The organism is Sphingobium wenxiniae (assembly GCF_007830065.1).
Lineage (GTDB): Bacteria > Pseudomonadota > Alphaproteobacteria > Sphingomonadales > Sphingomonadaceae > Sphingobium > Sphingobium wenxiniae.
Genome location: NZ_VLKK01000003.1, coordinates 332420 through 376653 on the forward strand (window position 1 = coordinate 332420; position 44234 = coordinate 376653).

Here is a 44234-nt window from a genome sequence, read left to right on the forward strand (position 1 = left end):
GAAGGGCGTGATGAAAGCGACCCAGCCGGAAGGCGGCGAGCGCAAGGCCAGTTCGTCCAGCCGATCGCTGACCTCCGAGAGGAGAAGCGCGAACAGCAGAAGGCAAAAGCCGATGATCGGCCAGTCGAGTTCGATGGGGACCAGCGCAATCGCGCCGATCATCATGGACGCGATTCGCACCTGTAGCGCGGGCACCTGGCTTCGCATCAGCGTCGGCCCCACAAAACGGGCTATCGGCCCGAACAGATAATGCTCGATCCCGCCACGCGTCCGGCCCGACCGCGACGCCTTCGACAGGACGGATTGCGCCACCAGATCGGCCTGCTGCTGCCCTTCGACCAGCGCGACGCGCCCTTCGAGAAGGTCGTCCTGCGGAACGGTGATTCGGCGGACACCTTTCTGAACCGCGCCGCGTACGAGGGTAAGCGCCAGATCCCAATCGCCGATCATGTCCAGCGTGCCGAACAGCAAATCGGGGCTGACACGGGCCAGCCCGGCCCAGCGCTGTCCGGCATCGATCCGTTCGAAGGGCGCGCTCGCACGGCTGTCGTCGGTGACCAGCAGCGCGTCGCCCTCCGCCCCGGCGATGGCGTCGAAATGGGATTGGGCAATGATCGCCCCGTCCGCCACCAGCAGGCTGTCCGCATCGCGCGGCATGTCCCGCACCAGCGCCACCATGTCGCGCACCAGCGCAACGGCTATTCCATCCGCGCTCAAACGGTCGACCGCCTGGGAAATCGCGGGCGCGATGACGTTGACGAGGATGAAGATACGATCCGCCCCCGCGCGCGCCGCCTGGCGCGCCTGATACTCCACCACCGTCTGTCCGGCGAAATGCAGAGTCGCGCGCAGCCCCGCGGACGAATCGCCCGATGTCCGGCTGGCGCTCAAAATGGCCGCGAAAGTCATATTGCGAAAAGCCGACCCGTTCTTGTGCAGCCGCCTTTTCGCAAGGCCGGAGCGATCACGCAAGCGCCCCTTGGCCCAAAGCCGTCAACCCCGTTCGAGATTCGCCAGCGCCACGCGCAACTGCTTGAGAATCCGGGGATCTCCGGGGGCCGATCGCGCGGCGTCCTCCGCCAGCCCCATCAGGCCTGCCAAGCCGAAACTGGCCGCCAGCCCCTTCAGCCGCCAGGCCGCCAGTTCCCAGTTCGCGTCGCAACGCGCCCGCGCGAGCAGATCCACCTGGCGGAGCGCGCTTTCCATGAATGCAACGTGCAGGTCGGCGATCAACGCCGAATCTTCACCAACAGCCGCCGCCAGGGCGGCATTCAGGGCGCCAGGATCATAAGACATGGGGCAGACGCTATCTGGCTTGCGTTAAGTTTTGGTAACAGGGCATTTTCGTGACGGAAAAAGATGCTACTATGACAGGCATGACCGGGGGCAGCACAATCGTCGAGTTCTGGCGCGACACCGACAAATCAGCGAACGACGCGCCGCGCGCGGAAGACGCATCGTCTTTGGAACAAGATTTTTTCGACATGGAAGCGGATGAAGCCGCGCCCATGCGGACCGATCGCGCGCTCGGGCGGGCGCGGATCGCCTTTTCGCTTCTGGCGGCGGCGTGGCTGGCCTTCGCGATCTGGGCCGATATATCGTCGGGCCAATGGCGGGCGGGTCCGGCAGTCTGGCCCGGCATGGTCGCCACGCTGCTCATCCCCCTCATCCTGCTGGGCGTGTGCTATATCCTGCTGGCGCGCAACGCCCGGACGGAAAGCAGGCGCTATCTCGACACGGCCCAGGCCCTGCGCACGGAAGCGGACCTGCTGGAATTACGGCTGGGGCGCATCGCCAGCCAGTTGGAGGCGGCGCGCCAGACCATGCAGGACCAGGCCGAGCTGCTCGACAGCTATGGAGCGGCGGCAAGCAGCAACATGGAGGCATCGGCCGAATTGATCGCCAGCCGCGCGCAGCATACGGTGCGCGACGCCGAAGCCGCCGAACAGGCGGGCGCAGCGCTCGTCACGCGCATGAACGCGCTGATCGAAGCCATGCCGGACCTGGAAGAGCGGGCCGGACGCATGGCCGCCCGTATCGTCGATGACGGTCACGCCCTCTCCGAACGGATCGACGCCCTGGAAGCGCGGCTCCACGCGCTTGGCGAATTGTCCGACGACGCCCGCACACGCACCCTGTCCGCGACCAAGAGCCTGTCGAGCCAGCTTGTGCAGGTGCAGGAGGCGACCCGTTCCGCCAGCGAGGAGATGACCGGCATCGCCGACATCGCCGCGGCCCGCCTGGAAGCGACCATGCGAAGCGCACGGGCCGCAACCGACGAAAACAGGGATGCCATCGAACAGCAGGCTTCGGCTCTCGAAACGTTGATGCAAAGCGTCCGCCAGGGCATTGCAGCGGTCGCGCAGACCAGCCGCGTCTCCTTTACGGAGGAAATGGAGTCCACCACGGCGCAGTTGCAAGAGAAGATCGACCAGACATTGGGCCATCTCCAACATGTGATGGCATCGACCGGCGATGGGCTGGATAGCCAGAAAGCGGCTCTGGAAGATCTGCTTAACCGGTCCCAGACCGGCATCGCGGCGACCGGTCAGGCGGCGCTGCTCACCATGAGCAACAGCATGAGCGCCATCGAAACCGATCTGCGGCAGCGGCTGGAGGCCACGCAGGCCCAAGTGCATGCCCTGCTGGCGGAATGCGACACGCGGCTGTCCGACCAGGCGAGGGCCATGGATTCGCTCGTCGCCAGATCGCGCGGCAGCATCGAAGCCATTGGCGGCGAAACAGTCGCCACCCTTGCCGACAATATGGGCGAGGTCGAAAACCGCCTGCATCAGATAAACGATCTGATCGAAGGTCAGCGGACATTGATGGCCAACCTCCATGTCCAGTTGGGCGATACGCTGACGGCGGCGGAGGAGCGTTTCGGCGCGATGGAGCAATCCTCCCTTACCCGCACGGAAAGATTGACCGAGGCCCTGTCCAACCTGACCGCCGAAACGCAGCGGATCGACAATGCGCTGGCCGGCGGCGGCGTCACAGCCGAAAAGCTGATCGCCTGCGCGGAAACCCTGCTCGTCGCGCTGGATTCCAGCGTCAGGGAGCTGGATGAAACCTATCCGGCGGCGCTGGAACGGTTCGACGCGCGCATGGAACGCAGCCGCGCCCTCATGACAAGCGCCACGCCGGAGCTGGAACGGCTGGAGGCCATTTCGGAAGCCCTGCTTGGGCGGACGCAGGAAGCGGAGGAATTGCTGCGCGGACAGGGTAGCCGCCTGACGGAATGGCTGGAAAGCACGCAGGGCGGGCTGCAATCCAATCGCGAGTTGGTGGACCGGCTGCGGCTGGCGCTGGACGGCGCGCATCAGGACGCCACCCGCATCACCGAAGGCGCAGGCCCCTTGCTGGTCACAGCCCTGCTGCGGGTGAAGGATACCGCCGATCAGGCCGCCGAACGCGCGCGTCAGGCGCTGGGCCGGGCCATCCCCGAAGCGGCGCAGGCCCTGGCGGACGCCAGCGAGGAAGCGATGGAGCGCGCCATCGGCGACCGCGTCGTCGCCCGGATCGAACAATTGTCCACGGTCGCCGAGGAAGCGGTCAAGGCCGCCCATCAGGCGTCCGAGCGGCTCATGCGCCAATTGCTGACCATCGCCGACACGAGCAGCAATGTGGAACAGCGGATCGAACAGGCGGAACGGGCGGCCGAAGAACGCGACCGGGATCATTTCGCCCGCCGTTCCGCCCTCCTGATCGAATCGCTGAACAGCACGGCCATCGACGTCGCGAAGATATTGTCCAACGACGTGACCGATTCGGCCTGGTCATCCTATTTGAAGGGGGATCGCGGCGTTTTCACCCGGCGCGCGGTGAAGCTGCTCGATGCCGGAGAGTCGCGCGAAATCGCCCTCCATTATGATGAGGATGCGGAATTTCGCGACCATGTGAACCGCTACATCCACGATTTCGAATCGATGCTGCGGATCATCCTGTCGGCACGGGACGGCAATGCGCTGGGCGTGGCGATCCTGTCTTCCGATATGGGCAAGCTCTATGTGGCGCTGGCGCAGGCCATCGAACGGCTGCGGCAGTAATATAGGGAGTTCCTGCGAAGGCAGGAGTTCGGATCAGATGTCGGGCTGGGTTACTGCCCCCATGGGGGGCACGATACCGCCCAATCCGGACAGCCGCTAATTGCTGCGGCTGTAACCGGGCAGTTGCTCCAGCTTCACCCAGCCTTCGACATAATTGGCGTAATACAGACCGAACAGCACCGCGGACAGGATCGTGGCGCGCAGCATGACGCGGCCCGGCCGGAAATTGCTGGGCGCGCTGTCCGCCTGCCCTTTCAGCACGGCTTCCCCGGTTTCGTCGGGGGTGCGAATGCCGAAGGGCAGGACGATGAAGGCGCTGATGACCCAGAACAGCACATAAATGGCGAAGATCGCATACCAGTTCATAAGTGACCCGATTAAGCCCGAATCAGGAGGACGTCCACCACCGGCTTCTTGCCGGTCCAGCGTGTCGCGGTGCGGCGCACGGCAAGGCGCACACGCTCACGCAGGACTTCCTCGTCCTGCTGCCCCTTCGCGACGGCTTGCGCGGCTTCGGCAGCGGCTTCTTCCAGAAACGCGGCCTTGTCCTCTTCGACCGGGACGCCCTGCGTGCGCAGTCTGGGTTCGCCGATCACGCGCCCTTTCCCATCCAGCGCCACCGCGACGCTGATCTGGCCGTGCAGCGCTATCTTGCGCCGTTCATTCATCGTCGCGCCATCGGCGGGCAGGATGACGTCGCCGTCCAGCACAAGCCGGCCGCTCGTCTGATGACCGATGATTTCCGGTCCCCCCGGCGCCAATCGCAACAGGTCGCCATTGGATTGCACCACCGCATTCGGGATGCCCGACGCCAGACCCAGCCGAGCCTGCTCGGCCATATGCCGGCGCTCGCCATGAACCGGCAGCAATATCTGCGGGCGAATCCAGCCGTACATCGCCTCCAGTTCCGGGCGTCCGGGATGGCCAGACACGTGGACTTCGGCCTCCCGGTCCGTGATCATCAGCACACCGCTGGCCGCCAGGGCGTTCTGAATACGGCCTATCGCGATTTCATTGCCGGGAATCTGCTTGGAGGAAAAGACGACCATATCGCCCTCATCCAGTTTGATGGGATGGGCATCGAAGGCGATCCGGGCCAACGCGGCGCGCGCTTCCCCCTGCCCGCCCGTCGCGATGATCATCACTTCATTGCGCGGCAATGCCATCGCGGCGTCCCAATCGATCGCCGGAGGGAAATCCTTGAGATAACCGGCGTTGCGCGCGGTGGAAATGATCCGGTCAAGCGAACGTCCGGCCACGCACAGGCGGCGCCCGGTCGCCAACGCAACTTCGCCAAGGGTCTGGAGGCGCGCGGCATTGGATGCGAAGGTCGTGACCAGCACGCGGCCCTTGGCGCCCGCGATAGTCGTCATAAGGCCCGCGCGCACGTCGCCTTCGGACCCGCTGGCCTTCGGATTGAACACATTGGTGCTGTCGCATACCAGCGCCAGCACGCCTTCATCGCCAATCGCGGTCAGTTCCTCCGGCGTTGACGGGACGCCCAGCAAGGGCTGCTCGTCCAGTTTCCAGTCGCCGGTATGAAAGATGCGGCCGTGGGGCGTATCGATCAGCACCGCATTCCCTTCCGGAATCGAATGGGCCAGCGGCACATAGCGGAAACCGAAGGGGCCGAGGGCAAAGCTCCCCTCATTATCGATGACGTTGAGTTCGACCTCGTTCGTCAGCCCTTCCTCCTCCAGCTTCAGCCGGATAAGACCCGCCGTGAACGGCGTGGCATAGAGCGGAACGCCAAGATCGGCGGCCAGATAGGGGATGGCGCCGATATGGTCTTCATGACCATGCGTCAGGACGATGCCCAACAGATCGTCCCGCCGCTCCTCGATAAAGGAAAGGTCGGGCAATATCAGTTCCACGCCGGGATAGGCCGGATCGGCGAAGGTAAGACCCAGGTCCACCATCACCCATTTGCCCCGGCAACCGTAAAGATTGACGTTCATGCCGATCTCTCCCGATCCGCCAAGGGCCAGGAAGAGCAGCTCGTCTGCGGGTGTCATTATGCTTTCAAACTCCGTTCGTGCAGCAGCGCCAATCCCTGAATGGTCAGGTCGGGCGCGATGGCATCGAAAATATCGCTATTCTCATCAAAGAGGACCGCAAGGCCCCCCGTCGAAATCACCTTGGTCGGACGGCCGATCTCCGCACGGATGCGGGCGACCAGCCCCTCCATCATCGCCACATAGCCCCAGAAGACGCCGATATGCATCTGCGCCTCCGTCGTACGACCGATAACCGAACGGTTTTCGGGTGGAGAGATCGCGATCTTGGGCAGCTTTGCCGCCGCCGTGACCAGCGCGTCCAGGGACAGGTTGATACCCGGCGCGATGATGCCGCCCTTGTAAGCGCCCGTGTAATCGATCACGTCGAACGTCGTCGCTGTGCCGAAATCAATGACGATCAGATCGCCTGCATAAAGATGGTGCGCGGCAATGGCATTTACAATCCGGTCCGCTCCCACCGAAGAGGGTTGCTCGACATCCAGTTCTATCCCGCCTTCCACCGGCGCATGACCGGCGACCAGCGGTTGAACCCCGAAATATTTTTCCGCGAGCACCTGAAGATTATGGAGCGCGCGCGGCACGACCGTTGCAATGATGACGGCATCGACATCGGCAATGGCATAGCCCTCCAGCATCAGCAGCTGGTTGAGCCAGACGGCATATTCATCCGCGGTCCGCCTAGGATCGGTCGCGATGCGCCAGCGCGCGCGGATTTCCCCTTGGCTGAGAAGGGCGAAAACGACGTTGGTATTGCCCGCGTCAATCGCGAGAAGCATGGCCGGTCTCCCGCTATCGGATGAGAAGGATGTCGCCCGCATGAATGGCACGGGTGCCGCCATCCGCCAAGCGCAGGATCAGCATACCATCGCGATCCAGGGTTTCGAAACGGCCTTCCAATACGCTTTCGTCAGGCAGATTGACGCGCATGGGCGTGCCGGTCGGATGCGCATTGAGAAGCCAGTGCGTCCGCACCGGGTCCAGGCCCTGCGCGCGCCAGATGGCGAGCCAATGGGCGAACAGACCCGTCAGTCTTTCCAGCATGTCGCCTGCCTCGGCCTCTCCAGCGCCCTGCGCGGCCAAGCTGGTCACGGGCCGGTCCAGACCCTGCGGATGATCCTTCACGTTGATCCCTATGCCGACGATGACTGCGTCGCCCGTCCTTTCAAGCAGGATTCCCGCGATCTTCGCATCATCGACCAGCACGTCATTGGGCCATTTGATACGCGCCTGCCCATCGGCCAGGGGAGCGATCAGCGCGTGAACCGCGTTGGCCGCCACCAGCGCCAATGTGTGAGGCGTCGGATCAAGAGCACGAAGCCGCACTGCCGTCGAGCAATAGAGATTGCCTTCCCGGCTTTCCCACGACCGGCCCATGCGACCGCGGCCGCCGGTCTGGCGGCCCGCGCGAAGCCATGCCCCTTCGGGCACGCCCTGCTCCACCCATGCCATCATATCGGCATTGGTGGAGCCGGTTTCCTCGACGAAGCGGATTTCGGTCAGAACAGCGACGCCGCGGCTGCCGCGCTGGCTTTGTCCAGCACGGGATTGAGCAGATAACCCAGCACGATCACGACGGCGCAGGCGGTCAGGATCACATTTTCAACCGCGCCGCCCCGCGCCTCATAAGCGGCTGCGGGCTCATCGAAATAGATCGTCTTGATGATCTTGAGATAATAATAGGCGCCGATCACGGACGCCGCGATGCCGATGGCTGCAAGCGCCGCGAGATTGGCGGCCACAGCCGCATCGAACACCAGGAACTTCGCCCAGAAGCCGAAGAGCGGCGGGATGCCGGCCATCGAGAACATGAAGATCGCGAAAGCCGCCGACAGCCCCTTGCGCGATTGGGATAGGCCCGCGAGGCTGGCGATCGTCTCGACCGGATTGCCCTGCGCATCGCGCATCTGGAGAATGCAGGCGAAACTGCCGATCGTCATCAGCACATAGATCGCCATGTAGCTCATCGTCGCGGCGACCCCTGCGGGCGTTCCGGCGGCAAGGCCGATCAGGGCGAAACCCACATTGTTGATCGACGAATAGGCCATCAGGCGCTTGATATTGGTCTGGCCGATCGCCGCCACGGCGCCGAAGATGATCGATGCCAGCGCCACGAAGATCACGATCTGCTGCCAGTCGAGACCCGCCGGTCCCAGCGCCTCGATAGCCACGCGAACCGTCAGGGCAACCGCCGCCACCTTGGGCGCGCTTGCGAAGAAGGTGGTGACCGGCGTGGGCGCGCCCTCATAGACGTCTGGCGTCCACATATGGAACGGCACCGCGCTGATCTTGAACGCCAGCCCCGCAAGTACGAAGACCAGCCCGAACAGCTCACCCTTCGACACACCGTCCGCCAGGGCAAGCGAAATGCCGTCGAAAGCCGTGCTGCCGGTAAAGCCGTAGAGCAGTGCCGTGCCATAGAGCAGGATACCGCTCGCCAGCGAACCCAGCACGAAATATTTAAGGCCCGCTTCGGACGACCGCTCGTCCTGCCGCATGAAGCTCGCCAGCACATAGGAAGCGAGGCTGTTCATCTCCAAGCCGACATAGAGCGTCAGCATGTCGCCCGCCGACACCATCATGCCCATGCCTACAGCCGCGAACAGGATGAGGACCGGATATTCGGGGCGAACGGCATGACCCACGGCAAAGAAACGCGGGGCCAGCAGGATCGCAGCCGCCGCCGCGCCATAGATCAACGCCTTGGCGAAAACCGAGAAGGCGTCCGCGCGCACCAAACCGCCGAAGGCGTCGGGGCCATGCTCCAGGGAGCAGCACAAGGCTACGCCCGCCAGCGCAAGGGCAATCACCGAAAGCCAGTTCACGACGCGCGCCGTGCCCTCGCCGCCAAAGGCCGCGGTCAGCAGCAGGATCAAGCCGCCCACCGTCAGGATCAGCTCGGGCAGGACCGCCAGAAGGGAAGCCATATCGATCATCGGTGCGCCTCCCCATGCGCGGCAGCGTGTTCATGGATGCCGTCCCCGGCAGGCTTGGGCGCTCCCATTGCGATCCTGGAATCCCCCGCCGGAGCGGCGGAGGCGAGGCGCGCTTCGAGCGCGTGGATGGCAGGACGCATGGGCGCGAGGAAACTTTCCGGATAGACCCCCATCCACAGCACGACCGCGGCAATGGGCGCGAGCAGCGCGACTTCCCTGACCGACAGGTCGGGCATAGCCGCCGCATCGGCATTCTTCTGTTCGCCATAGCAGATGCGGCGATAGAGATAGAGCATATAAGCCGCCCCAAGGATGATGCCCGACGTGCCGACCAGAGCCGCCCAGGTCGAAACCTGATAGACGCCCATCAGCGACAGGAACTCACCCACGAAGTTGCTGGTGCCCGGCAGGCCGACCGCCGCCATCGTGAACAGCAGGAACAGCACCGCATATTTCGGCATGTTGATCGCAAGACCGCCATAACGCGCGATCTCCCGCGTGTGCAGGCGATCATAGATCACACCGACGCAAAGGAACAATGCGCCCGACACGAGGCCGTGTCCCAGCATCACCATCATCGAGCCTTCCAGACCCGCCTGATTGAAGGCGAACAGGCCCAGCGTCACGATTGCCATATGCGCGACCGAGGAATAGGCGATCAGCTTCTTCATGTCCGACTGCACCAGCGCGACGAGGCTGGTGTAGACCACCGCCACCATCGACAGGCCCCAGACCAGCGGCGCGAGTTGCGCGGATGCCTCCGGAAACATGGGCAGCGAGAAGCGGATGAACCCGTAACCGCCCATCTTCAGGAGCACGCCCGCCAGGATGACCGACCCGGCGGTCGGGGCCTGAACGTGCGCGTCGGGAAGCCAGGTATGGACCGGCCACATCGGCATCTTGACGGCAAAGCTCGCGAAGAAGGCCAGCCACAGCCATATCTGGATATGCGGATCGAAATTATAGGCCATCAGCGCGGGGATTTCGGTCGTCCCGGCCTCGTGCACCATCCACATCATCGCGATCAGCATCAGCACCGAGCCGAGCAGCGTATAGAGGAAGAATTTATATGAGGCGTAGATACGATCCGCGCCGCCCCAGATGCCGATGATGAGATACATCGGAATAAGGCCCGCTTCGAACATGATGTAGAAGAGATAGAGATCCTGCGCCGTGAAGACGCCGATCATCAGCACCTCCATGAACAGGAAGGCGGCCATATATTCACCGACCCGCTTCTCGATCGCCTGCCAGCTCGCACCGATGCAGATCGGCATCAGGAACACGGTAAGCGCGATCAGCATCAGGGCGATGCCGTCGATCCCCAAGGCCCAGGCGAAGCGCCCGAAGATCGGGGCATATTCCTGGAACTGCCATTGCGGCGCGCTGGCCGACTGGTCGAAGTTAATCCACAGCACGATGCCCAGCACCAGATCGGCCAGCGTCGCCAGCAGGGCGATCCAGCGCGCCTGTCCGGCGCCCGCGAACAGACACGCGATGGCCCCCGCCATCGGCACTGCCATCATCAGGGAAAGGATGGGGAAGCCGTCCATTATCGTGTCATCGCCCAGGTTGCGCCCGCGGCGAGGCCGATCAGCATCACCAGCGCGTATGTGTAGAGATAGCCGGATTGAAGCCGACGGGTGACTTTGTTGCCCTGCACGACCAGCGCGGCGAGGCCGTTCGGCCCGAAACGGTCGATGAAGCCGATGTCGCCGAACTTCCAGAAGAAGCGCCCGATGGCAAAGGCAGGCTTCACGAAGAGCATATGATACAGCTCGTCGAAATACCATTTGTTGAGCAGGAACTGGTAGAGAACGCCGAACTGCGCGACGAAACGCTGCGGCCAGTCCGTGTGCCGGATATAGCTCAGCCAGGCGATCAGCAGGCCGGCCAGCATCACCGTGAAGGGACCGAATTTGACCCAGGTCGGCACTTCATGGCTCGCGTGCATCAGATGGCTGTCGAACGCCAGCGCGCCCTTCCAGAACGCGACGCCGCCTTCCGGACCGATGAACTGGTCATGGAAGATGAAGCCCGCGAACACCGCACCAAGGGCCAGCACGACCAAGGGCACCAGCATGACCCACGGGCTTTCGTGCGGATGATAGCCGCCGGTGCCCGTGGACAGAGCATGTGCATCCCGTTCATGACCATGCGGATCATGTCCGGCATCTTCCTGCGCGGGCGCATTGTCATGCTCCGATCCATGGCCGTGCGCGTCGTGCAGCGCGTGCTGGATATGCTCCGACGCGGCCCAGCGCGGCTTGCCGAAGAAAGTGAGGAACACCAGACGCCAGCTATAGAAGCTGGTGAGCAGCGCCGCGAACACGCCGACCAGATAAGCGCCCACGCCCGAACCGCCCGAAGCATAGGCCGCTTCGAGGATGCCGTCCTTCGAATAGAAGCCCGCGAAACCGATCCCGGCCAGCGGCAGGCCGACGCCCGTGATGGCGAGCGTTCCCAGCGTCATCGTCCAGAAGGTGACCGGAATCTCCTTCCGCAAAGCGCCATAGTAACGCATGTCCTGCTCATGGTGCATCGCATGGATGACCGAACCCGCGCCCAGGAACAGCAGCGCCTTGAAGAAGGCGTGGGTGAAGAGATGGAACATCGCCGCGCCATAAGCGCCGACGCCCGCCGCGAAGAACATGTAGCCAAGCTGCGAACAGGTCGAATAGGCGATGACGCGCTTGATGTCGTTCTGCACCGTGCCGACCGTCGCCGCAAAGAGACAGGTCGCAGCCCCAATGAAGGTCACGAAGCCCAGCGCCGTGGGCGATGTTTCGAACATCGGCGAGAGGCGGCACACCATGAACACGCCCGCCGTCACCATGGTCGCCGCGTGGATCAGCGCCGACACCGGGGTCGGCCCCTCCATCGCATCCGGCAGCCAGGTGTGCAGGCCAAGCTGCGCCGACTTGCCCATCGCGCCGATGAACAGCAGCAGGCAAAGCACGGTCATGGTGTCGAAACGGTGTCCCAGGAAACCGATGGTCGAACCGGCCATGGACGGCGCGGCTTCCAGGATTTCCGGGATCGAGATGGTGTTGAACACCAGATAGGTGCCGAAAATGCCCATCATGAAACCGAGATCGCCGACGCGGTTGACGACGAACGCCTTGATCGCGGCGGCATTGGCGGAGGGCTTGCGGAACCAGAAGCCGATCAGCAGGTAGGATGCCAGGCCCACGCCTTCCCAGCCGAAGAACATCTGCAACAGATTGTTCGCGGTCACCAGCATCAGCATCGCGAAGGTGAACAGCGACAGATAGGCGAAGAAGCGCGGCTGGTCCGGGTCTTCCTCCATATAGCCCCAGCTATAGAGATGGACGAGGCTCGATACGCTGGTGACGACCACCAGCATCACGGCCGTCATCGTATCGACGCGCAGCGCCCATTGAGCATCGAAGCTGCCCGACTGTATCCAAGTGAAGACCGGCGCGACATAGGGTTCGGCCTGGCCGGTCAGGAAGCTGATAAAGATCGGCCAGCTCAGCGCGCAGCTGATAAACAGCGCGCCGGTGGTGACGATCTTCGCGGGCAGCTTGCCAAGGGCCTTGTTGCCAAGACCAGCGATGGCAGCAGCCAGCAGCGGGAGAAGGACGATAAGCTGGATCATGGGTTCAGGCTCAGCCCTTCATCCGGTTGACATCATCGACGGCGATAGTGCCGCGACCGCGGAAGTAGATGACGAGGATGGCAAGGCCGATGGCCGCCTCACCCGCCGCGACGGTCAGCACGAACATGCTGAACACCTGCCCCACCAGATCGCCGAGGAAGGCGCTGAAGGCCACGAAGTTGATGTTCACGCTGAGCAGGATCAACTCGATCGCCATCAGGATGATGATGACATTCTTGCGGTTGATGAAGATGCCGAGCACGCCCATCACGAACAGGATCGCGCTGACCACCATATAGTGCTGAAGACCGATCACAGCTCCACCCCCTGCCCCACGGGCTGATTGACGTTACGGATCGCCTCTTCCGGACGGCGGCGGTTCTGGCGCGCGATGTTCTGGCCGCGCACGCCGCCGCGGGCGCGATGGGTCAGCACGATGGCGCCGATCATCGCGACCAGCAGGATGATGCCCGCCGCTTCGAACAGGAAGATATAGCGGGTGTAGAGCAGCCCGCCGATCGCCTGGATATTGCTCAGTTCCGGGTTCACCGGCGCGGCGCGCTGGGCCAGTTCGATAGGACCGGCGCTCCAGATGCCGATGCCCAGCACGATCTCGGCCAGCAGCACCAGCGCGATCAGCATGCCGAAGGGCAGATAATCGACGAAACCGGCACGCAATTCCGCGAAATCGATGTCGAGCATCATGACGACGAACAGGAACAGCACGGCGACCGCGCCCACATAGACGATGACGAGCAGCATCGCGATGAACTCGGCGCCCAGCAGGACCATCAGGCCCGCCGCGTTGAAGAACGCCAGGATCAGCCACAGCACCGAATGAACCGGATTGCGCGACAGGATCGTCAGCGCGCCGCTGCACACCACGAGCGCGGCGAACAGGTAAAAGGCGAAGACGTGAATCACAGGACCATTATCCCCTTCGGCGGCTGCGGCTTAACGGTAAGGCGCGTCGGCGGCAAGGTTCGCGGCGATGGCCCGCTCCCACTTGTCCCCGTTCTCAAGGAGCTTGGCCTTGTCATAGATCAGCTCCTCGCGCGTTTCCGTCGCAAATTCAAAGTTCGGACCTTCCACGACCGCGTCCACCGGGCAGGCTTCCTGACAGAAGCCGCAATAGATGCACTTCGTCATGTCGATGTCATAGCGCGTCGTGCGGCGGCTGCCGTCCTCGCGCGGCTGCGCCTCGATGGTGATCGCCTGCGCGGGGCAGATCGCCTCGCACAGCTTGCAGGCGATGCAGCGTTCTTCCCCATTGGGATAGCGGCGCAGAACATGTTCGCCCCGGAACCGCGGCGAAATCGGGTTCTTCTCATAGGGATAGTTGATGGTCGCCTTGGGCTTGAAGAAATATTTCAAGGTCAGCCAATGCGCCTTCACGAACTCCCAGAGAGTGAAGGATTTGATGTAATAGCCGAGGCTCACTTTCTCTGTCCTTCCTCAACGCTCTTTGCATCGGCGAGCTGGCAATTGCCTTTTGCCGTTTCGTCGTAGGCAAACAGGTTATCAGCCTGCGGCGTGACATCGCCTAAGCGTGCAGCATATGGATTCAATGGATCGTCCGATGGGACCGCTCTCAAAACTCTCAAAGCGCCTGTTGCTGCATCCCGAAGACCGAACACCCATTCGTTCTGATTATCTGCTTCCCCAACAAAATAGATCGGCGCCTTTGGCGGCTGCATAGTTTGCAAACTCGCAAGCTGCGCTTCGGACAGAGAAACTTTGGGAACAGCAACCATCCGATCAACCGGGTTGGCTTCGCTGAAGGTTGACAGCGCGCAGCTTAGAACAGCCGCAACAGTAGCAAGTTCGCTCATCCCCCATACCTCGTCAGCATGAGGAAGCCCGACACCAGGAAGACGAACAACAGCGAAGTCGGCAGGAAAATCTTCCAGCCCAGCCGCATCAGTTGGTCATAACGGTAGCGAGGCACCGTCGCCTTCACCCAAGAAAAGACGAAGAAAAAGAACAGGATCTTGGCGAACAGCCAGAGGATGCCAGGCACATAATAAAGCGGCGCCCAGTCGAACGGCGGCAGATAACCGCCCCAGAACAGGATGGCGTTGAGCGCACACATCAACAGCACGTTCGCATATTCGCCCAGCCAGTAGAGCGCAAAGGACATGGACGAATATTCGGTCTGATAGCCCGCGACCAGCTCGGATTCCGCTTCGGTGAGATCGAACGGAGCACGCGCCGTTTCCGCCATGGCAGAGATCAGGAACATGATCGCCATCGGGAACAGCAACGGATTGAAACCATGGCCGTTCAGAAAACCATAATAGCCCTTCTGGCTTTCAACGATGGTCGAGAGGTTGAAGCTGCCGGCCCACAGCACGACGGTGATCAGGATGAAGCCGATCGAAACTTCATAGGAGATCATCTGCGCGCTGGCGCGGATCGCGGAATAAAAGGGATATTTGGAGTTCGACGCCCAGCCCGCGAGCACGATGCCGTAAACGCCAAGGGACGAAACCGCGAGAATGTAAAGCAGGCCGACATTGATGTTCGCCAACACCACGCCCACCTGGAACGGGATCACTGCCCAGGCCATCAAGGCTATTGTGAAGGTGATGATCGGCGCGATGATGAACAGGGTTCTGTTCGCGGCCGATGGAATGATGGTTTCCTGGAGGAACACCTTGGCGCCGTCCGCGAAGGACTGGAGCAAGCCGAAGGGACCGACGACGTTCGGACCACGGCGCAGCGCCATCGCCGCCCAGATCTTGCGGTCGGCGTAGATGATCATCGCCACCGCCAGCATCAGCGGCAGGGCGATCAGCAGGATGCCGATGACCGTGGAAAGCAGCCATGCGCCATCATAAGGCAGGCCGAGATTCTGGAAGAAAGCGGTCATTCCGCGGCCTCCGCGAAGGTCTCACCATGGATCAGCTCGGCCGAGCATTGCTGCATCGTCGGGCTGGCGCGGCAGATGGCGTTGGTCAGATAGAAATCCTTGATCGGCGAACCGAACTCGCCGCTCGCCCCAGTCGGCAGCTTCGGCGCGGCCCAGCCATAATCGGCCAGACCCAACTGACCCAGAGCCGGAACCGCCTTCGCCATCTCCGCCCGCAGCGCGTCGAAGCTGTCGAAGGGCAGCGTCGCCCCCAGCACTTCGGACAGCGCCCGCAGGATCGACCAGTCTTCACGGGCATCGCCCGGCGCGAACACGGCCTTTTCGCCACGCTGCACCCGGCCCTCCAGATTGACATAGGTGCCCGCCTTTTCGGCATAGCTCGCGCCCGGCAGGATCACGTCCGCCGCATGGGCGCCCTTGTCGCCATGATGGCCGACATAGACTTTGAAGCTGTCCTCGAACGCCGCATAATCGACCTCATCCGCGCCCAGCGAGAACAGCAGCTTGGGCTTGGCAGCCGCCACCGCCTTGACGCCGCCATCGACCGCATAACCGAGCATCAGCCCGCCCATGCGCGCCGCCGCGAAGTGCAGGACGTTATATCCGTTCCAGCCCTCTTTCACGAGGCCCAGCGTCTCGACCAGCGCCAGCGTATCGCCATGCGCCCCGTCCTTGGCGAGCACGCCACCACCCACGATCATCGCCGGACGCGCGGCCTTGCCAAACACCTCGATCACCGCTTGCGGCAGCTTTGCCAGCAGCGACGCATCATTGCCCAGCCACTCGACCTTGTAGGTCAGATCGACTTCCGGACCGATGCCGAAAACCTTCGCGCCCTTCTTGATCGCCTTGCGGATGCGCGTGTTCACCAGCGGCGCTTCCCAGCGCAGATTGGTGCCGACCAGCAGGATCACGTCCGCCGTCTCGATCCCCGCCAGCGTCGTATTGAAGTTCACCGCCGAAAGACTCGACACGTCATAGGCAAGGCCCGTCTGACGCCCTTCCAGCATCGTGCCGCCCAGCTTCTCGACCAGCGCCTTGCCCGCGAACATGGTTTCGCAGTCGAGCAGGTCGCCCGCCAGCGCCGCCACGCTGCCGCCATGCTGGACGGCGGCGATCGCCGCGAAAGCCTCGTTCCAGGTCGCCGGGACCAGCTTGCCGTTCTCGCGGACATAGGGCTTGTCCAGCCGCTTGCGGACCAGACCGTCGACATTGTGGCGGGTCTTGTCCGACGCCCACTCCTCGTTCACGTCGTCATTGATGCGCGGCACGGCGCGCAGCACCTGACGGCCCCGGCTGTCGAGGCGGATATTGGTGCCGACCGCGTCCATCACGTCGATGGCATGGGTCTTCTTGAGTTCCCAGGGCCGCGCCTCGAACGCATAGGGCTTCGACGTCAGCGCGCCCACCGGGCACAGGTCGACCACATTGCCCGACAGCTCGCTCTTGGCGGCATGTTCGAGATAGGTGGTGATCTGCATATTCTCGCCGCGATAGATGGCGCCGATTTCCGGCACGCCCGCGACTTCCTCGGCAAAGCGCACGCAGCGGGTGCACTGGATGCAGCGGGTCATGACCGTCTTGACGATCGGACCCATATATTTTTCGGTGACGGCGCGCTTATTCTCATCGAAGCGGCTCTTGCCACGACCATAGGCAATCGACTGATCCTGCAAGTCGCATTCGCCGCCCTGATCGCAGATCGGGCAGTCGAGCGGATGGTTGATGAGCAGGAACTCCATCACCCCCTCGCGCGCCTTCTTGACCATCTCGCTGTCGGTGCGGATCTCCTGACCGTCCGCCGCCGGAAGAGCGCACGACGCCTGCGGCTTGGGCGGTCCGGGCTTCACCTCGACCAGGCACATGCGGCAATTGCCCGCGATGCTGAGGCGCTCATGATAGCAGAAACGCGGGATTTCCTTCCCCGCCAGCTCGCACGCCTGAAGGACCGTCGCGCCCGCCGGGACTTCGAGTTCTACGCCGTCTACTGTGACCTTGGGCATTATTGTGCCTTTTCCGCAGTCTGCTGTGGAGTTGCATTCGCGAGCCGGAAATAATTGATGGCGACCGTTCCGCGCATTGTAACGCGGTTGAAATTCATGGTCCCTTCAGGGAGGCAATGTGCAAATATAGGACGCAGATCGTCAATGCGACTGGTTTCTTCTGGACTATCTGGCGGTGTCAACAACCAGAACCGCGCACGGATGGGATCTTCCCGAACCACGCATTCCCCATAACGCGACACCCATCCGATGGCTGCCGTCTCCTTGTTTTCTTCCAGTATCTCAGCTCGCTTGCGCTTGCTCTTCACTCCGGCAAGCTTCGCGTCCAATTCGGCAGGCGTATCCGAACGGATATGGGCAAGAGGCAGGCGGTTAGAAAAATCGATCTCATGCTTTTTTGAATAATCCGCATTCACAAGGGCATCGGCCAAAGCATAGCGATATAGGTCACCACCGAATGTCATTTGGGTGCCCATGCCCCCGGTTTTGCCAAGGCAAGCACCGTTGATGAGGTCTGGATATTCTTTGAGGATCGTGGAATTGTCAGCATTGGCAATAATGGCCTCCGCAGCGCGATCGTGCCTGATTTTGACGACGCATCGGGCATAATCATACATGATCTTGCGAGCGCGGGCATCCTCCCGCGCTTTATCGGCATACGCAGGCACCGCCATTCCAAGGGTCGCAAGAACCGGGAGGAAAAAGAATTTCACTCCGCCGCCTCCATCACAGGAGCGCCGCGTTCATTGATCCGCCGCTCGATCTCGGGACGGAAATGCCGGATCAGCCCCTGAATCGGCCAGGCCGCCGCGTCGCCGAGCGCGCAGATGGTGTGGCCTTCGACCTGCTTGGTGACTTCGAACAGCATGTCGATTTCACTCTGTTCGGCATCGCCCGTGCGCAGCCGCTCCATCACGCGCCACATCCAGCCGGTGCCCTCGCGGCAGGGCGTGCACTGGCCGCAGCTTTCATGCTTGTAGAAGTAGGACAGGCGCGAAATGGCGCGGACTATGTCGGTCGACTTGTCCATGACGATGACGGCGGCGGTGCCAAGGCCGGAGCCAAGCGCCTTGAGGCCATCGAAATCCATCGGCGCGTCCATGATCTCCTTGGCGGGGACCAGCGGGACCGACGACCCGCCGGGAATCACCGCGAGCAGATTGTCCCAGCCGCCGCGAATGCCGCCGCAATGCCGGTCGATCAGTTCCTTGAAGCTGATGCCCATCGATTCCTCGACGACGCAGGGCCTGTTCACATGGCCGCTGATCTGGAACAGCTTGGTGCCCTTGTTGCCTTCCCGCCCGATACTCGCGAACCATTCGGGCGAACGGCGCAGGATCGTCGGCGCCACGGCAATGCTCTCGACATTGTTCACCGTGGTCGGGCAGCCGTAGAGACCCGCGCCCGCCGGGAAAGGCGGCTTCAGGCGCGGCTGGCCCTTCTTGCCCTCAAGGCTCTCGATCTGCGCGGTTTCCTCGCCGCAGATGTAAGCGCCCGCGCCGCGATGGACGAAGACGTCGAAATCATAGCCCGACCCGCAGGCATTCTTGCCGAGAAAGCCCTTTTCATAGGCTTGCTCGACAGCGGCGAAGAGCACTTTCGCCTCATAGATGAACTCGCCGCGAATGTAGATATAGGCGGCGCGCGCGCGCATCGCGAAACCGGCGACCAGCGCGCCTTCGATCAGCTTGTGCGGATCGTGGCGGATGATCTCACGATCCTTGCAGCTACCCGGCTCGGATTCGTCGGCGTTGATGACCAGGAAGCTGGGACGGCCATCCTTGCTTTCCTTGGGCATGAAGCTCCACTTCATGCCGGTCGGGAAGCCCGCGCCGCCACGGCCGCGCAGGCCCGACGCCTTGACCTTCTCGATGATGCTGTCCTGGCCCAATTCCAAAAGCGCCTTGGTATTGTCCCAGTCGCCGCGCTTCATCGCCGCGTCTATGCCCCAATCCTGGAAGCCATAGACGTTGGTGAAGATGCGATCCTTGTCGCTGAGAGGCGCAATCACATCACTCATGCCCGCGCTCCCTCATTCCATTGGCCGCGATAGTCGTGATTTTCGGCGACCATCTCCTTGAGGCTGGTCGGCCCGCCTTCGGGGCAGCTCGTCTGACGCTCGATCTGCGGTCCGATTTTCGGCTGCTTGCCGGCGGCGAGATCGTCGAGGATCGCGCTCATGCTGTCATAGGTCAGGTCTTCGAAATTATCGTCGTTGATCTGGACCATAGGCGCATTGGCGCAAGCGCCCAGGCACTCGACTTCGGTCAGCGTGAACAGGCCGTCGGGCGTGGTCCCGCCTTTCACCAGCCCCTTGTTCTTGCAGGCGGAGAACACGTCGTCGGAGCCGCGCAACATGCAGGGCGTCGTGCCGCAGACCTGCACATGATAACGGCCCACCGGCGCGAGATTATACATGGTGTAGAAGGTCGCGACTTCATACACGCGCATGTACGGCATATCGAGCTGGTCGGCGATATATTCCATCACCGGCACCGGCAGCCAGCCTTGCGTCTGCGTCTCCGCGCCGACCTGCCGCTGGGCGAGATCGAGCAGCGGCATCACCGCCGACTGCTGACGGCCTGCGGGATAGCGGGCGATGACCTTCTTCGCCTGTTCGGCATTCTCCGCCGTCCACGCAAAAGCGCCCCAGCGCGCGCGGGTCTCGGCTTCGTCGGGGATATGAACTGCGTCAGCCATTACTCGTCGCCACCATTCATATATGCTGCAACTATGTGATTACCCTCGGTCTTAACCGCCAAATCATAGCCTTGGACCGAATTGCAGGACCAATTTGTATGCACCAGATGATCGCTGCCCTGTAAGCCTGACATTCCGGTCATTTTGCAATTTTTCGGACGAAAATCCGAAATTTGCAGCGGCCTTTTGGTCTTGAAATAGTGAACCGTGAGGCTTGCGCCGCCAGCGATTGCTGCAAATGCACTAGCGTCTTCCCGTCCCGCCGCCTTGTATGCAGCCAGAACAACCTTTTGACTGTCGTTCTGGGCAGAAACGGAGTCGCAAGCAGCAAGCGCTGCCATGCTTCCGGTGGCTAGAGCAACCATTGCACCCCTCACCGGTCACACTCCCCGAACACGATGTCCATCGCGCCCAAGACAGCGGTGGTGTCGGCCAGCATGTGGCCCTTCAGCATGAAATCCATCGCTTGCAAATGCGAGAAGGCGGTCGGGCGGATCTTGCAGCGATAGGGTTTGTTGCTGCCGTCCGCGACCAGATAAACGCCGAATTCGCCCTTGGGGCTTTCGGTCGCCACATAGACCTCGCCCGCGGGCACATGGAATCCCTCGGTATAGAGCTTGAAATGGTGGATCAGCGCTTCCATCGACTGCTTCATCTCGCCGCGCTTGGGCGGGGAGACCTTGCGGTCGAAGCTGGCGATCGGACCTTCCGGCATGTCGTTGAGACACTGTTTCATGATCCGTGCGGACTGACGGACTTCCTCGACGCGGACCATGAAGCGGTCGTAGCAGTCGTAATTGGTGCCGACCGGCACGTCGAACTCCATCCGGTCATAGACATCATAGGGCTGCGACTTGCGGATGTCCCATGCAATGCCGCTGCCCCGGATCATCGGCCCGGAGAAACCCCATTTCAGCGCATCTTCCTTGCTGACAACGGCGATGTCGACATTGCGCTGCTTGAAGATGCGGTTGTCCGCCACCAGCGAGATCGCGTCCTCGAACAGGCGCGGCAGGCGCGTGTCGAGCCAGTCGGCGATGTCGGTGAGCAGCTTGAGCGGCACATCCTGATGCACGCCGCCCGGCCGGAAATAAGCCGAATGCATCCGAGCGCCGGACGCCCGCTCGAAGAAGTTGAGGCAGTCCTCGCGGATTTCGAACAGCCACAGGTTCGGCGTCATCGCGCCGACGTCCATGACGTGCGAGCCAAGGTTCAACATGTGGTTGCTGATGCGGGTCAGTTCCGCGAAGAACACGCGCAGATATTGGGCGCGCAGCGGCACTTCGAGGTTCAGCAGCTTCTCGATCGCCAGCACATAGCTATGCTCCATGCCGAGCGGCGAGCAATAGTCCAGCCGGTCGAAATAAGGCAGCGCCTGCAAATAGGTCTTATATTCGATCAGCTTTTCGGTGCCGCGATGGAGCAGGCCGACATGCGGATCGCAGCGTTCCACGATCTCGCCGTCCAGTTCCATGACAAGGCGCAACACGCCGTGCGCCGCGGGATGCTGCGGGCCGAAGTTGATGGTGTAGTTCTGAATCTCCGTATCGCCGAGCGTCGGATCGTCGGCATTGATCTTATGATCCAGTTTTTCGATATAATCGGACATCAGGCCTTGTCCTCGGGCTTGGCAGCGCCTTTGCCTTCATCGGTGTCGGCGGCGGGCTTGGCCGGCGCTTCAGGGGACTTCGCGTTCGCCTTGCTGTCGGTCGGCTCGCCGGCTCCGCTATCGCCGGACTTTTCCGTTACCTTCGGCTTGTCGCCCTTCTCCTCGCCCTTGGGGGCGGCGGGCGGCGGCGGCGGAGCAGGCGCGGGCGACGGCGCGCCGGGCGCCTGCGGCGCCTTCTCATCGCCCGGCAGCACATATTGCGCGCCTTCCCAGGGACTCATGAAATCGAAGCTGCGGAAATCCTGCGCGAGGCGAACAGGCTCATAGACGACGCGCTTGTCCTCTTCGGAATAGCGCAGCTCGACATAGCCGGTCAGCGGAAAGTCCTTGCGCTGCGGATACCCCTTGAACCCATAGTCGGTCAGGATACGGCGCAGGTCGGGATTGCCGGAAAAAATCACCCCATACATGTCGAACACCTCGCGCTCCAGCCAGCCCGCGACGGGCCAGATGTGCGTGACGCTGGGGACGGGCGTATCCTCGTCGGTCGAAACCTTGACGCGGACGCGGTGATTGCGGGTGACGGACAGCAGATGATAGCAGACCTCGAAGCGTTCCGGCCGTTCGGGATAATCGACGCCCGCCACTTCCATGAGCTGCTGATAGTGCGCGCGGCCGCGCAGCACTTCCATCGCGTCGGCCAGCTTTTCGCGAACGACGGTGAAGCTCAGTTCGCCTGCATGATCGACGGTTTCGATCAGCATCGAACCCAGCAGTCCGGCAATCTCTTCCGCAATGCCGGGGATGGCCGCGATCTTTGGAGCGGAATGTCCCATATCAGCGCGAGTCCCTCAACGTTCGAAAGTCCCAATGCGGCGGATCTTCCGCTGTAGCTGCATCACGCCGTAAAGCAGCGCTTCGGCGGTCGGCGGGCAACCGGGGACATAGATGTCCACCGGCACGATCCGGTCGCAGCCGCGCACGACCGAATAGCTATAGTGATAATAGCCGCCGCCATTCGCGCACGACCCCATGGAAATCACATATTTCGGTTCCGACATCTGGTCGTAGACCTTCCGCAACGCCGGAGCCATCTTGTTGCAGAGCGTGCCCGCGACGATCATGACGTCCGACTGGCGCGGAGACGCGCGCGGGGCCGCCCCGAACCGCTCCATGTCATAGCGCGGCATGTTGACGTGGATCATCTCCACCGCGCAGCAGGCAAGGCCGAAGGTCATCCACCACAGCGAGCCGGTGCGCGCCCAGGTGAACAGGTCCTCGGTCGACGTGACAAGGAAGCCCTTGTCGCTGACTTCGGTGTTCAGCGCGTTGAAGAAATCCTGGTCGGGCTGAGTCCCCACCGGCGGCATGGTGCCGGGGGCGGGACCTGTCAGTTCTACTCCCAATCGAGTGCTCCCTTCTTCCACGCATAGACAAGGCCGAGCACCAGTTCGCCTATGAACACCATCATCGTCGCCCATCCGGCCCAGCCGATCTGTTCGAGACTGACCGCCCAGGGAAAGAGAAACGCCGCTTCCAGATCGAAGATGATGAACAGGATCGCGACGAGGTAGAAGCGCACGTCAAACTGGCTGCGCGGCTCTTCGAAAGCGGGAAAGCCGCATTCATATTCCGAGAGCTTTGCCGGATCGGGCTTGTGCGCGCCGGTCAGGCGCCCCACCAGCATCGGCAGAAAGACGAAGGCGCTGGAAAGCAGCAAGGCGATCCCAAGAAAGATCAGGATCGGAAGATATTGGGCGAGATCGACCAACGGAATCCCCTGGGCGAAAATGACTATGGGCGCGCTTTAGGACTGCTGCATATGCGAAGCAAGGGGGCAGGCCCCTGAGAATGAATCGCAAAAAGCGCGGAAGCCCTGTGCTTCGACGCTATCGGCCTTAGCGCAGCGCTCCGGCGACCAGCTTGTGCAGCTTGCTGTGGACGGCATCGTTGCCCGCGATAACCTCACGCCGCTCGATCGGCTGGTCGCCGCCGCGGAAGTCGGTGACGAAGCCGCCCGCTTCGCGCACCATCAATATGCCTGCCGCCACGTCCCACGGCTGGAGTCCGCTTTCCCAGAAACCGTCATACCGGCCGGAGGCGACATGGGCGAGGTCGAGCGAGGCCGCGCCGAAACGACGGATGCCCGCGACCGAAGGCGCGACCGCGCCGAAAATGCGGGTCCATTGGGCGAAATCGCCATGACCCATGAACGGGATGCCGGTCGCGATCAGGCATTCACCCATGTCGCGGCGGGCGGAGACTCGCAGGCGCTGGTCGTGGCGCCAGGCGCCCCGGTTCTTTTCGGCCCAATAGCTTTCGTCGGTGATCGGCTGATAGACCAGGCCGGTGGTGATTTCCTTCCTGCCCCCATAAAGCGGCTCTTCCACTGCGATCGAGATCGCGAAATGCGGAATCCCGTGCAGAAAGTTGGTGGTGCCATCGAGCGGGTCGATGATCCAGCGCGGCTTGTTGGGATCGCCTTCGATCATGCCGCCCTCTTCCAGCAGGAAACCCCAGTCGGGGCGCGCGCGCTGCAATTCCTCGACCAGCGTTTCCTCGCAGCGTTTGTCGGCCAAAGACACGAAGTCCGCCGGCCCCTTGCGGCTGACCTGGAGATGCTCGACCTCGCCAAAGTCGCGGCGCAGCTTGGAGCCTGCCTTGCGGACAGCGCGTTCCATGACGGTGAGAAGGCCGGAGTGCGATACCATGTTCTTTTCTCCTCCCTCCACCAACGGAGGGATATGGGTGCGGGGTTTGGAGACGCCCTGAAAAGGAAAAGGCGGAAGGCTCGCCTGCGCTCGCCACCCACCCCCCTGTCCCTTCCGCAGGCGGAAGGGCGATTATGCAATCAGTCCGCGCGCTTTACATATTCGCGTTCGTAGACGTCGACGATGATCCGCGTGCCCGTGACGATGTGCGGCGGCACCATGACGCGCACGCCGTTGTCGAGGATCGCGGGCTTGTAGCTGGCCGAGGCGGTCTGGCCCTTCACCACGGCGTCGGCTTCCACCACGGTCGCTTCGACCGTTTCGGGAAGCTGCACGGAGATGGGGCGTTCCTCATACATTTCAAGCATGACCATCATGCCGTCCTGAAGGAAGGCGGCCGCGTCGCCGACCAGGTCGAGCGGCAGGTTGATCTGCTCATAGGTTTCGGTATCCATGAAGACGAGCATGTCGCCTTCCGCATAGAGATACTGGAAATCCTTGGTGTCGAGCCGGATGCGCTCGACCGTTTCGGCGGAGCGGAAACGGACGTTGTTCTTGCGCCCGTCGATCAGGTTCTTGAGTTCCACCTGCATATAGGCGCCGCCCTTGCCGGGCTGGGTGTGCTGGATCTTGACGGCGCGCCACAGGCCACCTTCATATTCGATATTGTTGCCGGGACGGATGTCCACGCCGCTGATCTTCATGGGAAGAGCCTGCCTATATGTCTGTGGATGGAAAAGAGCCGGCCTTTGAGAGGCTGGGCGCGCCTCTACATCCAGACGGGCCGCAGGGCAAGGGCCGGAAGCGACTTCCGGCGGTCAGCGCCTGCCCGTGAGCAGCGGATAGGGATTGACGGGCCGCCCGCCATGCCAGGGTTCGCCCGGTTGCGCGACATGCACGGCGAAATGGAGATGCGGGGCGGACGGATCGGCGTTGCCCGTGCTGCCGACGATGGCGATGCGCTGGCCGCGCCGGACCGTCTGCCCTTCGCGCAGGCCCGGCGCATAACCCTCCAGATGCGCGTAATAATAAATGCGCCGGCCGTCGGGCGAGCGTTCATAAATGGTCCGTCCGCCCTCCCCGCTCCAGAACAGCTTTTCGATGCGGCCATCGGCAGCGGCGAGCACCGCCGCGCCCCGCGCCGCCATGATGTCGATGGCATCGTGCGGGCGAGCGCCCTGGGCGCGCGACTGGGTGAAGGTGTCGGTCAGGGCGTCGATGGCCACGCCTTCCACGGGAATCAGCAGGCTCGCATTATCGGAAACGGGGGCGGAAGGTTCCGGTGGAGGGGCCTCAGGCGCGCCGCCGGGCACGATCCGCACGCAAAGCGACAGGAACAGCACGCAGAGCAGGACCGCCAGCGCAATCCCGGTCCAGCCCCTCGCGCCCATCCTCATCCCGCGCTCACGGCTGGAAATGCGCCTTCACGCCGGTCTTGACCATCTGGGCGAGCCGGGCGGCGTCCCAGTTGGTGAGGCGGATGCAGCCATGGCTTTCGGTGCGGCCGATATTCTGCGGCTCCGGCGTGCCGTGAATGCCGTAATGCGGCTTTGACAGGTCGATCCACGCGACGCCGACCGGCCCGTTAGGACCAGGTTTCAGGAGCGCCTTCCCATCCGATTTGTCCGCGTCCCAGAACAGGGCGGGATTATAGTGAAAATCGGGATTGCGGCTGATCCCCTTGATGGTCCAGTCGCCGATGGGCAACGGATCGTGTCCCGACCCCATGGTGGCGGGGAACTGCGCGATCAGCTTGTCCTTTTCATCATAAACCTTGAGCAGTCCTTCGGATTTGTCGACGATGATATGATCGGCCTGCGTCTGGTCGGCGGCCACCGCGAGGCTGGCGAGCGTCTCACCCCAGCCGCGATCGTCGCCTTCGATGCGGGCGACCGGCTGGTTGGCGATGGCGGGCACGCGGATGACCGCGCCGGGACCGATCTTCGTGTTGGGCGGATTGAGCGCGACCAGCGCCTCGGGCCGGGTGTGGAAGCGTTCGGCCAGCTTTTCCAACAGGTTGCGATAACCCAGCGCGGGGAGCTTGGCCTGTTCGTTCAAATCCTTGGGAATGGCGAAGAACGGCCCCTTTGCAAAGCCGTCGGGAATGCGGACGAGCCATGTGGCGGGCTGGGGATTGCCGCCCAGCAGCGCCCTGGCCGTGGCTTCGTCATATTTGCCGGTTTCGGGGAGATCGCGGGACTGCTGGAAACCGCGCACGGCATCGGTGAACGACATGCCTTCCTTCCCGTCGATCACGCCGGGCGAGAATCCCGCCCGGTCGAGCGCGACCTGTGCCTGAAGGACCGACTCGGCGCGCGGAGGCTGCCCCGCCGGTTCCGGCTGGATCGCGAAGGCATAGGGTTCGGCCTGCCGAGCGGCCTGCGGTTGTTGAGGCTGCGGATTTTCGCGGGAAGCGGGTGAGGACGGCTGGCTGTTGCAGGCGGTCGCGCAGAGGGCGATCAGGGCGGACAGGACATAAGGACGCACGGCATTCTCCTGATTGTCCAGAAGAAACGCCGGGGGCCTTGAAAGGATGCGTCAGGCTACGCGCGCCAGCGCCGGAGCGAAGGCGGCGACGCCCGCGCGCGGTCCTTCCGCATGGTTCCAGACCGCGCCGCTGACCGCGAGGAAATCCGCGCCCGCCGCGACCAGCGGGGCCGCGTTGGCCGCCGTAATGCCCCCAATGGCGACGCAGGGCAGTTCAAACAGCGTGACCCACCAGCTCAGGATAGACGGCTCCGCCCGATGACGCGTTTCCTTGGTCGTGGTGGGGTAGAAGGCGCCGAAGGCGACATAATCCGCCCCCGCCTCCCCCGCTTCCATCGCGAGGTGGCGGCTGTCATGGCAGGTGACGCCGATCTGGGCCGAAGGGCCAAGGAGCTGGCGGGCTTCGCGCGGGTCGCCGTCGGACTGCCCCAGATGCACGCCGTCCGCCCCAAGGCGCTTGGCGAGCGCGATGCTGTCATTGACGATGAAGGCGACTTCGCGATCGGCGCAGAGTTTTTGCAGCGGCTCGGCGGCGCGGGCAATGGCATGGTCGTCAATCCCTTTCAGCCGAAGCTGGAAGGCGGCGACGTCCCCTCCGTCCAGCGCGGCGGCGAGGCGGTCGGTGAAGGGCGCGTCGATCAGGGGCGGCGAGATCAGGTAAAGCTGGCAGGGCGGGCGGCGTTTGTCGCGCTCGAAACGGGCCGCGAAACCGGGGTCGAGGGCCAGTTCTTCTTCGGTGAAGTCAGTCATGGCCCTGCCTTTAGCCGCTTTTGCCCATGCTGGGGAAGAGTGGACCCGTTTCCGCTGCCGCCGCGTTCTTGCCGGATGATCCGGATCGGTTGTTCAGGGTGGAATTATCGCGATTGGCGCGGCCGTTTCTACCCGGAGAAACTGGCGGCGAAGCACTGGTTCGCTTTCTATGCCGAACATTTCGATACGGTGGAAATCAACAACAGCTTCTATCGCCTGCCCGGCCCCGAACTGGTGGACCGCTGGCGGGCACAGGCGCCGCCGGGCTTTTGCTACGCAGTGAAGGCGAACCGTTACCTCACGCAGATGAAGAAGCTCAAGGACTGCGAGGAACCGTTGGAAAGGATGATGGCGTCGTTCCGCCATTTCTCCACCACGCTGGGGCCGGTTCTCTACCAGTTGCCGCCGCATTTTCCGCTGGACATCGACAGGCTGGAAAATTTCCTCCGCATCTGTCCCCGCGATCCGGTGCCTGTCTTCGAATTTCGGCATGCAAGCTGGTATGTGGAGGAGGTTTATACGCTGCTGGACCGCCACGGCGCAGCCTTGTGCGTTCACGACATGTCCGGATCGGCAAGCCCGCGCCTGGCCATGGGATCGACCGCCTATGTCCGTTTTCACGGCGCGGATGGCAAATATCATGGCCGCTATGGCGAAAGGAAACTGACCGGCTGGGCCGAATGGATGACCGAGCAGGGCCGAAAGGGCCGCTCCGTCTGGGCCTATTTCAACAATGATTATAATGCGGAGGCCATCAAGGACGCGCGCTTGTTGAAGGATATGCTGGGCCAGAACGCCGGGCGCTGACGGAACCGATCGGCTCCGCGCCCGGCGTTCTGGATGTTCGGATCAGGCCGCGACCGGGGTCTTGGCGGTCGAGGCGTTGTAGATCTCGTCGATCGCCCCGCCCAGCGAGGCGTTGAATTCATCGTCGCTCATCTGGTGGCGCAGGTCTTCCAGCAGCGCGCGACTGAAGCTGGCGATGATGCCCCGGTTTTTGGCGAGTTCGACGCAGGCTTCGGGGCGCTTGAAGCCGCCCGACAGCGCCACGACGCGCAACACGCGGGGATGGTCGACCAGCGGATCGAACAAGCCGGACTTGGCGGGGAGCGAAAGCTTGAGCATCACCTTGTCATCGCCCGGCAGCGCGTCGAGATTCTTGACGATTTCCTCCAGCAATATCTGGTCGGCTTCGGCCCGTTCGGGCGACTTGATGTTCACTTCCGGCTCGATGATCGGCATCAGACCGGCGGCAAGCACCTGTTGGCCGATTTCGAACTGCTGCTTCACGATGGCGGCGATGCCCTCGCGGTTGGCGAGATTGATGACCGAGCGTTCCTTGGTGCCGTAGACGCCCAGCGCCTTGGCACGCTTCAAGAGCGCATCCAGTTCCGGCATCGGCTTCATGAGCTGGACGCCGTTCGCTTCGTCCTCAAGGCCCTTGTCGATCTTGATGAAGGGGACGACGCCGCGCTCGATCAGCGCCTGCGGCACGGGCTTGCCGCCCGCCTGTCCGTCCATGGTCCGCTCGAACAGGATCGCGCCCAGCACCTTGTCGCCGGTGAAGGCGGGCGAGGTGATGATGCGGCTCCGCATGGCGTGGATCAGGCCGAACATCTCCTCTTCGGTCGTCCAGGCGTCTTCCTCGACGCCATAGCCCTTGAGCGCCTTGGGCGTGGAGCCGCCGCTCTGGTCGAGCGCGGCGATAAAACCGTTGCCGTCCGCGATCTTGTTGGTCATTTCCTGATCCAGCATCTGCACATACCTTCTCGATTGGTCGCGCCGCCCCTCCGGCCGCGCGGTGAATATTCAGGCCATCAGCGCCTTGACGCCCGGCAGTTCCTTGCCTTCCATCCATTCGAGGAAGGCGCCGCCCGCCGTGGAGACGAAGGTGAAGTCACCCGCAACGCCCGCATGGTTGAGCGCGGCGACGGTGTCGCCTCCGCCTGCGACGGATATAAGCTGGCCTTCCCGGGTGAGCGCGGCGGCGGTCCTGGCCAGCGCCACGGTCGCCTTGTCGAAAGGCGCGATCTCGAACGCGCCAAGCGGACCGTTCCAGACCAGCGTGCGGCAATTTTTGAGCACATCGCCCAGCGCCTCGACAGCGGCGGGACCGACATCGAGGATCATTTCGTCCGCCGCGACTTCATGGACGTTGCAGATGCGGAGCGAGGGCGGATTGGCCGCGAATTCCTTTGCCACCGCCACGTCATAGGGCAGATGGATGGTGCAGCCGGCACGGTCGGCGGCTTCGAAAATCGCTTCGGCGGTATCCGCCAGATCCTTCTCGCACAGCGACTTGCCGACATCGACGCCGCGCGCATGGAGAAAGGTATTCGCCATGCCGCCGCCGATGATGAGATGATCGACCTTCGCGACGAGGTTGTTGAGCACATCCAGCTTGGTCGAAACCTTCGCCCCGCCGACAACCGCCGCGACCGGTTTCACCGGCTGGCCGAGCGCCGCCTGGAGGGCGTTCAGTTCCTTCTCCATCGAGCGCCCGGCAAAAGCGGGCAGTTTGTGCGCCAGCCCCTCGGTCGAGGCATGGGCGCGGTGCGCGGCGGAGAAGGCGTCGTTCACATACAGGTCGCCGATGGCGGCCATCGCGTCCGCCAGCGCGGGATCGTTCTTTTCCTCGCCGGGGTGGAAGCGGGTGTTTTCCAGGATCGCGATATCGCCGGGGCGCATCACCGCGATGCCGTCGACCGCCGCCTGTCCCGCGCAATCGGGGATGAATTGCACTTCGCGGCCCAGCACCTGCGAAAGCGGGCGCGTGATCTTGCTCAGCGAAAATTCCGGGTTCTTCTGCCCCTTGGGACGGCCGAAATGGGCGAGGATCAGCACCTTCGCGCCCCGGTCGGCCAGTTCGAGAATGGTCGGCATCGCGGCGCGCAGGCGGGTGTCGTCGCTGACCGAACCGTCCTGCATCGGCACGTTCAGATCCTCGCGCACCAGCACGGCCTTGCCGTTGATGTCGCCCATGTCGTCAAGCGTCTTGAAGGGCTTCACGCCGCACTCCCCTGCTGCAAGGAAAGCCGCCGCCGGTCACGGGAACCGGCGGCGGCAAGGATATTAAAGATACTTCGCGACCACGCCGGTCGTGTCGATCATGCGGTTCGAGAAACCCCATTCATTGTCATACCAGCTCAGCACGCGGACCAGCTTGCCGTCGATGACCGCCGTTTCCAGGCTGTCGACGGTGGAGCTGCGCGGATCGCCATTATAGTCGATCGACACCAGCGGTTCGTCCGAATAGCCGAGGATACCCTTGAGCGGGCCGGATTCCGATGCGGCCTTCAGCAGGCCGTTGACTTCCTCGACAGTCGTGTCGCGCCTGGCGATGAACTTGAGGTCAACGACCGAGACGTTCGGGGTCGGCACGCGGACCGAGGAGCCGTCCAGCTTGCCCTTGAGGTCAGGCAGCACTTCACCCACCGCGCGGGCGGCGCCGGTGGTGGTCGGGATTATCGACAAAGCGGCGGCGCGGGCGCGGCGCATGTCCTTGTGAATCTGGTCCAGCGTGTTCTGGTCGTTGGTATAGCTGTGGATCGTCGTCATGAAGCCGCTTTCGATGCCGATGGCGTCGTGCAGCACCTTGGCGAGCGGGGCGAGGCAGTTGGTGGTGCAGCTTGCGTTGGAAATCACCACGTCGTCGGCGCTCAGCGAGTCATGGTTGACGCCGTAAACGACCGTCTTGTCCACGCCCGTCGCGGGGGCGGAGATGACGACGCGCTTCGCGCCTGCGGTCAGGTGGGCGCTTGCCTTCGCCTTGTCGGCGAAGATGCCGGTGCATTCGAGGGCGATGTCCACGCCCTGCGCGGCATGGGGCAGCTTGGCCGGATCGCGTTCGGCGGTGACGGCGATGCGCTTGCCGTTGATGACGAGGGCATCGCCGTCGACGCTCACTTCGCCGGGGAAATTGCCGTGGACACTGTCGCGCTTGAACAGCAGGGCATTGGACTTGGCATCGCCCAGGTCGTTGATGCTGACCAGTTCGAGGTCATGATCGTTACGCTCCAGGATGGCGCGCGCGACAAGGCGGCCGATGCGCCCGAAACCGTTGATTGCTACCTTCGTTGCCACTGCAATTGACTCCCGTTTTGCGTGTTGGCTTGGATATGTTCAGGCGAGCGCGGCCGCGATCTGCGGCGCGATCTTGGCGGCGGTGAGGCCGAAATGGTCGTAGAGCACCTCGGCCGGAGCCGATGCGCCAAAGCTGTCGATACCGAAACGCAGCGAGGCATAGCGTTCCCAGCCGAAGGTCGTGCCCGCCTCAATCGACGCGTGCAAGACGCCCTGCGGCAGAATGTCGTCCTTGTACGACTGCGTCTGCGCCTCGAAATGCGCCCAGCTCGGCATGGAGACGACATCCGCGCCGATGCCCTGCGCTTCGAGCGCATCGGCGGTGGCGGCGGCGATCTCGACTTCCGATCCGGTGGCGATCAGCACCACCTTGCGGTCCGCCTTGGCCGCGCGCAGGCGGTAGGCGCCCTTGGCCGACAGATTTTCGCCCGCCTTTTCGGTGCGGAGCTGCGGCAGGTTCTGGCGGGTGAGCGCCAATACGGAGGGACCAGTCGCATCCTTGAGCGCCAATTCCCAGCATTCCGCCGTCTCGACCACGTCGGCCGGGCGGTAAACGTCGAGATTGGGGATCATCCGGAGCGACATGACATGCTCGATCGGCTGATGCGTCGGGCCGTCTTCGCCAAGGCCGATGGAATCATGCGTCAGAACGTGGATCACTCGCTGCTGCTGAAGCGCGGCCAGGCGGATGCCGCCGCGCATATAATCGGAGAAGACGAGGAATGTGCCGCCATAGGGGATGACGCCACCGTGCAGCGCCATGCCGTTCATCGCGCAGGCCATGCCGAATTCGCGGATGCCGTAATAGATGTAGCGGCCCGCATAATCGTCACGGGTCAGCGGCCCGGTGGACTTGGTCTTGGTGTTGTTGGAGCCGGTGAGGTCGGCCGATCCGCCCACGGTTTCGGGCAGCAGGTCGTTGATCGCGCCCAGTGCCAGTTCGCTGGCCTTGCGGGTCGCCACCTTCTGCGGCGCAGCGATCAGGCTGTCGATATAGGCATCGAGCGAGAAACCGGCGGGCAGTTCCCCCGCCATGCGGCGCTCGAATTCCGCCTTTTGTCCGTTGCTTGCGAGACGGCCTTCCCATTCGGCGCGAACAGGTGCGCCCCTCGCGCCGATCTCGCGCCATCCGGCGGCGACATCTTCGGGGATGACGAACGGTTCGGCTGCCCAGCCGAGAAATTCGCGCGCGGCGGCGACTTCCGCTTCGCCCAGCGCGGAGCCGTGGACGCCGGACGTGCCTGCCTTGTTGGGCGCGCCATAACCGATCTTGGTGGAGCAGGCGATCAACGAGGGACGCGGATCGGCCAGCGCCTCGTCGATGGCGCGGCGCACATCGGCCGTGTCATGGCCGTCGCAGGACACGACATGCCAGCCGGTTGCGGCATAGCGGGCGCGCACGTCTTCGTTGGAGGACAGGTCCACCGCGCCGTCGATGGTGATCTTGTTATCGTCCCACAGCACGATCAGGCGGCCAAGGTTCAGATGCCCCGCCAGACCGATGGCTTCATGGTTGATGCCTTCCATCAGGCAGCCGTCGCCCGCGATCACCCATGTCCGATGGTCGACCAGATCGTCGCCGAACTGGGCATTCAGGTGCCGCTCCGCAATCGCCATACCGACGGCGGTGGCGAGGCCGGAGCCGAGCGGCCCGGTGGTCGCCTCGACCCCCGCCAGCTCGAAATTTTCCGGGTGGCCGGCGCAAGGACTGTTCAACTGGCGGAAATTGCGGATGTCCTCGATGGTCGGGCGCGCATAGCCGGTCAGGTGCAGCAGCGAGTAGATCAGCATCGACCCATGGCCCGCCGACAGCACGAAGCGGTCGCGGTCGGCCCATTTGGGCTGGCCCGGATCGAACTTCAGATAATCGGAAAAGAGAACCGTGGCGACATCGGCCATGCCCATGGGCATACCCGGATGCCCGCTATTGGCAGCCTGAACCGCGTCCATGGAGAGGGCGCGAATGGCATTGGCGAGCGTTTTTTCGGAAACGGTCATCGGGGGCGGGCGTCTTTCCTGTCTGGCGAGATGCCCGCATCATGCAGGCGAGTCGGAATCGGGCTTCCTTTGTCCCGTCAAGCCCCATGCGTCAACCATGGGCGGGATCGCCGCCGCGCCGGACCGTTCAATCACGGCTTTTTCGCGGCGGCAAGTTTCGCTATGCAGGGCCATGGCAAGCGACCGCATGAAGCAGGCGATCGACGCGCTGGAACGCGCAATCGACCGTCTGGAACAGAATATGGACAGGCTGGGGCCGTCCGTTTCCCCTTCCCCCTCTTCCAGCGTCGATGCGGCGGCGGCGCGCGCCGCGCTCAAGTCGCTGGACGCGCTGATCGGCGAACTCAAGGAAGGCGCGCATGGCTGAAACCACGCTCACTATCGCCGGGCGGCAATATGACCTGCGCTGCCGCGACGGCGAGGAAACGCATCTGGCGCATCTCGCCGGCCTGATCGAGCGCAAGGCGCGGATGGCGCAGCAATCGACTCCGGGACTGACGGAGGTGCGGACATTGCTGTTCGCGGCGCTGTTCCTGGCCGACGAACTCAACGACATGAAGCGCGAAGTCGCCGGGCGGCAGGAAGCCTTGCCGCTGGGCGGCGAAGACGATCCGGCGGTGCTGGCGATAGAAGCTCTGACGGCCCGGCTGGAAAAGCTGAGCGATGGACTTGCCGCCCCGGCCGCGGACGCCTAAATAGGAGGTGACGGGTACTGCCTGGTACGAGCTTTAGCGAACATCCCTGAGGCGATAATCACATCCACGGGGGCTGTCCCTGGGCGGGCCCTGGCCCGATCTACATGGTCCCCACCTGACGTTGAGGCGTCAGAGGATTTTCCAGCAAACGGCCGAGGCGGTCCCGTCACCCCTTTTCCCTTCCCTTCGCCGCCGCCCTGACGCAAAGGGCCAGCATATGAGCGACGAGCATAGCGACACGCCCGGCAAACCCACATTGCGCGCCCTTGCGCGGCAGCGGCGGCGCGCCTTTGTGGCGGGACTGGACCCGCTGGCGCACCGGCTGGCGTTCAAGGCGCTGCCCTCTCCGCTGGCGAAGCGGCTGGAGGATGCGCGGACGGTAGCGCTCTATATCGGGATCGAGGATGAAGCGCCCGCGCAACGGCTGGCCGCAAAGCTGATCGACATGGGAAAGGTCGTGCTCCTGCCGCGCGTGATCGACCGGATCGGGAGCATGGAGTTCCTGTCCTGGCATCCGCATGCGCAGTTGCTGCCCGGTCCCTTCGGCACCAGCCATCCCGAACCGGGCGACGGGCCGATGGCGCCCGACGCCATCATCGCGCCGCTGCTGGGATTCGACCGGGCGATGAACCGGCTGGGTCAAGGGGGCGGCTATTACGACCGGGCCTTTGCGCGCCACCCGGACGCTCTGCGCATAGGGCTGGCATGGTCAGCGCAGGAGCAGGAGGCGATCCCCGCCGATCCGTGGGATCTGCCGCTGCACATGGTCCTGACCGAAGTGGAACTGATCGAGGGGAATGAGCCGTGAAGCAATATGAACCGAGCTGGCGCAAGCCCGCGGGTATGTTCATCATCCTGGCGCTCATCCTGCTCTGGGCTGTGCTGGTGGGCAGCCTTTCCGGCCTGATCGGGCGACTGCCGATGATCGCGCAGGTGCCGGTCTATGTCTTCCTTGGCCTTATCTGGATATGGGTCCTGCCCTTGAAGCGCCTGCTGGCCTGGATGGAGACGGGCCGCTGGCGGCGCGGATAAACCGTGACAGCCCTTCCTTTTCGGTATATCTCCCAAACCGTTAAGGGGTCGTAACGGATAGCCGCATTAGACGGACCGCCATCGCCCGGCCGCAGGGGGAGGCGAAGGCATGGCCATCGACCCATCATGGCGATCCGCAAGCGCCCACGACGGCGCCCCTCTCCCGCGCGCTCTTTCCCCCAGCTTCACGGGCGGAGCCACCCCGCCACGACACCCGACATGATGGTGGCGCAGCGCAACAGGAGGACAAGATGGTGCCAATGAGCAAGAGATTGTTTGCGGAAACCTTCGGTACATTCTGGCTTGTTTTCGGCGGATGCGGCAGCGCCGTGCTGGCGGCGGCCTTTCCCGATGTGGGCATCGGTCTGCTGGGCGTCAGCCTGGCTTTCGGCCTGACATTGCTGACCATGGCCTATTCCATCGGCCACATATCGGGATGCCACCTCAATCCCGCCGTGACCATCGGCCTGTGGGCGGGCGGGCGCTTTCCCACGCGGGACATCGCGCCCTATATCGTCGCGCAGCTGGTGGGGGGCGTGATCGCCGCCGCGCTGCTGCTCTATATCGCGAGCGGGGAGCCGGACTTCGTGCTGATGGGCAATGGCCTGGCCGTGAACGGCTATGGCGCCAATTCGCCCGGCGGCTATATGCTGTCGTCGGCCTTCGCCATCGAAATCGTGCTGACTTTCGGCTTCCTGAGCGTGATCCTGGGGTCCACCGACAACCGCGCGCCCGCCGGTTTCGCGCCGATCGCCATCGGGCTCGCACTGACGCTGATCCACCTCATCAGCATTCCGGTCACCAACACGTCGGTCAATCCCGCGCGCAGCACGGGTCCGGCATTGCTGGTCGGAGGGATAGCCCTGCAACAGCTCTGGCTGTTCTGGGTCGCGCCGATTGCCGGCGCGGTGATCGCCGGCGGCGTCTATCGCTGGCTCGCGGCGGAGGACAAAGCGCCGGTGGTGGGCGATAATCTGTAAAGGAAGGGCACGGGGCCGATGCTTCGGCGTCGGCCCTGATCGCGGGTCCATGAAGCGGGAAAATCCGGGCCATCCTTCGTGAAAGATGGCGCGAGTGACGGGGCTCGAACCCGCGACCTCCGGCGTGACAGGCCGGCGCTCTAACCAACTGAGCTACACCCGCGTTTGGTGTGGGCGGGCATCTATGCGGGCGCGCTTCGCCTGTCAACCGTCCGCAACAGGAGTTTCTTCTTTCTCTCCATTTTCTTTGCGCGGAGAGACGACCAACGTGCCGCGCTCGAACAGGAAACCGGCAATATCCGGGGTTCCGGCGGCCGAAACGACGGTCTGGATGATGATGAGCAGCGGCACGCCCAACAACGCGCCGGGCGTTCCCCACACCCATCCCCAAAAGGCCAGCGACACCAGAATCAGCAGCGGATTCATCGTCAGCCGCCGCCCCAGAATCATCGGCGTCACGATATTGGCCTCGACCAGATGAAAGCCGACCTGCAAGGCGGAGGGCAGCAACGCCCACCATGGATCGTCGAACACCATCAATCCGCCCAACGCCAGCAGCACCGCCGCCAGCATCGGCCCGAAATAGGGGATGAAGTTGAGCAGCGCGACGATGCCGCCCCACATCAGCGGCGAAGGCATTCCCACCAGCCACAGGGACAGCGCGACCGCCGCGCCCAGGCACAGGTTCACGGTCGCGATGGTCAGCACATAGGCGGACGTCGCGTCCACGACATTCTGGATGACGCGCGCCACGGCCATGGCTCCGTCGAAGCTGTCCCGACTGTTGATCGTGCGCCGCCGCAGCTTCGTCCAGCCCGCGAGGAAGAAATAGATGATGAGCAGGCCGAACACCATCTGGATGATCGCGGACGGCGCCGACGTCGCCGCGAATTGCAGCAGCGAGCGGGGGGCATCGACCGCGGCGGTCTGGGCCGCCGCCACGGGGCCGCTCGCCAGCATCTGAACGGTTTCGTCGACGAAGCGCTGCAACTGGGAATAATAATCGATCAGCGGCGCGAGGTTGGACTGAATCCGGGGCAATCGCTGCGGCAATATGCTGAACCAGTCCGTCGCGGGAACGATAATCAGCACCAGCGCGGTGTTGGCCACCAGCAGGAAAGCGATAACGGCGATCAGCGCGGCCAGCGCCGGAGGAACGCGCCGCCGCTCCATCCACTCCAGAAAGGGCACCAGCGCGATGGCGACGACCAGCGCGGCGGTCAGCGGCAGGAAGAATTCCGCGCCCGCGCTGAGCGCGAAAGGCAAGGCCAGCAGCAACCCCAGCCCCGTGCAGAGCGCGATGGACGCCAGCAGCCGGTCGCGCCGCCTGATGACCTCCTGCTCGTCCGTCGGTATCATCGCCAATCCGTCCTTGCCCAGCTTCGGAGAAATGCTGTGCGCCCGTAGAAAGGAGGCGTCAATTTCGATTTGGGCCGCAGGACGGCGGCGGGAAGGAAAACGCCGCCTTAACCGAATATTCGCTTCTGCGCGGCACATTCCGGCCCGAAGAGGAAGGAACGGGGCTACACATGACGATCGCACGCTGGCTTTGCGCGCTGGCGACCCTGACGGCGCCGTCGGTTGCAATCGCGCAACAGGCCATGCGGCTCGACACCCGGATGTTCGTGGAGCGGGTCACGACCGATATCAACGGACGCGAGCGCCGCGTTCTTTCCAACGCCGACCGCATAGCGCCGGGCGATCAGCTTGTGTTCGTGGTCCATTGGCGCAATGAAGGAAGCAACCCGGCAAAAGGTTTCGCGATCACCAAAGCGGTGCCGCGCGGCGCACGGGTCGACGCCAGCGACCCCGGGATGGACGTGTCGGTCGATGGCGGCGCGCATTGGGGACGGCTGGACCAGTTCTGGCTGCCGACGCCTTTGGGCGGCGTGCGCCGCGCCGGACCGGAAGATGTGACGCATGTGCGCTGGACGCTGCCCCGTAGCGCCCTGCCCGGCGAAAGCGGCCGGCTGAGCTACCGCGCCGTCGCGCGATAGCCCTTCCCTTTACCCTCAGTCCACGAACAGCAGCGCGGGCGTTTCCAGACGCTTCTTGAGCGCCTGGACGAAGCTCGCCGCGTCCCACCCGTCGACGACGCGGTGGTCGCAGCTTACCGACATGTTCATGAGCTTGGCCGCCACGACCTCCCTGCCCCGGAAGACGGGCCGCTCGATCACGCGGTTGGGACCGATGATCGCGACTTCGGGCCGGTTGATGACCGGCGTGGTGGCGATGCCGCCCAGCGTGCCCAGCGATGTGATGGTGAGCGTCGAGCCGGACAGCTCCTCCGATTTCGCCTTGCCGGTGCGCGCGGCTTCGGCGAGGCGACGGATTTCCGAAGCGAGTTGCCAGATATTGCGGTCCTGCGCGTCGCGGATGACGGGGACCATCAGGCCCGCATCGGTCTGCGTCGCCATGCCCAGATGCACCGCGCCATAGCGAGTCACCACGCCCGCCTCGTCGTCATAGCGGGCGTTCAGCATCGGAAATTCCGGCAGCGTGCGGCAGATGCCCGCGATCAGCAGCGGCAATAGGGTGAGCTTGGGGCGGTCGCCCCGGCTTGCGTTCAACTGCTCGCGCAGGGCCTCCAGTTCGGTGACGTCGATTTCCTCGACATAGGTGAAATGCGGGATGTGGCGCTTCGACGCGGCCATGTTTTCCGCGATGCGGCGGCGCATCCCGATGACCTTGACCGCCTCGTCCGGGCGCTTCGCCGGGCGGCCCGCCGGATGATAGCCTTGCCCCGCCCCGTAAAGCAGATAGGCGTCCAGATCGGCATGACGGATGCGATCGCCGCCATGCTTCACCTGCGCGAGGTCGATGCCCAGCTCCCTGGCGCGCGCGCGGACGGCGGGGGATGCGGGGATGGGTGCGGCATGTGCGGGAATCTCCTGCCGCGTTCCGGTGTCCAAGCTCCGTTCTTCCGCTTTCGGGACAGGCGGAGCAACCGGCTCGGGGCGAACGGGGGGTTCTGCCTCGATCATCGCCTCACCGGGCGTTTCCGCAGCGATGGTTTCTTCCGAGGGCGGCGGCGCTTCGGCGGCGGGGACGACTTCGCCCTCTCCTTCCGTCTCGATCTCCACCAGAACGGAGCCAATGGCGACCTGATCGCCCGGCTCTCCCGCAAGGCGCACAACCGTTCCCGCGACGGGGCTTTCCATTTCCACGGTCGCCTTGTCGGTCATCATGTCGGCGATGGGCTGGTCTTCCTCCACCCGGTCGCCGACCTTGACGTGCCAGCCGACGATCTCCGCCTCGGAAATGCCTTCGCCGATGTCCGGCAGCTTGAATGTGAATAGCGCCATTACACAACTCCGTTCGTGTCGAGCGAAGTCGAGACACGAGGCAAGGTGAACACGCTTCCATTTCTCGACTTCGCTCGAAACCAACGGAAGGGGTTGGACATGATCAGTCCTTCATGATCTTGGCGATGGCCTCGCGGATCCGCACCGGGCCGGGGAAATAGGCCCATTCCAGGCTGTGCGGATAGGGCGTGTCAAAGCCGGTGACGCGCTCGATCGGCGCTTCGAGATGGTAGAAGCAGCGTTCCTGCACCAGCGCCGAAAGCTCGGCGCCGAAGCCGCTGGTCCGCGTCGCTTCATGGACGATCAGGCAGCGGCCGGTCTTCTTCACCGACGCCTCTACGGCGTCGATATCAAGGGGAACGAGCGTGCGGAGGTCGACGATCTCCGCATCCAGCCCCATGGCCGCGACGATGTTCTCGACCACATGAACCATCGTGCCATAGCAGAGGATGGTCAGCGCCTCCCCGGCCCGCACCGTCCGCGCCTGCCCCAGCGGCACGCGGTAATAACCGGTCGGCACCTGCGCTTGCGGGTGGCCGGCCCAGCTTTTCGCCGGCGTGTCGTAATGCCCGTCGAACGGGCCGTTATAGATGCGCTTCGGCTCGAAGAAGATCGTCGGATCATTATCCTCGATGGCCGCGATCAGCAGCCCTTTGGCGTCATAGGGCGTCGCGGGAATCACCGTCTTGACGCCGGAAACATGTGTGAAGATGCCTTCGGGCGACTGGCTGTGCGTCTGGCCGCCGAAGATGCCGCCGCCAAAGGGCGAACGCACCGTCATCGGCGCGATGAACTCTCCCGCCGAACGATAGCGCAGGCGCGCGGCTTCGGAGACGAGCTGGTCCAGCGCGGGATAGATATAGTCGGCGAACTGGATTTCCGGCACCGGGCGCAGGCCATAGGCGCCCATGCCCACCGCCACGCCGATGATGCCGCATTCGGTGATCGGCGTGTCGAACACGCGGTTCTTGCCATATTTCTGCTGAAGACCCGCCGTGGCGCGGAAGACGCCGCCGAAATAGCCGACATCCTCGCCCATCACGACCACTTGCGCGTCGCGCTCCATCATCACGTCCAGCGCGCTGTTGATCGCCTGGATCATGTTCATCTGCTGCGCGTCGGCGCGCGCCTTCTGCGTCATGCCCTCGCTCACAGTCCCGCCGCCTTCCATTCGTCGAGCATCTGCTGCTGCTGTTCCTTCAGGTGCCAGGGCATCTCCTCGAACACGTCCTCGAACAGGGACTCCATCGGATGATGGAGGCCATGGCCCAATATCCCGTTCTTCTCCGCCTCCCGCGCGGCGTCGCGGACCATTTCGGCAAGCTCCTTGTCCATCGCGGCATGGCGCTCCTCGTCCCAGATGCCCAGGCGGATGCAATGCTGTTTCAACCGCGCGATCGGATCGCCCAGCGGCCAGAGGCTGCTTTCCTCCGCCGAGCGATAGGCGCTGGGATCGTCGGAGGTGCTGTGCCCTTCCACGCGATAGGTGAAATGCTCGATCAGCGTCGGCCCGGCATTGGATCGCGCCCGGTCGGCGGCCCAGCGGGTCGCGGCATAGACCGCCAGCACGTCATTGCCGTCGACGCGCAGGCCCGCAATGCCATAGCCCACGGCCCGCGCCGCGAAGGTCGTTGCCTCTGCTCCCGCAAAACCTGAAAAGCTGCTGATAGCCCACTGGTTATTCACGATATTCATGATAACCGGCGCGCGATAGACGCTGGCGAAGGTGCAGGCGGAATGGAAGTCGCCTTCCGCCGTGGAGCCTTCGCCGCACCAGGTCGCGGCGATGCGCGTGTCGCCCTTGGCCGCGCTCGCCATCGCCCAGCCCACCGCCTGCGGATATTGCGTGGTGAGGTTGCCGGAGATCGAGAAGAACCCGGCCTCCCGCGCCGAATACATGATGGGAAGCTGGCGCCCTTTCAGCCGGTCGCCGGTATTGGAATAAATCTGGTTCATCATGTCGATGATGGGCCAGTCGCGCGCGATCAATATGCCCTGCTGGCGATAGCTGGGGAAACACATGTCGTCGCGCGCAAGCGCCAGCGCCGCGCCGACGGACACCGCCTCCTCGCCGGTCGATTTCATGTAGAAGCTGGTCTTGCCCTGCCGCTGGGCGCGGAACATGCGCGCGTCGAAGGCGCGGGTCAGCGCCATATAGCGCAGCATCCGCAAAAGCGTTTCGGGCGGCAGGTTGGGATTCCACTGGCCGACCGCCGCCCCATCCTCATCCAGCACGCGAATCAGGCCATAGGCGAGGTCGCGGATCTGGGCGGGCTGGACCGCCTCGTCCGGGCGCGGCGTGGCGTCCGCCGCGGGGATATCGAAATGGGAGAAATCGACGCTGTCGCCTGGCCGGAATTTCGGCTCGGGCACATGCAGCTCAAGGGTCGGCAGGTTGCGCCCCGCCATGCCTTCGCCCGCGCCAGATCCTGTCCGGTCGCTCATCCCGCCTCCTCTTGCACGTTGCAATAAAATTACTTACGGTAATTATTATATTTCAACGCCGCACAAGGCAAGGGTGGCTTACCCGATAAAGTCGATCCTCGCCCCCCTCACACCGCCACCGGCGCGGCGATGTGCGATTGCGGCGCGTAATCCAGCACTTCGAAGTCTTCTATCCTGTAGTCGAAAATGCTCGAAGGCCGTCGATTGATCCGCAGCTTCGGCGCGCCCGACGGGATACGGCTCAACTGCTCCTCCACCAGTCCGGCGTGGTTGAGGTAGAGGTGCACGTCCCCGCCCTGCCAGACCACCTCGCCCGGCTCCAGATCGCATTGCTGGGCCAGCATCCGGGTCATCATCGACAGGCCGAAGATATTGAAGGCAAAACCCAGGCCCAGATCGCAACTGCGCTGGAACAGCAGGCCGTTGAGGCGGCCGTCCGCCACCTGGAACTGGTAGGTCATGTGGCAGGGCGGCAGCGCCATGCGCGGCAGTTCCGCGACATTCCAGCCGGTGAAGAGCAGGCGGCGCGAGCCAGGCGTCCGGCGAATCGCGTCGACCAGTTCGGCGATCTGGTTGCGCCCCTTCTCCGCGCGGCGATAGAGGCCGTCCCCGGCCGGCTCGTAAAGCGGCCAGTTCACCCATTGCGCGCCATAGACGGGACCGAGATCGCCCCAGCGCGCGGCGAAATCGGCGTCCTCGACGATTCGCTGTTCGAAGGTGTCGCGGTCGATCACCTCGCCGCTGGCCTTGCGATAGGCGTCAAGCGGCCAGTCGGTCCAGATATGCACGCCTTGCCGCACCAGTTCGCGGATATTGGTGTCCCCCGTCAGGAACCAGAGCATCTCCCGCGCGGCGACCTTCCAATAGACCCGCTTGGTGGTGAGCAAGGGCACATGATCCCCCGCCAGCGAAAAGCGCATCATCGCGCCCAATATGGATCGCGTACCGACGCCCGTGCGGTCGATCCGTTCGTCCCCCTGCGTCCAGATCCGGCGCATCAAATCCAGATATTGCCGCTCATAATGCGGAGCGGGCGAGGTGGCATGATCGATCAACGCAGCGGCCTTCCTGACGGATCGGTGAATCTCATAATCCGCCTCTAACCCAGCGGACCGCATCCGCCAATCGAATCGCACCCATGAAGGAAAATGCGCCGAAATGGCGATAGTTGGCGAGCGGAGCGGACAAGATTGCCATGGCTCCCGCCCGGCCGCTCGCGGCACTGTGCAGGCATGGAGGATATCGAAATCGAAATCGTGATTCTGGACGAACATTGGCGTTCGCTGCACCGCCTGCGACCGGCGGAGGACTGGCGCGCCACCGTCCGGCAGCTGCTGCAATTCAAGAGCCGCTGGCTGGCGCTCCATCAGCGGCGCAGGAAGGACAGGATGGCCACCCCCCGCCCGTCCGACATCGCATTGACGCGCTCGCTCTACCGCCATCTCCGCCCGCTCGACATCATATTGGCGGATCATGTGATCGACGCGCGGAACGACCGCTTCTCCTTTCGGGCGGCGGGGTTGTTGTAGCCGGCAAAAAAAGCGTACCCAGCCGCTTGCCAGCCCGAAAAGCCGCCTCTATAGGCTGCGGCCTGCCCAGCGGGTTCGCACAGCGATCCCGCCGACGGTCGGGGAGTAGCTCAGCCTGGTAGAGCACTGTCTTCGGGAGGCAGGGGCCGGAGGTTCGAATCCTCTCTCCCCGACCAATTATTCACTTTTCGAACTTTAGCTGTTTCAATCTTGTTGAAGCGAGTTGGAACCAGCCAGCAACGGTACACCACGCTAATCCGTGATTTCTGAATGGCTATGCTGACGGGCTCCTCGTGTTCGGTGCAAGTGAAGTTGCAGTTGGACCGCGATTTCTGAATGGCTATGCTCATCCAAAATATCACAAAGCTTCAATTCGAGTTGCAGTTGGACCGCGATTTCTGAATGGCTATGCT

46 protein-coding genes and 2 tRNA genes (1 of these 48 cut by a window edge) are annotated in these 44234 nt (G+C 63.5%); 10 read left to right on the top strand and 38 right to left on the bottom strand.

Going from position 1 to position 44234, the window contains the following annotated elements; translation table 11 throughout:
• On the bottom strand, positions 1 to 909 hold the 5' portion of the coding sequence (locus IQ35_RS06045; RefSeq protein ID WP_021247110.1) for a hypothetical protein. Its footprint begins 258 nt before the window's first position; the window shows 909 of its 1167 coding nt (coding positions 1–909); its start codon is at positions 907 to 909; the stop codon falls past the left edge of the window.
• An 84-nt stretch (positions 910 to 993) separates the two neighbouring features.
• Positions 994 to 1296, bottom strand: coding sequence for a hypothetical protein (locus IQ35_RS06050; protein ID WP_021247111.1), 303 nt, complete (start codon positions 1294 to 1296; stop codon positions 994 to 996).
• Positions 1297 to 1367: 71 nt separating this feature from the next.
• Between IQ35_RS06050 and IQ35_RS06055 the strand changes: the two genes are divergently transcribed.
• Positions 1368 to 4049, top strand: a complete 2682-nt coding sequence (locus tag IQ35_RS06055; protein ID WP_376699478.1) for a coiled-coil domain-containing protein — start codon at positions 1368 to 1370, stop codon at positions 4047 to 4049.
• Positions 4050 to 4145: 96 nt separating this feature from the next.
• Here the strand turns inward: IQ35_RS06055 and IQ35_RS06060 are convergent, their stop codons facing one another.
• The 26 genes from IQ35_RS06060 to thiE all read right to left on the bottom strand — a co-directional run bounded on the left by IQ35_RS06060 (position 4146) and on the right by thiE (position 27754).
• Entirely contained in the window at positions 4146 to 4415 is a 270-nt protein-coding gene (locus tag IQ35_RS06060) for a DUF1467 family protein (RefSeq protein WP_021247113.1), read from the bottom strand.
• 11 nt (positions 4416 to 4426) lie between these two features.
• On the bottom strand, positions 4427 to 6064 hold the full coding sequence (locus IQ35_RS06065) for a ribonuclease J (RefSeq protein WP_021247114.1): 1638 nt from the start codon (positions 6062 to 6064) through the stop codon (positions 4427 to 4429).
• Positions 6064 to 6843 carry a type III pantothenate kinase gene (locus IQ35_RS06070; protein ID WP_021247115.1) on the bottom strand — a complete coding sequence of 260 codons (780 nt, stop codon included), beginning with the start codon at positions 6841 to 6843 and terminating at the stop codon, positions 6064 to 6066. The genes IQ35_RS06065 and IQ35_RS06070 overlap by 1 nt, the downstream gene beginning before the upstream one ends.
• Before the next feature lie 13 nt (positions 6844 to 6856).
• A complete protein-coding gene (locus tag IQ35_RS06075; protein ID WP_277872628.1) occupies positions 6857 to 7558 on the bottom strand; it encodes a biotin--[acetyl-CoA-carboxylase] ligase in 702 nt (233 codons plus the stop codon).
• Between the two features lie 5 nt (positions 7559 to 7563).
• Positions 7564 to 9000: an NADH-quinone oxidoreductase subunit NuoN gene (gene nuoN / locus IQ35_RS06080; protein ID WP_021247117.1), complete on the bottom strand. Its 1437-nt coding sequence runs from the start codon at positions 8998 to 9000 to the stop codon at positions 7564 to 7566.
• Positions 8997 to 10553 (bottom strand): NADH-quinone oxidoreductase subunit M, encoded by a 1557-nt coding sequence (locus tag IQ35_RS06085; RefSeq protein WP_145072274.1) that lies wholly within the window; start codon positions 10551 to 10553, stop codon positions 8997 to 8999. The genes nuoN and IQ35_RS06085 overlap by 4 nt, the downstream gene beginning before the upstream one ends.
• Positions 10553 to 12622 carry an NADH-quinone oxidoreductase subunit L gene (gene nuoL / locus IQ35_RS06090; protein ID WP_145072275.1) on the bottom strand — a complete coding sequence of 690 codons (2070 nt, stop codon included), beginning with the start codon at positions 12620 to 12622 and terminating at the stop codon, positions 10553 to 10555. Before nuoL ends, IQ35_RS06085 begins: the two co-directional genes overlap by 1 nt.
• A 10-nt stretch (positions 12623 to 12632) precedes the next feature.
• Positions 12633 to 12938, bottom strand: coding sequence for an NADH-quinone oxidoreductase subunit NuoK (gene nuoK, locus IQ35_RS06095; RefSeq protein WP_021247120.1), 306 nt, complete (start codon positions 12936 to 12938; stop codon positions 12633 to 12635).
• The gene (locus IQ35_RS06100) at positions 12935 to 13546 is read right to left on the bottom strand and encodes an NADH-quinone oxidoreductase subunit J (protein ID WP_021247121.1); all 612 of its coding nucleotides are present in this window, start codon (positions 13544 to 13546) and stop codon (positions 12935 to 12937) included. Before IQ35_RS06100 ends, nuoK begins: the two co-directional genes overlap by 4 nt.
• 30 nt (positions 13547 to 13576) lie before the next feature.
• A complete protein-coding gene (nuoI, locus tag IQ35_RS06105; RefSeq protein WP_021247122.1) occupies positions 13577 to 14062 on the bottom strand; it encodes an NADH-quinone oxidoreductase subunit NuoI in 486 nt (161 codons plus the stop codon).
• Positions 14059 to 14454, bottom strand: coding sequence for a hypothetical protein (locus IQ35_RS06110; protein WP_040603273.1), 396 nt, complete (start codon positions 14452 to 14454; stop codon positions 14059 to 14061). Before IQ35_RS06110 ends, nuoI begins: the two co-directional genes overlap by 4 nt.
• Positions 14451 to 15494, bottom strand: a complete 1044-nt coding sequence (nuoH, locus tag IQ35_RS06115; protein WP_021247123.1) for an NADH-quinone oxidoreductase subunit NuoH — start codon at positions 15492 to 15494, stop codon at positions 14451 to 14453. The genes IQ35_RS06110 and nuoH overlap by 4 nt, the downstream gene beginning before the upstream one ends.
• Positions 15491 to 17497: an NADH-quinone oxidoreductase subunit NuoG gene (gene nuoG / locus IQ35_RS06120; protein ID WP_145072276.1), complete on the bottom strand. Its 2007-nt coding sequence runs from the start codon at positions 17495 to 17497 to the stop codon at positions 15491 to 15493. The genes nuoH and nuoG overlap by 4 nt, the downstream gene beginning before the upstream one ends.
• Positions 17497 to 18210: a hypothetical protein gene (locus IQ35_RS06125; protein ID WP_021247125.1), complete on the bottom strand. Its 714-nt coding sequence runs from the start codon at positions 18208 to 18210 to the stop codon at positions 17497 to 17499. Before IQ35_RS06125 ends, nuoG begins: the two co-directional genes overlap by 1 nt.
• Positions 18207 to 19517: an NADH-quinone oxidoreductase subunit NuoF gene (gene nuoF / locus IQ35_RS06130; RefSeq protein WP_021247126.1), complete on the bottom strand. Its 1311-nt coding sequence runs from the start codon at positions 19515 to 19517 to the stop codon at positions 18207 to 18209. Before nuoF ends, IQ35_RS06125 begins: the two co-directional genes overlap by 4 nt.
• Positions 19514 to 20197: an NADH-quinone oxidoreductase subunit NuoE gene (gene nuoE, locus IQ35_RS06135; protein ID WP_145072277.1), complete on the bottom strand. Its 684-nt coding sequence runs from the start codon at positions 20195 to 20197 to the stop codon at positions 19514 to 19516. The genes nuoF and nuoE overlap by 4 nt, the downstream gene beginning before the upstream one ends.
• Entirely contained in the window at positions 20197 to 20538 is a 342-nt protein-coding gene (locus tag IQ35_RS06140) for a hypothetical protein (protein WP_145072278.1), read from the bottom strand. The genes nuoE and IQ35_RS06140 overlap by 1 nt, the downstream gene beginning before the upstream one ends.
• Before the next feature lie 32 nt (positions 20539 to 20570).
• Positions 20571 to 21806 (bottom strand): NADH-quinone oxidoreductase subunit D, encoded by a 1236-nt coding sequence (locus tag IQ35_RS06145; RefSeq protein WP_062066685.1) that lies wholly within the window; start codon positions 21804 to 21806, stop codon positions 20571 to 20573.
• On the bottom strand, positions 21806 to 22642 hold the full coding sequence (locus IQ35_RS06150) for an NADH-quinone oxidoreductase subunit C (protein ID WP_145072279.1): 837 nt from the start codon (positions 22640 to 22642) through the stop codon (positions 21806 to 21808). The genes IQ35_RS06145 and IQ35_RS06150 overlap by 1 nt, the downstream gene beginning before the upstream one ends.
• 15 nt (positions 22643 to 22657) lie before the next feature.
• A complete protein-coding gene (locus tag IQ35_RS06155; RefSeq protein WP_031292355.1) occupies positions 22658 to 23212 on the bottom strand; it encodes a NuoB/complex I 20 kDa subunit family protein in 555 nt (184 codons plus the stop codon).
• Positions 23203 to 23577 (bottom strand): NADH-quinone oxidoreductase subunit A, encoded by a 375-nt coding sequence (locus tag IQ35_RS06160; protein WP_021247131.1) that lies wholly within the window; start codon positions 23575 to 23577, stop codon positions 23203 to 23205. Before IQ35_RS06160 ends, IQ35_RS06155 begins: the two co-directional genes overlap by 10 nt.
• Positions 23578 to 23704: 127 nt before the next feature.
• Entirely contained in the window at positions 23705 to 24517 is an 813-nt protein-coding gene (locus IQ35_RS06165) for an inositol monophosphatase family protein (protein WP_145072280.1), read from the bottom strand.
• Between the two features lie 140 nt (positions 24518 to 24657).
• Positions 24658 to 25221, bottom strand: a complete 564-nt coding sequence (efp, locus tag IQ35_RS06170; RefSeq protein WP_021247133.1) for an elongation factor P — start codon at positions 25219 to 25221, stop codon at positions 24658 to 24660.
• A 114-nt stretch (positions 25222 to 25335) separates the two neighbouring features.
• Positions 25336 to 25908: a M23 family metallopeptidase gene (locus tag IQ35_RS06175; RefSeq protein WP_145072305.1), complete on the bottom strand. Its 573-nt coding sequence runs from the start codon at positions 25906 to 25908 to the stop codon at positions 25336 to 25338.
• A 13-nt stretch (positions 25909 to 25921) separates the two neighbouring features.
• Positions 25922 to 27004 (bottom strand): L,D-transpeptidase family protein, encoded by a 1083-nt coding sequence (locus tag IQ35_RS06180; RefSeq protein WP_021247135.1) that lies wholly within the window; start codon positions 27002 to 27004, stop codon positions 25922 to 25924.
• A gap of 51 nt (positions 27005 to 27055) precedes the next feature.
• On the bottom strand, positions 27056 to 27754 hold the full coding sequence (gene thiE / locus IQ35_RS06185) for a thiamine phosphate synthase (protein WP_145072281.1): 699 nt from the start codon (positions 27752 to 27754) through the stop codon (positions 27056 to 27058).
• Positions 27755 to 27829: 75 nt separating this feature from the next.
• Here thiE and IQ35_RS06190 point away from each other — a divergent pair, with 75 nt between their 5' ends.
• Positions 27830 to 28561, top strand: coding sequence for a DUF72 domain-containing protein (locus IQ35_RS06190; RefSeq protein WP_021247137.1), 732 nt, complete (start codon positions 27830 to 27832; stop codon positions 28559 to 28561).
• 42 nt (positions 28562 to 28603) lie between these two features.
• Here IQ35_RS06190 and IQ35_RS06195 read toward each other — a convergent pair whose 3' ends face one another.
• The 4 genes from IQ35_RS06195 to tkt all read right to left on the bottom strand — a co-directional run bounded on the left by IQ35_RS06195 (position 28604) and on the right by tkt (position 33835).
• Positions 28604 to 29509, bottom strand: coding sequence for a fructose bisphosphate aldolase (locus IQ35_RS06195; protein ID WP_021247138.1), 906 nt, complete (start codon positions 29507 to 29509; stop codon positions 28604 to 28606).
• A gap of 54 nt (positions 29510 to 29563) precedes the next feature.
• Positions 29564 to 30736 carry a phosphoglycerate kinase gene (locus IQ35_RS06200; protein ID WP_031292361.1) on the bottom strand — a complete coding sequence of 391 codons (1173 nt, stop codon included), beginning with the start codon at positions 30734 to 30736 and terminating at the stop codon, positions 29564 to 29566.
• A 90-nt stretch (positions 30737 to 30826) separates the two neighbouring features.
• Positions 30827 to 31837, bottom strand: a complete 1011-nt coding sequence (gene gap, locus IQ35_RS06205) for a type I glyceraldehyde-3-phosphate dehydrogenase (RefSeq protein ID WP_145072282.1) — start codon at positions 31835 to 31837, stop codon at positions 30827 to 30829.
• 39 nt (positions 31838 to 31876) lie between these two features.
• Positions 31877 to 33835: a transketolase gene (gene tkt / locus IQ35_RS06210; RefSeq protein WP_145072283.1), complete on the bottom strand. Its 1959-nt coding sequence runs from the start codon at positions 33833 to 33835 to the stop codon at positions 31877 to 31879.
• 172 nt (positions 33836 to 34007) lie between these two features.
• Here tkt and IQ35_RS06215 point away from each other — a divergent pair, with 172 nt between their 5' ends.
• The 5 genes from IQ35_RS06215 (at position 34008) to aqpZ (ending at position 36542) form a co-directional block, all read left to right on the top strand.
• The gene (locus IQ35_RS06215; protein ID WP_236614835.1) at positions 34008 to 34202 is read left to right on the top strand and encodes a hypothetical protein; all 195 of its coding nucleotides are present in this window, start codon (positions 34008 to 34010) and stop codon (positions 34200 to 34202) included.
• Positions 34195 to 34530 (top strand): cell division protein ZapA, encoded by a 336-nt coding sequence (locus IQ35_RS06220; protein WP_021247143.1) that lies wholly within the window; start codon positions 34195 to 34197, stop codon positions 34528 to 34530. The genes IQ35_RS06215 and IQ35_RS06220 overlap by 8 nt, the downstream gene beginning before the upstream one ends.
• 217 nt (positions 34531 to 34747) lie before the next feature.
• Positions 34748 to 35338, top strand: coding sequence for a 5-formyltetrahydrofolate cyclo-ligase (locus IQ35_RS06225; RefSeq protein WP_021247144.1), 591 nt, complete (start codon positions 34748 to 34750; stop codon positions 35336 to 35338).
• Entirely contained in the window at positions 35335 to 35562 is a 228-nt protein-coding gene (locus IQ35_RS06230; protein ID WP_021247145.1) for a DUF2842 domain-containing protein, read from the top strand. Before IQ35_RS06225 ends, IQ35_RS06230 begins: the two co-directional genes overlap by 4 nt.
• 251 nt (positions 35563 to 35813) lie before the next feature.
• Complete coding sequence (gene aqpZ, locus IQ35_RS06235) at positions 35814 to 36542, top strand: aquaporin Z (RefSeq protein WP_031292367.1); 729 nt, start codon at positions 35814 to 35816, stop codon at positions 36540 to 36542.
• 86 nt (positions 36543 to 36628) lie between these two features.
• Here aqpZ and IQ35_RS06240 read toward each other — a convergent pair.
• Together IQ35_RS06240 and IQ35_RS06245 are read right to left on the bottom strand one after the other, a co-directional pair.
• Positions 36629 to 36705: transfer RNA gene (locus IQ35_RS06240), tRNA-Asp, on the bottom strand.
• A gap of 41 nt (positions 36706 to 36746) precedes the next feature.
• Positions 36747 to 37901: an AI-2E family transporter gene (locus tag IQ35_RS06245; protein WP_021247147.1), complete on the bottom strand. Its 1155-nt coding sequence runs from the start codon at positions 37899 to 37901 to the stop codon at positions 36747 to 36749.
• A 170-nt stretch (positions 37902 to 38071) separates the two neighbouring features.
• On the opposite strand from IQ35_RS06245, the gene IQ35_RS06250 reads away from it, so the two are divergent.
• Complete coding sequence (locus IQ35_RS06250) at positions 38072 to 38539, top strand: hypothetical protein (protein WP_021247148.1); 468 nt, start codon at positions 38072 to 38074, stop codon at positions 38537 to 38539.
• Positions 38540 to 38554: 15 nt separating this feature from the next.
• Here IQ35_RS06250 and IQ35_RS06255 read toward each other — a convergent pair whose 3' ends face one another.
• From IQ35_RS06255 to thyA, 4 genes are all read right to left on the bottom strand, one after another.
• On the bottom strand, positions 38555 to 39847 hold the full coding sequence (locus tag IQ35_RS06255; RefSeq protein ID WP_021247149.1) for a dihydrolipoamide acetyltransferase family protein: 1293 nt from the start codon (positions 39845 to 39847) through the stop codon (positions 38555 to 38557).
• A 103-nt stretch (positions 39848 to 39950) separates the two neighbouring features.
• Complete coding sequence (locus IQ35_RS06260) at positions 39951 to 40955, bottom strand: alpha-ketoacid dehydrogenase subunit beta (protein ID WP_051187270.1); 1005 nt, start codon at positions 40953 to 40955, stop codon at positions 39951 to 39953.
• 41 nt (positions 40956 to 40996) lie between these two features.
• Complete coding sequence (locus IQ35_RS06265; RefSeq protein WP_145072284.1) at positions 40997 to 42292, bottom strand: 3-methyl-2-oxobutanoate dehydrogenase (2-methylpropanoyl-transferring) subunit alpha; 1296 nt, start codon at positions 42290 to 42292, stop codon at positions 40997 to 40999.
• A 107-nt stretch (positions 42293 to 42399) separates the two neighbouring features.
• Positions 42400 to 43347, bottom strand: a complete 948-nt coding sequence (thyA, locus tag IQ35_RS06270; RefSeq protein WP_021247152.1) for a thymidylate synthase — start codon at positions 43345 to 43347, stop codon at positions 42400 to 42402.
• 177 nt (positions 43348 to 43524) lie between these two features.
• On the opposite strand from thyA, the gene IQ35_RS06275 reads away from it, so the two are divergent.
• Both IQ35_RS06275 and IQ35_RS06280 read left to right on the top strand, forming a co-directional pair.
• Positions 43525 to 43821, top strand: a complete 297-nt coding sequence (locus IQ35_RS06275; protein ID WP_021247153.1) for a JAB domain-containing protein — start codon at positions 43525 to 43527, stop codon at positions 43819 to 43821.
• A 99-nt stretch (positions 43822 to 43920) separates the two neighbouring features.
• Positions 43921 to 43997: transfer RNA gene (locus IQ35_RS06280), tRNA-Pro, on the top strand.
• The last annotated feature ends 237 nt before the right edge of the window (positions 43998 to 44234 follow it).

Coding starts and splice junctions, on each gene's coding strand:
- IQ35_RS06175 (WP_145072305.1), bottom strand. CDS start 25,908: ATGGGCGCGAGGGGCTGGACCGGGATTGCGCTGGCGGTCCTGCTCTGC.
- IQ35_RS06150 (WP_145072279.1), bottom strand. CDS start 22,642: ATGGGACATTCCGCTCCAAAGATCGCGGCCATCCCCGGCATTGCGGAA.
- IQ35_RS06255 (WP_021247149.1), bottom strand. CDS start 39,847: ATGGCGCTATTCACATTCAAGCTGCCGGACATCGGCGAAGGCATTTCC.
- IQ35_RS06165 (WP_145072280.1), bottom strand. CDS start 24,517: ATGGTATCGCACTCCGGCCTTCTCACCGTCATGGAACGCGCTGTCCGC.
- tkt (WP_145072283.1), bottom strand. CDS start 33,835: ATGACCGTTTCCGAAAAAACGCTCGCCAATGCCATTCGCGCCCTCTCC.
- IQ35_RS06260 (WP_051187270.1), bottom strand. CDS start 40,955: ATGAACATGATCCAGGCGATCAACAGCGCGCTGGACGTGATGATGGAG.
- IQ35_RS06145 (WP_062066685.1), bottom strand. CDS start 21,806: ATGTCCGATTATATCGAAAAACTGGATCATAAGATCAATGCCGACGAT.
- IQ35_RS06060 (WP_021247113.1), bottom strand. CDS start 4,415: ATGAACTGGTATGCGATCTTCGCCATTTATGTGCTGTTCTGGGTCATC.
- IQ35_RS06250 (WP_021247148.1), top strand. CDS start 38,072: ATGACGATCGCACGCTGGCTTTGCGCGCTGGCGACCCTGACGGCGCCG.
- nuoE (WP_145072277.1), bottom strand. CDS start 20,197: ATGGCTGACGCAGTTCATATCCCCGACGAAGCCGAGACCCGCGCGCGC.
- thiE (WP_145072281.1), bottom strand. CDS start 27,754: ATGACTGACTTCACCGAAGAAGAACTGGCCCTCGACCCCGGTTTCGCG.
- IQ35_RS06110 (WP_040603273.1), bottom strand. CDS start 14,454: ATGAGCGAACTTGCTACTGTTGCGGCTGTTCTAAGCTGCGCGCTGTCA.
- IQ35_RS06190 (WP_021247137.1), top strand. CDS start 27,830: ATGATCCGGATCGGTTGTTCAGGGTGGAATTATCGCGATTGGCGCGGC.
- IQ35_RS06065 (WP_021247114.1), bottom strand. CDS start 6,064: ATGACACCCGCAGACGAGCTGCTCTTCCTGGCCCTTGGCGGATCGGGA.
- IQ35_RS06140 (WP_145072278.1), bottom strand. CDS start 20,538: ATGGCAGCGCTTGCTGCTTGCGACTCCGTTTCTGCCCAGAACGACAGT.
- nuoN (WP_021247117.1), bottom strand. CDS start 9,000: ATGATCGATATGGCTTCCCTTCTGGCGGTCCTGCCCGAGCTGATCCTG.
- IQ35_RS06195 (WP_021247138.1), bottom strand. CDS start 29,509: ATGCTGGATCAGGAAATGACCAACAAGATCGCGGACGGCAACGGTTTT.
- IQ35_RS06050 (WP_021247111.1), bottom strand. CDS start 1,296: ATGTCTTATGATCCTGGCGCCCTGAATGCCGCCCTGGCGGCGGCTGTT.
- IQ35_RS06200 (WP_031292361.1), bottom strand. CDS start 30,736: ATGGGCGACATCAACGGCAAGGCCGTGCTGGTGCGCGAGGATCTGAAC.
- IQ35_RS06225 (WP_021247144.1), top strand. CDS start 34,748: ATGAGCGACGAGCATAGCGACACGCCCGGCAAACCCACATTGCGCGCC.
- nuoG (WP_145072276.1), bottom strand. CDS start 17,497: ATGCCCAAGGTCACAGTAGACGGCGTAGAACTCGAAGTCCCGGCGGGC.
- IQ35_RS06085 (WP_145072274.1), bottom strand. CDS start 10,553: ATGGACGGCTTCCCCATCCTTTCCCTGATGATGGCAGTGCCGATGGCG.
- aqpZ (WP_031292367.1), top strand. CDS start 35,814: ATGGTGCCAATGAGCAAGAGATTGTTTGCGGAAACCTTCGGTACATTC.
- nuoL (WP_145072275.1), bottom strand. CDS start 12,622: ATGATCCAGCTTATCGTCCTTCTCCCGCTGCTGGCTGCTGCCATCGCT.
- IQ35_RS06055 (WP_376699478.1), top strand. CDS start 1,368: ATGACAGGCATGACCGGGGGCAGCACAATCGTCGAGTTCTGGCGCGAC.
- IQ35_RS06245 (WP_021247147.1), bottom strand. CDS start 37,901: ATGATACCGACGGACGAGCAGGAGGTCATCAGGCGGCGCGACCGGCTG.
- efp (WP_021247133.1), bottom strand. CDS start 25,221: ATGAAGATCAGCGGCGTGGACATCCGTCCCGGCAACAATATCGAATAT.
- nuoH (WP_021247123.1), bottom strand. CDS start 15,494: ATGACCGCTTTCTTCCAGAATCTCGGCCTGCCTTATGATGGCGCATGG.
- IQ35_RS06070 (WP_021247115.1), bottom strand. CDS start 6,843: ATGCTTCTCGCGATTGACGCGGGCAATACCAACGTCGTTTTCGCCCTT.
- IQ35_RS06265 (WP_145072284.1), bottom strand. CDS start 42,292: ATGAGCGACCGGACAGGATCTGGCGCGGGCGAAGGCATGGCGGGGCGC.
- IQ35_RS06220 (WP_021247143.1), top strand. CDS start 34,195: ATGGCTGAAACCACGCTCACTATCGCCGGGCGGCAATATGACCTGCGC.
- IQ35_RS06275 (WP_021247153.1), top strand. CDS start 43,525: ATGGAGGATATCGAAATCGAAATCGTGATTCTGGACGAACATTGGCGT.
- nuoF (WP_021247126.1), bottom strand. CDS start 19,517: ATGAGTGATGTGATTGCGCCTCTCAGCGACAAGGATCGCATCTTCACC.
- IQ35_RS06215 (WP_236614835.1), top strand. CDS start 34,008: ATGGCAAGCGACCGCATGAAGCAGGCGATCGACGCGCTGGAACGCGCA.